The organism is Halovibrio variabilis, assembly GCF_007991175.1.
In the GTDB taxonomy this organism is placed as follows: domain Bacteria; phylum Pseudomonadota; class Gammaproteobacteria; order Pseudomonadales; family Halomonadaceae; genus Vreelandella; species Vreelandella variabilis.
This window is the reverse complement of the sequence record NZ_BJXV01000006.1, coordinates 1-57671: the sequence shown is the minus strand read 5'-3', so window position 1 is coordinate 57671 and position 57671 is coordinate 1. Positions and strand designations below refer to the sequence as shown.

General features: G+C 57.4%; 52 protein-coding genes (1 of these 52 running past the window's edge). 45 read left to right on the top strand and 7 right to left on the bottom strand.

Features of this window, described 5'->3' with window-relative positions:
• From HVA01_RS05995 to lpxC, 11 genes are all read left to right on the top strand, one after another.
• On the top strand, positions 1-594 hold the final stretch of the coding sequence (locus HVA01_RS05995) for a UDP-N-acetylmuramoyl-tripeptide--D-alanyl-D-alanine ligase (RefSeq protein WP_146873913.1). It extends 765 nt beyond the left edge of the window; only the last 594 of its 1359 coding nucleotides appear in the window; its start codon lies off the left edge, out of view; its stop codon occupies positions 592-594.
• Between the two features lie 9 nt (positions 595-603).
• On the top strand, positions 604-1686 hold the full coding sequence (gene mraY, locus HVA01_RS05990) for a phospho-N-acetylmuramoyl-pentapeptide-transferase (protein WP_146873911.1): 1083 nt from the start codon (positions 604-606) through the stop codon (positions 1684-1686).
• 58 nt (positions 1687-1744) lie between these two features.
• Positions 1745-3139 (top strand): UDP-N-acetylmuramoyl-L-alanine--D-glutamate ligase, encoded by a 1395-nt coding sequence (murD, locus tag HVA01_RS05985; protein ID WP_146873909.1) that lies wholly within the window; start codon positions 1745-1747, stop codon positions 3137-3139.
• The gene (gene ftsW / locus HVA01_RS05980) at positions 3136-4317 is read left to right on the top strand and encodes a putative lipid II flippase FtsW (protein WP_146873907.1); all 1182 of its coding nucleotides are present in this window, start codon (positions 3136-3138) and stop codon (positions 4315-4317) included. The genes murD and ftsW overlap by 4 nt, the downstream gene beginning before the upstream one ends.
• A gap of 33 nt (positions 4318-4350) precedes the next feature.
• Complete coding sequence (gene murG / locus HVA01_RS05975; protein WP_146873905.1) at positions 4351-5448, top strand: undecaprenyldiphospho-muramoylpentapeptide beta-N-acetylglucosaminyltransferase; 1098 nt, start codon at positions 4351-4353, stop codon at positions 5446-5448.
• A 17-nt stretch (positions 5449-5465) separates the two neighbouring features.
• Positions 5466-6914 (top strand): UDP-N-acetylmuramate--L-alanine ligase, encoded by a 1449-nt coding sequence (gene murC / locus HVA01_RS05970; protein ID WP_146874224.1) that lies wholly within the window; start codon positions 5466-5468, stop codon positions 6912-6914.
• Positions 6911-7852, top strand: coding sequence for a D-alanine--D-alanine ligase (locus HVA01_RS05965; protein WP_146873903.1), 942 nt, complete (start codon positions 6911-6913; stop codon positions 7850-7852). Before murC ends, HVA01_RS05965 begins: the two co-directional genes overlap by 4 nt.
• Before the next feature lie 24 nt (positions 7853-7876).
• Positions 7877-8590 (top strand): cell division protein FtsQ/DivIB, encoded by a 714-nt coding sequence (locus HVA01_RS05960; RefSeq protein WP_146873901.1) that lies wholly within the window; start codon positions 7877-7879, stop codon positions 8588-8590.
• 333 nt (positions 8591-8923) lie between these two features.
• A complete protein-coding gene (ftsA, locus tag HVA01_RS05955; RefSeq protein ID WP_146873899.1) occupies positions 8924-10213 on the top strand; it encodes a cell division protein FtsA in 1290 nt (429 codons plus the stop codon).
• A gap of 34 nt (positions 10214-10247) precedes the next feature.
• Complete coding sequence (gene ftsZ, locus HVA01_RS05950) at positions 10248-11423, top strand: cell division protein FtsZ (protein WP_146873897.1); 1176 nt, start codon at positions 10248-10250, stop codon at positions 11421-11423.
• Between the two features lie 134 nt (positions 11424-11557).
• A complete protein-coding gene (gene lpxC / locus HVA01_RS05945; protein ID WP_146873895.1) occupies positions 11558-12469 on the top strand; it encodes a UDP-3-O-acyl-N-acetylglucosamine deacetylase in 912 nt (303 codons plus the stop codon).
• 140 nt (positions 12470-12609) lie between these two features.
• Here lpxC and HVA01_RS05940 read toward each other — a convergent pair whose 3' ends face one another.
• Positions 12610-13071, bottom strand: a complete 462-nt coding sequence (locus HVA01_RS05940; protein ID WP_146873893.1) for a DUF721 domain-containing protein — start codon at positions 13069-13071, stop codon at positions 12610-12612.
• Positions 13072-13191: 120 nt separating this feature from the next.
• Between HVA01_RS05940 and HVA01_RS05935 the strand changes: the two genes are divergently transcribed.
• From HVA01_RS05935 to HVA01_RS05920, 4 genes are all read left to right on the top strand, one after another.
• Positions 13192-13554, top strand: a complete 363-nt coding sequence (locus tag HVA01_RS05935) for a hypothetical protein (protein WP_146873891.1) — start codon at positions 13192-13194, stop codon at positions 13552-13554.
• 138 nt (positions 13555-13692) lie between these two features.
• Positions 13693-16425 (top strand): preprotein translocase subunit SecA, encoded by a 2733-nt coding sequence (secA, locus tag HVA01_RS05930; RefSeq protein ID WP_146873888.1) that lies wholly within the window; start codon positions 13693-13695, stop codon positions 16423-16425.
• A 58-nt stretch (positions 16426-16483) separates the two neighbouring features.
• Positions 16484-17713 carry a bifunctional glutamate N-acetyltransferase/amino-acid acetyltransferase ArgJ gene (gene argJ, locus HVA01_RS05925; RefSeq protein WP_146873887.1) on the top strand — a complete coding sequence of 410 codons (1230 nt, stop codon included), beginning with the start codon at positions 16484-16486 and terminating at the stop codon, positions 17711-17713.
• Between the two features lie 121 nt (positions 17714-17834).
• The gene (locus tag HVA01_RS05920) at positions 17835-18791 is read left to right on the top strand and encodes a Nudix family hydrolase (protein ID WP_146873885.1); all 957 of its coding nucleotides are present in this window, start codon (positions 17835-17837) and stop codon (positions 18789-18791) included.
• A 91-nt stretch (positions 18792-18882) separates the two neighbouring features.
• On the opposite strand, the gene HVA01_RS05915 is transcribed toward HVA01_RS05920, so the two are convergent.
• Together HVA01_RS05915 and HVA01_RS05910 are read right to left on the bottom strand one after the other, a co-directional pair.
• The gene (locus HVA01_RS05915; RefSeq protein ID WP_146873883.1) at positions 18883-19785 is read right to left on the bottom strand and encodes a carbon-nitrogen hydrolase; all 903 of its coding nucleotides are present in this window, start codon (positions 19783-19785) and stop codon (positions 18883-18885) included.
• 28 nt (positions 19786-19813) lie between these two features.
• Positions 19814-20902: an agmatine deiminase family protein gene (locus HVA01_RS05910; RefSeq protein ID WP_146873881.1), complete on the bottom strand. Its 1089-nt coding sequence runs from the start codon at positions 20900-20902 to the stop codon at positions 19814-19816.
• Between the two features lie 213 nt (positions 20903-21115).
• On the opposite strand from HVA01_RS05910, the gene HVA01_RS05905 reads away from it, so the two are divergent.
• Both HVA01_RS05905 and HVA01_RS05900 read left to right on the top strand, forming a co-directional pair.
• Positions 21116-22357, top strand: coding sequence for a lipoprotein-releasing ABC transporter permease subunit (locus tag HVA01_RS05905; protein ID WP_146873879.1), 1242 nt, complete (start codon positions 21116-21118; stop codon positions 22355-22357).
• A 13-nt stretch (positions 22358-22370) separates the two neighbouring features.
• On the top strand, positions 22371-23105 hold the full coding sequence (locus HVA01_RS05900) for an ABC transporter ATP-binding protein (protein ID WP_146873877.1): 735 nt from the start codon (positions 22371-22373) through the stop codon (positions 23103-23105).
• A gap of 53 nt (positions 23106-23158) precedes the next feature.
• On the opposite strand, the gene HVA01_RS05895 is transcribed toward HVA01_RS05900, so the two are convergent.
• The gene (locus HVA01_RS05895; protein WP_146874222.1) at positions 23159-23716 is read right to left on the bottom strand and encodes a DUF2062 domain-containing protein; all 558 of its coding nucleotides are present in this window, start codon (positions 23714-23716) and stop codon (positions 23159-23161) included.
• A gap of 97 nt (positions 23717-23813) precedes the next feature.
• Between HVA01_RS05895 and HVA01_RS05890 the strand changes: the two genes are divergently transcribed.
• The 7 genes from HVA01_RS05890 to murB are packed head-to-tail and all read left to right on the top strand — an operon-like array spanning position 23814 to position 31421.
• Positions 23814-26084 carry a DNA internalization-related competence protein ComEC/Rec2 gene (locus tag HVA01_RS05890; RefSeq protein ID WP_146873875.1) on the top strand — a complete coding sequence of 757 codons (2271 nt, stop codon included), beginning with the start codon at positions 23814-23816 and terminating at the stop codon, positions 26082-26084.
• A gap of 55 nt (positions 26085-26139) precedes the next feature.
• Positions 26140-27876 (top strand): lipid A export permease/ATP-binding protein MsbA, encoded by a 1737-nt coding sequence (msbA, locus tag HVA01_RS05885; protein ID WP_146873873.1) that lies wholly within the window; start codon positions 26140-26142, stop codon positions 27874-27876.
• Between the two features lie 10 nt (positions 27877-27886).
• Entirely contained in the window at positions 27887-28924 is a 1038-nt protein-coding gene (gene lpxK, locus HVA01_RS05880) for a tetraacyldisaccharide 4'-kinase (RefSeq protein ID WP_146873871.1), read from the top strand.
• Entirely contained in the window at positions 28917-29126 is a 210-nt protein-coding gene (locus HVA01_RS05875) for a Trm112 family protein (protein ID WP_146873869.1), read from the top strand. The genes lpxK and HVA01_RS05875 overlap by 8 nt, the downstream gene beginning before the upstream one ends.
• The gene (gene kdsB / locus HVA01_RS05870) at positions 29126-29929 is read left to right on the top strand and encodes a 3-deoxy-manno-octulosonate cytidylyltransferase (protein ID WP_246129499.1); all 804 of its coding nucleotides are present in this window, start codon (positions 29126-29128) and stop codon (positions 29927-29929) included. Before HVA01_RS05875 ends, kdsB begins: the two co-directional genes overlap by 1 nt.
• Before the next feature lie 11 nt (positions 29930-29940).
• Complete coding sequence (locus tag HVA01_RS05865) at positions 29941-30405, top strand: low molecular weight protein-tyrosine-phosphatase (RefSeq protein WP_146873867.1); 465 nt, start codon at positions 29941-29943, stop codon at positions 30403-30405.
• A gap of 8 nt (positions 30406-30413) precedes the next feature.
• Entirely contained in the window at positions 30414-31421 is a 1008-nt protein-coding gene (gene murB / locus HVA01_RS05860; RefSeq protein ID WP_146874218.1) for a UDP-N-acetylmuramate dehydrogenase, read from the top strand.
• Positions 31422-31500: 79 nt separating this feature from the next.
• Here the strand turns inward: murB and rne are convergent, their stop codons facing one another.
• A complete protein-coding gene (gene rne / locus HVA01_RS05855) occupies positions 31501-34695 on the bottom strand; it encodes a ribonuclease E (protein WP_146873865.1) in 3195 nt (1064 codons plus the stop codon).
• A gap of 730 nt (positions 34696-35425) precedes the next feature.
• On the opposite strand from rne, the gene HVA01_RS05850 reads away from it, so the two are divergent.
• The 3 genes from HVA01_RS05850 to sppA all read left to right on the top strand — a co-directional run bounded on the left by HVA01_RS05850 (position 35426) and on the right by sppA (position 38244).
• Entirely contained in the window at positions 35426-36367 is a 942-nt protein-coding gene (locus HVA01_RS05850; protein ID WP_146873863.1) for an RluA family pseudouridine synthase, read from the top strand.
• A gap of 70 nt (positions 36368-36437) precedes the next feature.
• Positions 36438-37088 carry an HAD family hydrolase gene (locus HVA01_RS05845; protein ID WP_146873861.1) on the top strand — a complete coding sequence of 217 codons (651 nt, stop codon included), beginning with the start codon at positions 36438-36440 and terminating at the stop codon, positions 37086-37088.
• Between the two features lie 43 nt (positions 37089-37131).
• Entirely contained in the window at positions 37132-38244 is a 1113-nt protein-coding gene (gene sppA, locus HVA01_RS05840) for a signal peptide peptidase SppA (RefSeq protein ID WP_146873859.1), read from the top strand.
• Between the two features lie 15 nt (positions 38245-38259).
• Here sppA and HVA01_RS05835 read toward each other — a convergent pair whose 3' ends face one another.
• On the bottom strand, positions 38260-38877 hold the full coding sequence (locus tag HVA01_RS05835) for a Maf family protein (RefSeq protein ID WP_246129498.1): 618 nt from the start codon (positions 38875-38877) through the stop codon (positions 38260-38262).
• Positions 38878-39079: 202 nt separating this feature from the next.
• Here HVA01_RS05835 and HVA01_RS05830 point away from each other — a divergent pair, with 202 nt between their 5' ends.
• From HVA01_RS05830 to HVA01_RS05760, 15 genes are all read left to right on the top strand, one after another.
• A complete protein-coding gene (locus tag HVA01_RS05830; RefSeq protein WP_146874214.1) occupies positions 39080-39610 on the top strand; it encodes a YceD family protein in 531 nt (176 codons plus the stop codon).
• A 35-nt stretch (positions 39611-39645) separates the two neighbouring features.
• Positions 39646-39816 carry a 50S ribosomal protein L32 gene (gene rpmF / locus HVA01_RS05825; RefSeq protein WP_146873857.1) on the top strand — a complete coding sequence of 57 codons (171 nt, stop codon included), beginning with the start codon at positions 39646-39648 and terminating at the stop codon, positions 39814-39816.
• A 43-nt stretch (positions 39817-39859) separates the two neighbouring features.
• Positions 39860-40885, top strand: coding sequence for a phosphate acyltransferase PlsX (plsX, locus tag HVA01_RS05820; RefSeq protein ID WP_146873855.1), 1026 nt, complete (start codon positions 39860-39862; stop codon positions 40883-40885).
• Positions 40886-41020: 135 nt separating this feature from the next.
• Positions 41021-41980: an ACP S-malonyltransferase gene (gene fabD / locus HVA01_RS05815; RefSeq protein ID WP_146873854.1), complete on the top strand. Its 960-nt coding sequence runs from the start codon at positions 41021-41023 to the stop codon at positions 41978-41980.
• A gap of 58 nt (positions 41981-42038) precedes the next feature.
• Positions 42039-42782 (top strand): 3-oxoacyl-ACP reductase FabG, encoded by a 744-nt coding sequence (fabG, locus tag HVA01_RS05810; RefSeq protein ID WP_146873852.1) that lies wholly within the window; start codon positions 42039-42041, stop codon positions 42780-42782.
• Positions 42783-42906: 124 nt separating this feature from the next.
• The gene (acpP, locus tag HVA01_RS05805; RefSeq protein ID WP_008956801.1) at positions 42907-43140 is read left to right on the top strand and encodes an acyl carrier protein; all 234 of its coding nucleotides are present in this window, start codon (positions 42907-42909) and stop codon (positions 43138-43140) included.
• A 192-nt stretch (positions 43141-43332) separates the two neighbouring features.
• Entirely contained in the window at positions 43333-44571 is a 1239-nt protein-coding gene (gene fabF / locus HVA01_RS05800) for a beta-ketoacyl-ACP synthase II (RefSeq protein ID WP_146873850.1), read from the top strand.
• A gap of 6 nt (positions 44572-44577) precedes the next feature.
• On the top strand, positions 44578-45438 hold the full coding sequence (pabC, locus tag HVA01_RS05795; RefSeq protein WP_146873848.1) for an aminodeoxychorismate lyase: 861 nt from the start codon (positions 44578-44580) through the stop codon (positions 45436-45438).
• A gap of 106 nt (positions 45439-45544) precedes the next feature.
• On the top strand, positions 45545-46552 hold the full coding sequence (gene mltG / locus HVA01_RS05790; RefSeq protein WP_146873846.1) for an endolytic transglycosylase MltG: 1008 nt from the start codon (positions 45545-45547) through the stop codon (positions 46550-46552).
• Positions 46553-46586: 34 nt separating this feature from the next.
• Entirely contained in the window at positions 46587-47240 is a 654-nt protein-coding gene (gene tmk / locus HVA01_RS05785; RefSeq protein ID WP_174787765.1) for a dTMP kinase, read from the top strand.
• Positions 47231-48217 (top strand): DNA polymerase III subunit delta', encoded by a 987-nt coding sequence (locus HVA01_RS05780; protein WP_146873842.1) that lies wholly within the window; start codon positions 47231-47233, stop codon positions 48215-48217. The genes tmk and HVA01_RS05780 overlap by 10 nt, the downstream gene beginning before the upstream one ends.
• Before the next feature lie 97 nt (positions 48218-48314).
• On the top strand, positions 48315-48650 hold the full coding sequence (locus tag HVA01_RS05775; RefSeq protein WP_146873840.1) for a PilZ domain-containing protein: 336 nt from the start codon (positions 48315-48317) through the stop codon (positions 48648-48650).
• 43 nt (positions 48651-48693) lie between these two features.
• A complete protein-coding gene (locus tag HVA01_RS05770; RefSeq protein WP_146873838.1) occupies positions 48694-49524 on the top strand; it encodes a TatD family hydrolase in 831 nt (276 codons plus the stop codon).
• A 37-nt stretch (positions 49525-49561) separates the two neighbouring features.
• Positions 49562-50134, top strand: coding sequence for a DUF1285 domain-containing protein (locus HVA01_RS05765; RefSeq protein WP_146873836.1), 573 nt, complete (start codon positions 49562-49564; stop codon positions 50132-50134).
• Positions 50131-52344 (top strand): ATP-dependent helicase, encoded by a 2214-nt coding sequence (locus HVA01_RS05760; RefSeq protein ID WP_146873835.1) that lies wholly within the window; start codon positions 50131-50133, stop codon positions 52342-52344. The genes HVA01_RS05765 and HVA01_RS05760 overlap by 4 nt, the downstream gene beginning before the upstream one ends.
• Before the next feature lie 100 nt (positions 52345-52444).
• Here HVA01_RS05760 and HVA01_RS05755 read toward each other — a convergent pair whose 3' ends face one another.
• Positions 52445-54109: an electron transfer flavoprotein-ubiquinone oxidoreductase gene (locus tag HVA01_RS05755; protein ID WP_146873834.1), complete on the bottom strand. Its 1665-nt coding sequence runs from the start codon at positions 54107-54109 to the stop codon at positions 52445-52447.
• A 441-nt stretch (positions 54110-54550) separates the two neighbouring features.
• Between HVA01_RS05755 and HVA01_RS05750 the strand changes: the two genes are divergently transcribed.
• From HVA01_RS05750 to HVA01_RS05740, 3 genes are all read left to right on the top strand, one after another.
• Positions 54551-55300: an electron transfer flavoprotein subunit beta/FixA family protein gene (locus HVA01_RS05750; RefSeq protein ID WP_146873832.1), complete on the top strand. Its 750-nt coding sequence runs from the start codon at positions 54551-54553 to the stop codon at positions 55298-55300.
• A gap of 57 nt (positions 55301-55357) precedes the next feature.
• Entirely contained in the window at positions 55358-56284 is a 927-nt protein-coding gene (locus HVA01_RS05745) for an electron transfer flavoprotein subunit alpha/FixB family protein (RefSeq protein WP_146873830.1), read from the top strand.
• A 201-nt stretch (positions 56285-56485) separates the two neighbouring features.
• Entirely contained in the window at positions 56486-57097 is a 612-nt protein-coding gene (locus HVA01_RS05740; RefSeq protein WP_146873828.1) for a superoxide dismutase, read from the top strand.
• Positions 57098-57671: the final 574 nt, after the last annotated feature.

The following is a 57671-nucleotide window of genomic DNA, read 5'->3' as shown; positions in this document are numbered from 1 at the left end:
GACCCCCAAGGGCGGTATGCTTTCACGCTATTGCAGCATGGTCGAGAACTGGGTCATGTAGCGTTACCCTTGCTAGGCAAACATAATGTTAGCAATGCCCTGGCCGCCGCTGCCGCCGCATTAACGCTGGGGGTGTCGCCTGCGCAGATAATCACGGGTTTGCAATCGCTGCCAGCGTTAGCGGGCAGGTTAACGGTGGTGGCCGGTATACGCGGCGCTACGCTGCTCGATGATACCTACAACGCCAATCCCGGCGCGGTGAAAGCCGCTTTGGATACCCTGGCGAGCTTTCCGTCGCCACGCTGGTGTGCGTTAGGGGCGATGGGCGAGCTAGGCAGTGAGTCAGAGGCCCTGCATGCGGATATTGGCCGCTATGCTGCCGCGTTGGGTATTGATGAGCTGTTCACGCTGGGCGATGCCGCGCGAGCTGCCAACGAAGCTTTTGGTCGTGGGCTGCATTTTAACGATCACGAGGCGCTAAAGCGTCATGTCACTAATACTTTGCCGCCGGACACCACGCTGCTGGTGAAAGGATCACGTAGTGCGGGCATGGAAGATGTCGTTAATGCACTGCGTGCGGACGATATAAGGTAAACGCCGCACATGTTACTTCACTTGGCGAATTTTCTGTCGCAGTACCAATCTGCTTTTCAGGTTTTTAACTACCTAACCCTACGGGTGATCCTAGCTGCCCTGACATCATTAATGCTCTGCCTATGGCTGGGGCCATGGATGATCCGGCGTTTGGTCGAAGGTCAAATCGGGCAATCCGTGCGCGACGATGGCCCTCAGTCCCACCTTTCTAAAGCAGGCACCCCTACCATGGGGGGCGCCATGATCCTGCTGGCCATCGCCATGAGCACCTTGCTATGGGGCGACTTAACCAACTTTTATATTTGGATAGTGTTGGGCGTTACGCTAGGGTTTGGCGCCATCGGCTGGGTCGATGATTACCGCAAAGTGGTCGAGAAAAACCCGCGTGGTTTACCCGCACGATGGAAGTATTTTTGGCAGTCGGTAGTGGGCCTCGGGGCCGCCGTGCTGCTCTATTGGACCGCCTCTACGCCGGTCGAAACCAGTTTGTTAGTACCGATGTTCAAAGAGGTCGCGCTGCCGCTGGGCCTCTTCTATATCGTGCTTACCTATTTTGTCATCGTCGGGAGCTCTAACGCGGTTAATTTGACCGATGGTCTTGACGGCTTGGCGATTATGCCCACCGTGCTGGTGGCCATGGGCTTGTCAGTGTTTGCTTATGCCAGCGGTAATATCCTCTTTGCCGATTATCTACATATCCCCTTCATTGCCGGTACCGGCGAGCTAGCGGTTTTCTGCGCTACCATTGCCGGCGCCGGGCTGGGTTTCTTATGGTTCAACACTTACCCCGCCCAGGTCTTTATGGGTGATGTGGGCGCCTTGGCGTTAGGGGCCGCGCTGGGCGTCGTGGCGGTGATCGTCCGTCAGGAGATCGTGCTGTTTATTATGGGCGGTATCTTTGTCATGGAGACGGTGTCGGTGATTCTGCAGGTGGGTTCCTACAAACTCACCGGGCGGCGCATTTTTCGTATGGCACCCTTGCACCATCACTATGAGTTGAAGGGCTGGCCCGAACCACGCGTGATCGTGCGCTTTTGGATTATTACCGTCGTGCTGGTGCTGCTCGGCCTCGCAACGCTTAAAATTCGTTAATGCAGCTGGCGATGAGTGTACTGACTGGCCGCTGGCATGACGCGATAAGGAGCCTGGGATGGTGCGGGTAGCTAAAGGCTTGACGCTGGTGGTGGGGCTAGGCGTATCGGGGCGTGCGATTTGCCGCCATTTAAGCCGCTTAGAGGTGCCTTTCATGGTAGCGGATACGCGTGCCGAACCACCGGGGCTGGATGACTTTCAAGCGGCTCATCCAGGGGTTGAGGTTCATTGCGGCATGTTAACGGCGCTGGACCTGCGTGATGTTAAAGAGGTGGTGGTGAGCCCAGGGCTTGACCCGCGTATGCCAGGGCTAGCGCCACTGGCTGGGCAAACCAATCCGCACACCGGTGAGCCCTTGGTCGTCGGTGAGATAGCCCTGTTTGCACGCGCGGCTAACGCCCCCATCGCCGCGATTACTGGTTCGAATGCCAAATCGACGGTGACCACACTGTTGGGGGAAATGGCGGCTGCCGCCGGTGTAAAAGCGGCGGTGGGGGGGAATCTGGGTACGCCCGCCCTGGACCTGTTGGCCAGCCATCCCGATGCCGAGCTGTATATTCTGGAGCTGTCCAGCTTCCAGCTTGAGACAACGCCTTATCTGGGCGCAACTTGCGCAGCGTTCTTGAATTTATCCGAAGATCACCTTGACCGTCATGGTGATATGCATGGTTACCAAGCCGCTAAACAGCGTATTTTTATTGGCGCTCAGCACGCCGTGGTTAATGCCGATGATGCGCTCACCTGGCCCGTCCAGCCCGTTCCGCAAGTGACTGTCTTTTCTTACCAAGCCCCCGTAGCCGATAGCGAATGGGGGCTGGCGCCTCACGCGGAGAAGCTGACGCTAATGCAGGGCGCCACGCCCTGGCTGGCGGTTGATGAGTTAACCATGACCGGTCAGCATAACTATTTGAATGCATTGGCTGCCCTGGCCATGGGTCAGGCGCTGGGCTTCGCGGCTGAGCCCATGTGCCGAGCGCTGCGTGAATTTAAAGGCTTGGCGCACCGCAGTGAAGTCATTGCCAAAATTAACGGCGTCACCTGGGTCAACGACACCAAGGGCACCAATGTGGGCGCCACTTTGGCGGCCATTAATGGCATTGGCGCTACGCTTCAAGGGCGTTTGATTTTATTGGCAGGTGGGGTCGGCAAGGGCGCCGATTTTTCACCCTTAGCCCTCCCATTGGCGAAGTGTGCTCGGCATGTACTGCTGTTTGGCTTGGATGCCCCGCGGCTAGCCAGTGCATTGATTGAACACGTCAGTATCCTTCAGGTTGAGGATTTAACCCAGGCGATTGAAACAGCTTTTGAGCTTGCCCAGCCGGGCGACTGCGTGCTGTTATCGCCCGCCTGCGCCAGCCTGGATCAGTTTGCTAACTATCAAGAGCGCGGTGACGTTTTTCGCCAATGCGTCGCGGAAATTGCACAGAGTGCCGCTAGGGGAACAACGCAATGAGCCGAATTGAGCGTCTGCGTGAGGCGTTGACCACACGCCATCTACCCTGCGATATCTGGCTCGTAATCGCCACCGTCGCTTTGGCGGGGCTGGGGTGGGTGATGGTCAGTTCAGCGTCGATTGGTTTGTTGGAAGATACCTACCACTACGCACGCCAGCACGGTACTTTCTTGATTCTCGCCATTATGGCCTGCCTATTTGTACTCTGTGTGCCGCTTGAGCTCTGGCGCCAAAATGCGGCACTGATTCTACTCGCGAGTATTTTTCTGCTGGTTCTGGTGTTGATCATCGGCCAGGAGATTAACGGCAGTAAGCGTTGGATAGCGTTGCCAGGTCCGCTGCCTAGTTTGCAAGTTTCTGAATTTGCAAAGGTCGGGCTGATTTTTTATATGGCGGCGTTTATGTCACGCTTCGCTTACGACCTGCGCCGCCGGGCGTTCAGCATGTGGCGCCCGCTCGCCGTACTGGCCGCGCCCGCGGGTTTGCTGTTTTTAGCGCCTGATTTCGGTGGCATGGTCGTACTGACCACCTGCGTCATCGGCATGTTGATGATGAGTGGGGCGTCGCTGCTGCTGCTGGGTAGCAGCGGGATACTGCTGGGCTCTGGGGCCGTCATGATGGTGGTGATTGAGCCTTACCGGCTGGCCCGCTGGACAAGTTTTCTTGACCCCTGGGCGGACCAATTTGCCACCGGCTACCAGTTAACCCAGGCGTTGATTGCGTTTGGACGCGGGCACGTGACCGGAACCGGCCTGGGTAACAGCGTGCAAAAATTGCACTATCTACCTGAGGCGCATACCGACTTTATTTTTGCCGTCATCGCCGAAGAGCTAGGCATGATCGGCGCGATTATCGTGGTACTGCTATTTACCTTGTTTATTGCCCGCGCTATGTGGATTGGCCGTCAAGCAGAGCTTGCGGGCCATCTTTTTGGTGCCTACGTCAGCTACGGGATTGGGTTTGTGGTGGCGGCACAGGCGTTTATTAATATGGCAGTAAGTTCTGGGCTGTTGCCCACCAAGGGACTGACGCTACCGCTGATGAGTTACGGCGGTTCTAGTCTATTGGTGACAGGCGTGATGGTGGGACTGCTGCTGCGCACGGATGCCGAAACCCGTCACCGGCCCCGGCGCGCCTCCACCCCATATAAATCACGCCATGAGCCGCGTTTATCGTAACGCTATGCCGCTTGGTGCTATCAGGAGTTTGATGTGACGACAAATTCACCTCGACGCGTATTGATAATGGCAGGTGGCACCGGTGGCCATGTGTTTCCTGCATTGTCTCTCGCGCGAGCATTGCAAACCCAGCAGGTAGTGGTTGAATGGCTGGGCAGTCCACGGGGGATTGAAAACCGTCTGGTGCCCGAGGCGGGTATTGCACTGCATACCATTGCGATTAGCGGGCTGCGCGGTAATGGGCTGGCGGGTTGGCTCAAAGCGCCCCTCAATCTTAGCCGTGCGGTTTGGCAGGCGCGCGCCGTCATCCGTCGTTTTAAGCCTGACGTGGTGGTCGGCTTGGGTGGCTTTGCCAGTGGCCCCGGTGGATTGGCGGCGTGGCTGTCGGGTATTCCTATGGTGATTCATGAACAGAATGCCGTGGCAGGGCTGACCAACCGTGCCTTATCACGTCTGGCCAAGCGTACTTTTGCTGCCTTCCCCGAGGCCTTTGGGGAGCGAGCGGAAGTGATTGGTAATCCGGTGCGTGAAGATATTGCCGCCTTGGGAGACTCGCCGCGTGATGTCGCGACACTTACCGCTCGACCGCTGCGTTTGCTGGTCGTGGGCGGCTCGCTTGGCGCTGTCGCGCTTAACGAGCGTTTGGCCCCAGCGCTGGCTACGTTGCCCGTTGAACAACTCCCCCAGGTGCGCCATCAGGCGGGTAAAAGCCGTGAAGAGGCCACTACCGCCAATTATCAACAGCACGGCGTGAGCGCTGAGGTGAGCCCGTTTATTGACGATATGGCCGCCGCCTATGAGTGGGCCGATTTGGTGGTATGTCGGTCAGGCGCGCTTACCGTCGCCGAGTTGGCCGCGGCGGCTAAACCATCGCTGCTGGTGCCTTTTCCCTTTGCGGTCGACGACCACCAACGCATTAATGCGCAGGTATTGGTTAAGGCGGGTGCTGCAAAGTGTGTTGTCCAGTCAGAGCTGACCGTTGAACGGTTAAGTCAATGTTTACATGAATTACTCGTCCCCAATACCCTGGCGGCAATGGCGTCGAAAGCACGTCAGGCCGCCCATTTAGACGCCACTGAGCGCTTAACCAAAGGGTGTTTGGAGATGGTGCCATTAGGAGACTCTGCGTGACCGATTCAGTGAAGTCCATGACGCCCCCGCGTGGTGCCACGACTGGCCCAGGCATGCGCCGCATTCGCCGCCTTCATTTTGTCGGTATCGGTGGGGCCGGCATGTGCGGTATCGCCGAGGTGTTGGTTAATCAAGGCTATACCGTCAGCGGCAGTGATATGAAAGCCTCTGCCGTTGTCGAGCGGCTGCGTCAGTGCGGTGTTTGTGTAACGATTGGCCATGCCGAGGCTCATGTGGAAGGCGCCGATGTAGTGGTAGTGTCCAGCGCCATTGATGAAACCAATCCGGAAATACGCTGGGCCCACGAGCACCGTGTGCCGGTCGTGCGCAGGGCTGAAATGCTCGCTGAGCTGATGCGTTTCCGCCACGGTATCGCGGTGGCGGGCACCCATGGCAAAACCACCACCACCAGCTTAACCGCCACCCTACTGGCGGAGGGCGGGCTGGATCCGACCTTTGTGATTGGCGGCAAACTGACCAGTGCCGGTGCCAATGCCCGGCTAGGGGAAGGCGACTACTTAGTTGCCGAAGCAGATGAGTCGGATGCATCGTTTTTGCATCTACAGCCGATGGTGTCGATCGTTACCAATATTGATGCGGACCATATGGCCACTTACGGCGGTGACTTTGAGCGTCTAAAAAGCACCTTTATCGAATTTCTGCACAATCTCCCGTTCTATGGATTAGCGGTGCTGTGTATCGATGACCCCCACGTGCGCGTGCTGTGCGAACAGGTAAAGCGCCAGTTCGTGACCTACGGGTTTGATAGCGATGCCGATTATCGCATTGTTGGTTTTACCCAGCGCGGTGGTGAGGTGTCTTTTACAGCGCTACGCCCAGCGGGGGCTGCGCCGTTAAATGTCCGTTTAGCCATGCCAGGGCGCCATAACGCCCTGAATGCCATGGCGGCGATTGTGGTAGCCACCGATGCAGGTGTAAGCGATAGCGCTATTTTGAGCGGCCTGGCGGGTTTTGCCGGGGTGGGGCGTCGGTTTCAAGTGCACGGCCATTTCCCCGCGCCGAAAGGCGATGGCGACATCATGCTGGTGGATGATTATGGCCACCATCCCCGTGAAGTTGACATGATCATTCAGGCGATCCGTGCTGGTTGGCCAGAACGGCGCTTGGTAATGCTTTACCAGCCGCATCGCTATACCCGCACGCGTGATTTGTACGAAGACTTTGTGCGGGTGCTTTCCCAAGTCGATACGCTGGTGCTGCTGGATGTCTATAGTGCCGGTGAGGCGGTGATTCCTGGCGCTGAAGGACGTACCTTGGCAGGTTCCATTCGCCAGCGCGGTGAAGTCGATCCGCTGTTTGTCGAGCATACACACGAGCTGCCCGTGCTACTAAACAATGTATTACGCCCCGGCGATATTTTAATTACCCAGGGTGCCGGTGATGTGGGCGGAATCTCCCAGCGCCTGGCGCAGGCGCAGCTAGTCATGAGTGAGGTGGATCTATGAGCGTCGACCCAACAACGCCCCCATCTGTTGGAAAAGTCGTGGTTGTTTATGGTGGCACCTCTGCTGAACGTGAGGTATCGCTTAAAAGCGGTGCGGCGGTGCTTGAGGCGCTGCAGCGGAAAGGCGTCGATGCCTGCGGCTATGACCCTCGTGACAATGGCCTGGTAGGTTTAGAGCAACTGGCTCCCTCTGTGGTCTTTGTTGCCCTGCATGGCCGCGGCGGCGAAGATGGCACCCTGCAAGGGGCTTTGGAGTTGCTTGATATCCCTTATACCGGCAGCGGGGTGCTCGCCTCGGCGTTAGGGATGGATAAACAGCGCACTAAACAGGTCTGGAGCGCGGTTGGGCTACCTACCCCGGAAAGTATTATGTTGGAAGCCTCCGCGGACTGGTCAGCCGTGGTGGCGCAACTGGGTCTGCCGCTGATGGTAAAGCCCGTGCACGAAGGCTCGACGCTGGGCATTAGTATTGTTAAGAGCCAGACGGCACTTGAAGCCGCGTATCGAGAGGCGGCGCAGTTTGACGCCCGGGTGATGGCGGAGCGCTTTGTCGTGGGCGAAGAATACACCGTCGCGCTGTTGGGCGACCAGGCACTGCCCGCGATTCGCGTTGAAGTGCCCGGTGGGTTCTACGACTACGAAGCCAAATATATCGCTAATACCACTCAGTACCACTTGCCTTGCGGCCTTGCTGTCGAACAAGAAGCAACGCTTGCGGTGCTCTGCCAACAGGCGTTTGCGGCCATTGGCGGTGAAGGGTGGGGGCGCGTTGATGTGATGCGCGATAGCGAAGGGCGCTTTTGGCTACTGGAAGTCAATACGGTGCCTGGCATGACCGATCACAGCTTGGTCCCCCAGGCGGCGGCGTACGCCGGTATTGCTTTTGATGATCTGGTGCTCCACATTCTCGACACTGCCGGCGAGCCGTCCACCGCATGAACAATGGCCTATTAAAAGCACCTTATGAAAAGGCGTAATGCTTGGTTGGGAATCATCCTATTAGCCCTGCTAGTGGGTGCGGGTAGCCGTGCGCTTTGGCTGTGGCTAGACCGCCCGATTGAGCGGGTGTCTATTCGCGGCGAGTGGGACTACGTCAGCGCCGATTACTTGCGCACCCAGCTTGCGCCATTAGTCGTCGATGCCACTTGGCTCTCGGCAGATCTTGGTGAGCTACGCGACAGGGCGCTAACAATCGGCTGGTTGAACGAAGTACGTATTTCCCGTGAATGGCCCGATGCGCTAGTGTTTGAGTTGATTGAGCAGCAGCCCGCGGCGCGTTGGAATGACGATTTCTTACTCAATAGTGAGGGCGAGCCTTTTGCTTTTGCGCCCTTATCTGCGCCAGCTGGTCTTCCGGATTTGGCAGGCCCCGCCGGTAGTAGTGAAGAGGTATTGGATTACTATCATCGGCTAAAACCCCATTTTGAACAGTTATCGCTCGCGCTTACTCAACTGCGTTTAGAGCCCCGTGGCGCTTGGCGGCTACAGCTAAATGATGGCGTTTGGGTAATACTAGGACGACGCCAACATGAAGTGCGTTTAGCCCGTTTATCGTCTTCATGGCAGCGCGAGTTATATTCGCTTGGCGAACAGATCCGCTATATCGATCTACGCTACCCGAATGGCGTTGCCGTTGCGTGGCATGGACAAAGTGAATTTGACGAGCAAGGTGAGTAACATTGCTACTGCTGAATGCTAATAAGGAGTAAAAGTAAGTAGTTGCCATCGCTGCAAAGCCAACCGGCGGTGATAATTTGCTTTCAACGTCTATTGGTGTAAGTTTGTGCTAGTCGTATTGCATCCATTGTTTCTATACTATGGGGCAGACGCTGGCTAAATGTATTTTTATAACTCAATTATTTTTAGCTAGTGGTAGTTAGCCAATGTTCGCAAAACAACATTGATTATGTTGGGTCGTGCGCCTTCAAACGTTGTTTTGGAGGTAAGCGCTAACTCAGCTTTTTATAGTTACTTTCTTTTTAAAAATGACGCAAGGAGATTCCCCGACTCATGGCAGGCTCACCAAACGCATCCAATATGGTGGTCGGGCTGGACATTGGAACGTCCAAGGTCGTCGCAATAGTCGGTCAAGCGACCGATGACGGCGGTATTGAAATTGCCGGTATTGGCTCTCACCCTTCACGTGGTATGAAGCGGGGCGTCGTGATCAATATTGAATCGACGGTACAGTCTATCCAGCGGGCAGTGGAAGAAGCCGAATTGATGGCCGGCTGTGATATTCACTCTGTCTATGTCGGTGTGGCCGGTAGTCATATCAGCTCAATGAATTCCGATGGTGTGGTTGCCATTAAAGAGCGTGAAGTGACACCCTCCGACATAGAGCGCGTTATCGATTCTGCCCGTGCACGCGCTATTTCTGAGGGTCAGCGTGTGCTACACGTATTGCCTCAAGAGTTCTCGATTGATGCCCAGGGCGGCATTCGCGAACCGCTGGGTATGTCCGGTGTACGCTTGGAAGCGCAGGTGCATTTAGTGACAGCCGCCGCCAATGCGGTGCAAAATATCGAAAAGTGTGTGCGGCGCTGTGGTTTGGAGGTGGACGCCATTATCTTGGAGCAACTCGCCTCCAGTATGGCGGTGCTGACCGAAGACGAGCGAGAGCTTGGCGTCTGTATGGTGGATATTGGTGGTGGGACCACCGATATGGCGATCTTTACCGAAGGGGCTATACGCCATACGGCGGTTATCCCTATCGCCGGTGACCAAGTGACTAACGATATTGCCATGGCATTGCGCACGCCAACGCAGCACGCTGAAGAAATCAAAGTTAAATACGCTTGTGCACTGACCCATCTAGCCGCAAGCGATGAAATGATTAAAGTTCCTAGCGTCGGTGATCGTCCGGCACGCGATTTATCGCGGCAGGCACTCGCTGAAGTGGTAGAGCCGCGCTATGAAGAACTGTTTACGCTAGTAAGAGACGAATTACGCCGTAGTGGCTATGAAGACATGGTGGCTGCTGGGATAGTACTTACCGGTGGCACCTCGCGCATGGAAGGTGTTAGCGAATTGGCAGAAGAGATTTTTCATATGCCCGTTCGTATCGCATGTCCGCAGAACGTAAGAGGTTTGGCGGACGTTGTGCGTAACCCCATCTATGCGACGGGCGTTGGTCTGCTGCATTATGCCTTGCAGGAAACGCGTCATGGGCAAGGGCTAAAAAGCCACGGGGGAGTCGTTGCGGTGCACAAGGGTCGCAACGAGCTTGCCCGGCGTGATATCAAGGAAGACCATTCGACGCTGGCAAGATTTAAAGGCTGGTTCAAAGGAAATTTCTGACAGGGCCGCAAGTGCGGTTCAGGAGACGGGGCTTATGTTCGAATTGGTAGATAACGCACCCTCGAGCAGTGCGGTCATCAAAGTGGTTGGCGTTGGCGGCGGTGGCGGCAATGCTGTTAACCACATGGTCGAAAGCAATATTGAAGGCGTGGAATTCATCTGCGCTAACACCGACGCCCAGGCGTTAAAGCGCGTATCGGCGAAAACGGTATTGCAGCTAGGCGCTGAAATCACCAAAGGGTTGGGCGCCGGTGCCAATCCCGACGTGGGTCGCCAGGCGGCCATGGAAGACCGCGAACGTATTGCGGAATTGCTGGTCGGTGCCGATATGGTGTTTATCACTGCCGGTATGGGCGGTGGTACGGGTACTGGAGGCGCACCGGTGGTTGCCCAGGTCGCCAAAGAGCTGGGCATTCTCACCGTGGCGGTGGTCACGCGGCCTTTCCCCTTCGAAGGGCCAAAGCGTATGCGTGCTGCAGAAGAGGGCATGAAAGAGCTCTCTGAGCACGTTGACTCGCTGATCACGATTCCCAACGAAAAACTGCTTTCCGTGCTGGGGAAAAATGCCACGCTGCTGACGGCCTTTAGTGCGGCGAACGATGTGCTGTTGGGCGCTGTTCAGGGCATTGCGGAATTGATCACCAGTCCGGGCATTATCAACGTCGACTTTGCCGATGTGCGTACTGTCATGTCTGAAATGGGCATGGCGATGATGGGCACCGGTGGGGCAACGGGCGAAAATCGTGCCCGTGAAGCGGCAGAGAAAGCGATCCGCAGTCCGTTGCTGGAAGATATCGATCTGCACGGCGCCCGCGGCATTCTGGTCAATATCACGGCTGGCCCTGATCTATCGATCGGCGAGTTCAATGACGTGGGGGCCACGGTACAAGAGTTTGCCTCTCCGGATGCCACCATTGTCGTGGGTACTTCCATTGATATGGAAATGTCCGATGAGCTGCGTGTCACCGTCGTTGCGGCTGGCTTAGATGGGCAAAAGCCTCAGGTGGCCGCGCGCGAGCCGGCGCGTCGTTCCGCGGCGGAATCATCGGATTACCGCAAGTTGCAGCAGCCGACGGTGATGCGTCAGCAGGCAACGGCACGTGCCGAAGCAACCGAAGCGTCCGCCAAACCACGTCCTGAAAAGCGTCGCGCTAGCGAAGCCGACGACTATCTGGATATCCCAGCGTTTCTACGCCGCCAGGCGGATTGATTGTCTTTATTAGCTTCATTGCAACAGCTAGCGGGCGTTTTATTGGCTAAAACGTCCCTTAGCTGTTAAAGTGAACACTGTTTGATAACCTTTTCCTCACGGTCATTACCGTCTTCAGAGTTCGACTACTATCCATGATCAGACAACGCACCCTTCAAAACGTCATTCGCGCTACCGGAGTGGGCCTGCATTCAGGCAAAAAAGTCCACCTGGCTTTGCGGCCGGCGCCAGCCAACACTGGGATTGTGTTTGTCAGAACCGATCTGGACCCCATGGCTCATGTGCCTGCGCGGGCTGAGCTGGTAGAAGATACCACGCTGTGCACGGCACTTTCGTATAATGGGGTGAAAGTAGCCACGGTAGAACACCTGATGTCTGCGTTTGCTGGGCTGGGCATTGATAATGCCTATGTGGACGTTAGCGAGCCCGAAGTGCCGATCATGGATGGTAGTGCGAGCCCGTTTGTGTTTCTGATTCAGTCAGCGGGTATTTTAGAGCAGGACGCGGCGAAGAAATTTATTCGTATCAAGCACCGCGTTGCCGTCACCGACGGCGACAAAGAGGCTGTTTTCCTGCCGCACCAGGGTTTTAAGGTCTGCTTCGCAATCGACTTTGACCATCCTGTCTTTGATCAACAGAAGCAGACCGCGCTGATTGATTTTTCTACTACCTCTTTTGTTAAAGAAGTGTCGCGTGCGCGTACCTTCGGCTTTATGCGTGACCTGGCGTTTTTGCGCTCCAACAACTTGGCGCTGGGCGGCAGTTTAGACAATGCCATCGTGGTCGATGATTACCGCATTGTGAATGAAGGTGGGCTGCGCTACGAAGATGAGTTTGTAAAACACAAGGTATTGGACGCGATTGGCGATTTATACCAGTTAGGCTACAGCCTGATAGGCGAATTTCGCGGCGTGAAATCCGGTCATGCGCTAAATAATAAGCTGTGTCGTGAGCTGATGGCGCAGCCGGAAGCTTACGAAATCGTCACTTTCGAAGAAGACAAGGCGGTGGCGCCGATATCGTATTCAGCGCCCGCCATGGCGTAATCCCGTTTTTTTAAATGCTTCCGTCTTAGTGCGCTGATCTTAGCTAAGTGCGCTGATTTCAGCACATGATCTGGTTAATAAAGCACCGCTCAGGCGGTGCTTTATGCGTTTTAACAGCACGCAAAGCTCAGGGCGTTGGGTTATTTGGACGTCGATGCATGGGAAGCAAGCCGTTCCAAGGCCCGTTTTAACGTCGGGTTGGTGGTGTCTTCGGCGCATTCAGCTAAGGTTTTACCGGCATTTGCCGACAGGCTGCGGGTATTACGCTTAGGCGCCACGATGGGGTGTACAGGGCGGACCTTGAAGGTAAAGCCATTGACGCCTTCAAAACCGGGCAGCTGGTGCAGCAGCTCTAGTAGGCGCCGCTGCTCAAAACGCAGCCACGTCAGCCAACTCGCTTGACCGCTAATCAGCGTAAGCCGACCGTCGCGAAAGCCGCCGACAAAGATATGTTCGCGCATTTCTTCGGGTAAATGCGCGCGAAGGTGTCGTTGCGCCTGGTCGATTAACCGCGATAGACGCATTAACTGATTAATATCGCCGGACTTAGAGAGCAGACGGGCGATGGGCTGGGCGCGAGAACGCTTAACCTTTATACTCATACGCTTAATTCCTAGGGTGCCGCTATCTTAAGGTGCCGCCAATGCTAATAATGATGTTGGTCATGCTCACCGAGGTGACTTATTAGCAGACTTTACCACGCTCAGGAGCCGGTCTACAGCATGTCACCCACGCTTGAAGTTCAATCTGCTTTGCCGCGGCGCCAACGCCGTTACGGTATGGCGCGTTGGTGGCTGGCTGGCTTGCTAGTAAGCTGTCTATTGCCCGCCAGTTTAGGCCCTTCGGACGCTTTTCGCAGCGGCGAACGCAGCGTCACTATCTGTTTTTGGGTACCCGCGATTTTACGTGCCCAATCGCACTGGATTGCCAAAAGGCGGCGCGCGCTGCGCCGCTGGGCGCGTCGCCTCCAGCGCTTTTCTCCCGTGCAGAGGGTGTTCAATTGGCTTCCCCCGATGGCCATGCGGGTAGCAGCGCGCGACGTTTTGACCCAACGCGGTCCACCTGCCCAGCACGATAATCGTTAATACCGCTAGGTTGTCCCTGCTTTTGCACCCCACAAATGTGCAGATGACACAGGGTTTGCAAACACAGGGCTTGCATACACAGGTTTTGCATACTTAGAGCGAGACTCGATGGGTCGCTCATGAATACTGGAATATTTCATGCTTAATAATTTATTACGTAAAGTCGTTGGGTCGAAAAATGATCGCGAAGTAAAGCGCATGCACAAACATGTGCCGCCTATCAATTCGCTTGAAGCCGAGTTTGAGGCACTGAGCGACGCCGATCTACAGGGCAAAACGGCGGAACTGCGCCAGCGCTTAGACGCAGGTGAGCCTTTAGATAACTTATTGACCCCTGCGTTTGCCGTTGTGCGCGAAGCCAGTAAGCGCGTGATGGGCATGCGTCACTTTGACGTGCAGATGGTCGGCGGGATGACGCTGCACCGTGGCCGCATTGCGGAAATGAAAACCGGTGAAGGTAAAACCCTGGTGGCCACATTGGCGGTTTATCTCAATGCCTTGACCCGCAAAGGCGTGCATGTCGTAACGGTGAACGATTACTTGGCGCGCCGTGATGCGGAGTGGATGCGTCCTCTCTACGAGTTTTTAGGGCTTACGATCGGGGTTATCTTTTCGGGGCAAGCCGGCGAAGAGAAGCGCCATGCGTATCAGTGCGATATTACCTACGGCACCAACAACGAATTCGGCTTCGATTATCTGCGCGATAACATGGCGTTCTCGCTAGACGATAAAGTCCAGCGCGGCCTGCATTTTGCGATTGTCGACGAAGTGGACTCAATTCTTATCGATGAAGCGCGTACGCCGCTGATTATCTCCGGGGCTGTCGACGAAAATACCGACCTGTATAAAGTCGTCAACCAGCTCGCCCAGCGGCTTGAAAAGGGTGAAGAGCTTGAAGACGAGGAGGCCACAGTAGTCGGTGACTTCCTGGTCGATGAAAAACAAAAGCAAGTCGAGCTGACAGAGCAGGGGCACAACAAGGTTGAGGAGCTCATGCGCGCTGAAGGGCTGCTAAGCGAGGACGAGTCGCTTTACGCCGCGCAAAATCTCAATTTGCTTCAGCATATGCATTCAGCGCTGCGTGCCCGTCATCTTTATCACCGTGATGTCGATTATATCGTGTCTGAGGACCAGGTCGTCATCGTCGACGAGCATACCGGTCGCTCTATGCCGGGGCGTCGCTGGTCGGAAGGCTTGCACCAAGCTGTCGAAGCCAAAGAGGGCGTTACGGTGCAGCGGGAAAGCCAGACGCTTGCCTCAACGACGTTCCAGAATTACTTCCGTCTGTATGAAAAGTTAGCCGGTATGACCGGTACGGCAGATACTGAAGCCTTTGAGTTTCGGCAGATTTACGCCCTTGATGTGGTGGTGATTCCCACCAACCGTCCGTTGGTACGTAAAGACCTTAATGACTTGGTTTATCTGAGCGCTGAAGAAAAATACGAAGCGATCATTAAGGATGTCAAAACCGAGACCGAAGCCGGGCGACCCGTCTTGGTGGGTACTGCCTCGATTGAAACATCCGAGTATCTCGCCAATCTGATGCAAGAGGCCGGGCTGGCGTTCAACGTACTCAATGCCAAGCAGCACCAGAGTGAAGCTGAGATCATTGCCCAGGCGGGCCGTCCGGGGGCGATTACCATCGCCACCAACATGGCCGGTCGCGGTACTGACATCGTGCTGGGCGGCAACTGGGAGGCAGAAGTCGCCAAACTGCAAAATCCCAGCCAAGCGCAGGTTGATGCGCTGAAAGCCGATTGGCAGGCGCGTCACGATGGCGTGCTGGAAGCCGGCGGATTACACGTGGTGGGCTCTGAGCGCCATGAATCGCGGCGTATCGATAACCAGCTGCGTGGCCGTGCCGGGCGCCAGGGCGACCCCGGCTCGACGCGTTTCTTCTTATCGCTTGAAGATAGTCTAATGCGTCTGTTTGGCTCAGATCGCGTCAAACGCCTGATGCAGGCGTTGGGCCTTGAACACGGTGAAGCCATTGAGCATAAGATGGTTTCTAACGCCGTTGAGCGTGCCCAGAAGAAAGTTGAGGGGCGTAACTTCGATATTCGCAAGCAGTTGCTCGAGTACGATGACGTTGCCAACGACCAGCGCCGGGTAATCTATGACCAGCGCAATGAAGTTCTCGCGGCGGACGATGTCGCTGATGCCGTTATCGGCATTCGTGAAGAAGTGATGGAATCGGCCATCAGCAGCTATGTGCCGCCGCAGAGCCTGCCTGAACAGTGGGATTTGCCAGGCTTGGAGGCGCATCTTAAAACGGAATTTAACCTTGATGTGCCGCTGGTGAAATGGGCCGCCGAGGATGACCGCTTCAATGAAGAGCAGTTGCGCGAACGGCTGCAAACCATGCATCGCGACGCTTATGCCGCCAAAGTCGAGGCCGCGGGTGAAAAGCTGATTCGCCGCTTTGAGAAGCAGGTGATGCTGCAAGTATTGGATACGCGCTGGAAAGAACACCTTCAGTCAATGGATCACCTGCGTCGCGGTATTCACCTGCGTGGCTATGCGCAGAAGAACCCCAAGCAGGAGTACAAGCGTGAATCCTTTGCGCTCTTTGAACAGCTGCTCGACCATATTAAGGAAGACGTAACGCGTATCCTCAGTCACGTTCAGGTACGCCAGCCCGAGGAAGTCGACGCGCTTGAGCGTCAGCGTCGGGAAGCGCTAGAGCGGGAGACTGCCAGCGCGGCAAGCCGGCACGATGATCCAGCCGATGAGATGCCCGCAACGCCTTCAGAAGCGTCTGGCGCTGATGGACGTCCGGTTCGGCGCGAAGGGCCAAAAGTCGGTCGTAATGATCCTTGTTATTGCGGCTCGGGTAAAAAATATAAGCAGTGCTGTGGCAAATTAAGCTAACCGCGATGGTGTCTGATGAGATGACGCCTGAGAGAGCGTCTGCCTAAAGGAGAAAATCATGGCGGTGGGAAACATTCCTTTTCCAGAGTTGCCGCCCCTTGACGGGGTGCGCCTGGGACATGCAATGGCGGGTATCAAAAAGCCGGATCGCCGTGATGTGGTGGTGATAGAGCTACCCCCAACAGCCACGGTGTCAGGGGTCTTTACCCGTAATGCATTTTGCGCCGCGCCGGTGGTAGTGGCCAAACAGCATATTGAGCATTGTCGCGCGGCAGGTCGTTCGCCGCGCTACTGGCTGATTAACACCGGCAATGCGAATGCTGGCACGGGCGAATTAGGCCTGCACGATGCACGCGCTAGCTGTGCAGCACTTGCCGAGCAAGTCGGCGTGTCAGCCGAAGAGGTGCTGCCGTTTTCAACCGGTGTGATTGGTGAGCCGCTGCCCATGCAGCGGCTGTTGGCTGGCTTGGCGCCTGCGCTGCAGACACTGGCCAGCGACAGCTCCGCCTGGCATCACGCGGGGCTGGGGATATTGACGACCGATACCCGCGCCAAAGGCGCGAGCGTTACGCTGGAGATCGCAGGTCAGCAGGTGAGCATTAATGGCATCGCCAAAGGGTCAGGCATGATTAAGCCCGACATGGCGACCATGTTGGGCTTTGTGGTGACTAACGCCGCCATCGAGCAGCCGCTGTTGGATAGTTTGCTGCGCGAAACGGTCGATCGCTCGTTTAACTGTATCACCGTCGACAGCGATACCTCGACCAACGACGCCTGTATGTTGGCGGCAACCGGGACAGGCCTGCGCATCGTCGATGAAGAACAGATCGTCGTGTTCCGCAATGCGTTGCAGCGGGTAATGACCGAGCTTGCCCAAGCGATTATTCGTGACGGTGAAGGCGCGACTAAGTTTGTCACCCTTCAGGTCGGCGAGGCTAAAAGTCGCCAAGAGGCGCTGGATGTGGCCTTTACGGTTGCTCACTCACCGCTGGTGAAAACCGCGCTTTACGCCTCGGATGCTAACTGGGGGCGTATCCTAGCGGCCGTGGGGCGCGCCCCGGTAAGCGATTTTGACGTTAACCGCGTGGTGATTGACTTGGGCGACGTGCGTCTCGTGGAAGACGGCGGGCGTGCCGCCGATTACACCGAAGCAGCCGGTAGCGCCGTGATGGCGCAATCAGACATTACCATTCGCATTAATCTGGGGCGCGGCGAAGAAAGTGCCACGGTATGGACTTCCGACCTCTCCCATGACTATGTGTCGATCAACGCGGATTATCGCAGCTAGTCATGTTGCCCCAAGCGGGGTGACAGAGGAGCGGTGATAATGGGCAAACGTAGCGAGACAGCATCAATGCCGTCAGTATTGGTGCGCGCAGTGGATAAAGACGTAACGAGTATATGAGTCTATGAGCATAAAGGTAAAACGACGGGTTCACGTCGCGGCAGCTGCGATTATCAGCGCCGATCAACAGCAAGTATTGATCGCTCGTCGGCCGTCAAACGTTGATCATGGCGGGCTTTGGGAATTTCCGGGGGGCAAGCTTGCCCCTTACGAAACAGGGCTTGAGGGCTTAAAGCGTGAGCTGCACGAGGAGCTGGGCGTTGAAATTGTCTCTGCCCAGCCATTGATCCGTGTCCACCACGAGTACCCTGACAAGCATATCCTGCTCGACGTATGGCAGGTACACGCCTTTGCCGGTGAGCCCTTTGGCCGCGAAGGGCAGGCGGTGCGCTGGGTGCCCATGAGCGAGCTCGCCAACTATCCTTTCCCGGCGGCTAATCTGCCCATCCTGCGTGCGGTAAGGCTGCCTACTGAGTATTTGATAACCGCTGAAGAGGCTGATGAAGCGCGTTTCGATGGCTTTCTGGAGCGTGCACTGCGCGAAGACAATGTTCGCCTGGTGCAGTTGCGCGCGAAGCAGTTGGACGCAGCGGCCTATGTGGCGCGTGCCCAGCGCGCCCTGGCGCTATGCCGTGAGTATGGCGCGCGGCTGCTGCTCAATGGTGAGCCAGCGTTGCTCGAACAGGTTGAAGCCGACGGTATCCACCTGACCAGCGAGCGCTTGATGCAGCTTGAGCGGCGGCCGATTGCCGAAAACAAGTGGCTGTCGGCGTCGACGCACAACCAAGCGCAGCTTACTCAAGCGGCGGTATTAGGCTGCGACTTTGTGAGTCTGTCGCCGCTACGCACCACGCCGTCACACCCGGAAGTATTCCCGCTCGGTTGGCACGACTTCCAACAGCTGGTCGAGCGCGCTGGCATGCCGGTTTTTGCTCTCGGCGGTATGACGCGTTTTGATGCTAACCACGCCCGCGCCGTGGGCGCGCAAGGCATCGCCTCCATCCGCGATTTCTGGAAGTAAGATAGCGCCAGCTATGGGTTGATAAAAAACGCCTGCCTTGGATGAATGCCGAGGCAGGCGTTTTGTTTGCTTAATAAGAAACCAAGGATGCTCAGTCGCGGTAGCGGCGAGTTAAGTCACCATAAGCATCCACGCGACGGTCGCGCAGATAGGGCCAAATACGCCGCGTATTTTCACTCCGTGCCATGTCAAGCTGAACGACGAGTTGCTCAACGTCTTCGCCCCCCTGGGCCAGTAGCTCGCCCTGCGGCCCGCAGATAAAGCTACCGCCCCAGAACTGAATGCCGTCACCGACGCCGGAGTGATCCGCCTCAAAGCCAACCCGGTTGGCCACCAGCACGGGCAAGCCGTTAGCGACGCCGTGGGCGCGCTGAATCACCGTCCAGGCATCTTGCTGGCGGTGCTTTTCTTCGCCGTCGTCGTTGGGGTCCCAGCCAATGGCGGTGGGGTAGAGCAGCAAGTCGGCACCGGCCAGTGCCATCAGCCGCGCCGCTTCGGGATACCACTGGTCCCAGCAAACCAGTACGCCAAGACGCCCTAGGGACGTCTCAATCGGCGTAAAGCCTTCGCCGCGAGCGCTGTCAAAATCACCTGGCGTAAAGTAAAACTTCTCGTAAAAGCCAGGGTCGTCAGGAATATGCATTTTGCGGTATTGGCCGACGCGCCCTTTGGCGCGGTCATAGACCACGGCGGTATTGTGATAAATGCCTGCTGCGCGGCGCTCAAACAGCGACCCGACCAGCACAATATCCAGCTCCTGGGCAAGCGCGGCCAGGTGCTGCCCGGTAGGGCCGTCGAGGGGTTCAGCTAGGTCGAACAGTGCCGGGTCTTCGAATTGACAAAAGTAATGGGTGGCGTGCAGTTCTTGCAGCAAAACCAGCTGTGCGCCCTGTTCAACAGCATTACGGATACCCTGTTCACTCAAGGCCAGGCTTTGTACTTTATCGGGCCAGGCGGGCTGCTGCACAACAGCGACGGTTAACGTGTTCGACATAAGAACTCCTTTATTCAGTCAGTATTATTTAATCAGTACCAGCCGAGCGCTTGGCAGGCATGCCCCGGGCAAGCGAGCATTGCGGAAGCTGCATGGTTAAACAGTGCAGGCTGCCATGCTGACGAATCACGCTGACGCACTCAATAGGTATCAATGTGCGCTCAGGAAACGCTAATGCCAGTGCTTGCAACGCCGTTACATCCGCTGGGTCGCCGTAGGTGGGTACCAGGACGGCGTGGTTAATAATTAAAAAGTTAGCGTAGGTGGCCGGTAGGCGGTGCCCGTCGTCTGGGTCAAAGCACGCCTGGGGCCAGGGCAGCGGGATAAGCCGATAGGGCGCGCCACTGCGCTGCCGGAAAGCCTGCAGTTCCTTCTCCATGGCCGCCAAGGCCGGGTAGTGCGGGTCGTTGGGGTCATCACAGCGTACGTAGGCGATGGTGGTTGGGTCGCAGAAACGCGCCAGTGTATCGATATGACTGTCGGTATCGTCGCCTTCTAAATGACCGTTGGCCAGCCACAATACCCGGTCAACGCCAAAATCCTCACCAAGCTGCGCTTCCACCGCCGCGCGGGATAGTGTGGGGTTCCGGTTAGGGTTTAGCAGGCAGGCGTCGGTGGTCAGCAGGGTGCCTTCGCCGTCGGTTTCGATGCCGCCGCCTTCGAGCACAAAATCCCTTGCGGTCACCGGGCAGGCCCAAACTCCGGCATCAGCCAGCCGCTGGGTGAGCAGGTTGTCGCGTTCAGCGGGGAATTTTCCGCCCCAGCCGGTGAAGATGTAATCGAGCATGGCTAATTGGCCATCATTATCGACCACGCTGATCGGGCCGTGATCCCGCGCCCAGGTGTCGTCGGTGGGTGCGACAATCAGCTGCAGGCTTGAGGCAGGCACCCCGTAGGCATCAAATGTGGCGGCTAACCGATCTTTGGTGCGCTCATCGGGTACACAAATAAGTACGTCCTGGTAGCGTGCCGTGGCTATCACAATGCGCTCCAGAGTGGCTTCGATACGCTCAAGAAGTGGCGCCCAGTCGCCGTCGTGGCGGGGCCAGGTCAGTTGTATCCCGTCTTGGGGATGCCATTCGGGTAGCAAACGATAAGTCGTGGTCGCCAATGTCATCAAGGCCTTTTGTTGCCATCAATAAACCAACGCGGAGCTTAACCAAAACAGCAGCCCCACGCAGGCAGTAAACCGGCGCAATGTAGGGCGTGGCGGGGCAAGTTGCAAGCGCCATGTGAACGCGTGCGATGCTAACCGCTCTAATAGCCGTTTGCACATGCAGAGACACTCAAAAAACCGTACCATGAGCGCTTATTGATAAGGAATCACGCCATGCTTGATCGTTTGCCTTTTCTGGTGGGGCTGCGCTACGTGCGCGCTAAACGCCGGAACCACTTTATTTCGTTTATTTCGCTTACCTCAATGCTGGGGTTAATGCTCGGGGTCGCGGTACTTATTCTAGTGCTGTCGGTGATGAACGGCTTCGATCACGAATTACGCACGCGCATCCTGGGCATGGTGCCCCACGCCAAAATTGAGTCCCGGGTGGGCATGGTCGAGTGGGAGTCCCTGGCTGAAGAGTTAATGCAGCGCGAGCGCGTCATCGGCGCGGCACCTTACGTGGAGCAGCAGGGCATGTTCTCGGTGGGCGGGCGCAATCAGGGGGCCATGGTGAATGGCATTAACCCTGAATGGGAAGACCGGGTCTCGATTATCAGCGAGCATATGCGCCAAGGCGAGCTGAGTGATCTGGTGCCCGGTGAGTGGCACGTGGTGCTAGGCTCCATGCTGGCGCGCAACTTAGGCGTTGGCGTTGGGGACCGGGTGACGCTGCTGGTGCCCGAAGCGTCAATTACCCCCGCCGGTGTTTTTCCGCGTTTAAAGCGCTTTACCGTCAGCGGTATTTTTAGCGTCGGCGCTGAACTGGATGCCAACCTGGCTTACGCCAATATCGAAGATATGCAGACCCTTGCCCGCCTGGGCGATGCAGTAGGCGGGCTTCGCTTGGAGCTGGATGATTTGTTTGCCGCCAGTAGCGAAACCCAGGCGATTCTCAATGAGCTGGGCCCTGAGTATCGTGGTAGCGATTGGACCTTCTCCCAAGGCAACCTTTTCCAGGCGATACAAATGGAAAAGCGCATGATCGCGCTACTGTTAACGGTGATTATCGCCGTGGCGGCGTTTAACATCGTCTCGACGCTGGTCATGGTGGTCACCGACAAGCGCGCGGATATCGCTATTCTGCGTACGATCGGCGCTAAACCGAGCTCGATTATGGGCATCTTCATTGTGCAAGGCATGGCGATTGGGCTGATCGGCATCGCCGTCGGGGTGGCCGTGGGTGTGTTGCTGGCGCTCACGATTGCCGATCTCATCGGCTGGGTTGAGGGAACGCTGGGTATCCAGTTCTTGGATGCTGGGGTCTACTTCATCAGCGATCTACCCTCTCAACTGCAGTGGAATGATGTCAGTCGTATCGTTTTGGCCGCCTTTGGCTTGACGTTCCTGTCGACGCTCTATCCGGCGTGGCGGGCGGCGCGGGTTCAGCCAGCGGATGTATTGCGTTATGAATAATCAGGATGCCGACATGAGTAGGTCAACGGAAACACCGCAAGAAGCCGCTATTATGCTCGATTGCCAGGGGCTAACCCGTACCTATAGCGAAGGTCCCCAAGACCTGACGGTATTGGATAAGCTCAATTTGCAGGTGCGCGCTGGCGAGCGCGTGGCGATCGTAGGCAGTTCGGGGTCGGGTAAGACAACGCTGCTCAATCTATTGGGCGGTCTTGACCGGCCCAGCGAGGGTGGCGTGATCATCGCCGGCGAGTCGCTGTCAGGCCTGAATGAAGCCGCGCTGGGCAGCTTTCGCAACCGCTACATTGGGTTTGTTTACCAGTTTCACCATTTGCTGGCAGAGTTTACGGCGGTCGAAAACGCCGCTTTGCCGCTGATTATTCGTGGTCAGTCTAAGAAAGCGGCTGAGCAGCGGGCAATGCAGATACTCGAGCGAGTCGGTATGCAGCCCCGCGCTGACCATAAGCCTGGCGAGCTGTCCGGCGGTGAACGTCAACGGGTGGCGATTGCTCGGGCGCTGGTGACCGATCCAAGCCTGGTGTTAATGGACGAGCCGACGGGCAATCTGGATCAGACCACGGCCGCCACCATCTTGGCATTGATGGATGAGCTGGCCAAAGAGAGCGCCTGCGCTTTTGTGATCGTGACCCACGACGTCAGCATGGCTGCCCATCAAGACCGCGTGCTCAAGCTGGATGCGGGGAAATTGGTAGAACAGGCGCCAGCGTTGAAAGCGTCGCAGGCTTGATGCGCTAGTTCAGTCATTAGGCCTCATCGTTAAACGCTACCTCAAACGCTACCTCAAACCCTATCATCGAACTCTGCTTCAATCTGCTCGCGCCGCTGCCGACGTTTTAGGCGGCGGCGTTTCCAGTGGTGCGAGACATGCCAACGCCAGATAAGACGAACTCCGATATTGGCCACAATCGCTAAGATGACCGCTGTGACCAAAGAGCCGAGGATGAGTGGCGGCATAATGTCGTGCATTTGCTCGGCAACCCAGCGCGTTGAAATCCGTGAAGGGGCCTCGCGCACCGGCGCGCCGAGTATAAAGGTGCCGATCCAGTAGTTACCGTAAAAGATCAGCGGCATCGTCAATGGATTAGTGATCCACACCAAACCAATCGACAGGGCCAAATTGCAACGGGTTACGCGAGCGCCCAGGGCCGCGATCACCATCTGAAAAGGGATCGGGAGCATCGCGCAAAAAACGCCCACGCTAAACGCATTGGCAACGCTTCGGCGGGTTAAAAGCCACAACCCCGGATCGGCAATCAACGGCGCTATAAAGCGTAACGAGCGCTGTTTCCTGATAGTGTCCGGTTTGGGCATGTAGCGCTGCAGGAACCGGCGCGGCATAACGGATACTCTTACCTGTTGATAGCGCCTATTATCCATATTGCATCGCCTTTCGGCTATGCTCGGCCATCAATGAACACTCGCCAAGGAGGGCCTTATGCGGTTAGGCGTTGCCATGCCAGCCGCTGTTGCGGCACTCGCCGGGGGGCTTTTTGCGTGGTATAGCATTGCCGCTGGCTTGCCATTCAACGCGTTCGGCGGGCTGTCGTTAGCGGCTTTACTGGCGCTGGTGTGGCGCCCGCGGCTAGGCGTTTGGCTTCTGATTGGCGTGTGGGTGTTTGTCGGTGTGCAGAGCGAATGGGCCAGCCGGCTGCCGGCGGGGCTGAGCGGTGAAGATATCGCCGTTGAGGCGACTATTTTGACCGCCCAGCCAAACGGTGATGCAACGCGCCTGTTGTTAAGCATTGATCAGTGCCGAGGCCCTGCCCAGCGGCCGAGCTGCTCGATGCTGGATAAAGTGCGCGTGTCGGCCTATGGCGATGACCTCCTCTTTCAGCCCGGCGAACAGTGGCAGATGACGCTCCGCCTGCGTCCGCCCAGCGGGTTTGCCAACCCCGGCACCTTCAATTATGAGCAATGGCTGTGGCGCGAAGGGATTCATGCCACGGGTTACCTGCGCCCAGAGCCACCGCCGGTTCGGCTATCTCCCGCCGGCCCTTCTATACGCCAGCTAGCGCTGGATTTTTTAGCCGATCAGCCGCTTGATGCGCGCACCAAGCGCTGGTTGGCAGCGCTGACGCTTGGCGAGAGCGAACAGCTTACCCAAGACGACTGGTCACTGCTGAATGCCACCGGCACCACGCATCTGGTGGTGATTTCGGGGCTGCATGTCGGGCTGGTGGCGTCGTTTGTGCTGCTGCTAGCCAAATTAGCCGCTCGTTTTACCACGCCTACCCACTGGCGTATGCGTACTTGGCCGTGGTGGTTGGCCGCGCTAGCCTGCGTTGGCTATGCCGTGCTTGCCGGCATGGCACCGCCGGCCATGCGGGCCATGGTGATGAGTTTGATTGGGCTATGGGTGCTCAGCGGGCGACATGCGCCGAGCCCCTGGCAAGGCTGGTGGTTGGCGCTTGCACTGGTGCTGATCGTTGATCCGCTGGCGTTGTGGCGCCCAGGGATGTGGCTATCTTTTGTGGCCGTGGCATGGCTGATTCTGATCTGGCAGGGGCGTCAGCGGCCGCAGGGTATCAAAGGCTGGTGCTGGGCGCTGGTCAGAACACAGCTGCTCTTGGCGCCGCTAATGGCCGCTGCCGTATTGGTGGCTTTTGGCCGCGTAGCGCCCGCCGCCCCGTTGATTAACTTAGTCGCCGTGCCGTGGGTGAGCTCGGTGATGGTGCCCACGGCGCTGCTGGGCTGGTTGCTCGCGCCGCTCCCCTGGGTGGGGGAGGCGGTATGGTGGCTGTTTGAAGCGGCGCTCAATATTTTACATGTATTGTTGACGCTTGCGGTTCAGCACTGGCCACTCTGGGAGCCTGAACGACCGTTAACGTATCCGCTTGCCTTGGCATTGCTACTGCTGTCGTTATGCTGGGGGCTGCCTGCCGTGATGCCGGGTGGGCGGTTGCTGTCTAGCGTGCTGGTCGTTGCGCTGCCGTGGTGGTCGCTGGCGCCAGCGATGTCGCCCGGCGCGTTAAGGGTGAGCGTGCACGATGTGGGGCAGGGGCAGTTAATAGAGCTGCGTAGCCAGCATTACCGGCTTCTCTATGACACCGGGCCGCAGTTTCGGGGCGGTTTTATGCCCTTGGAGGCGCTGTGGTCACCGGGGCAGCAGTTTGATCAGGTGATTGTCAGCCACGCCGATAATGACCATGCGGGCGGCATTGGCGCGCTGCTAGCCGATCATCGGGTCAGCCAGTGGATAGCGCCCGCAGGCGAGGCGCTGCCAGTGTCGAATACCGCCTGTCAGCGCGGGCAAGCGTGGCAGCGTGATGGCGTTGACTATCGCTTTCTTTGGCCGCCAGCAGGCGCTAACGCGTTGTCGGCCAATGATCGTTCCTGTGTGCTGGAGGTGAGGGTGGGCGAGCAGCGGCTATTGATCACCGGCGATGTGAGCAGCGAGGTAGAGCGCCGTTTTCTGCTGGATGTGGGTTCGCCGGTCAGCGTGCTGGTGGCCGGGCATCACGGCAGTGGCAGCAGTTCGGGTATTCAGTTTGTGCGTCGCATGGCGCCTCAGCAGGTGATTTTTAGCGCCGGGCGGGACAATCCGTTTGACCATCCGGTGGATTCCGTCGTCCGGCTTTTTCGCCAGCAGGGAAGCTGCCTGTGGAGCACGGCGCAGGATGGCGCACTGCGTTTTTGGCTAGACGCTCGCCATCCTATGCAGATGACAACCACACGCAAGTTGCCAGGTCGTCGCAACCAGTGTTGAAGCGCTTCGTCATCAGGTAGAATCTTGCGCACTGCACATATTGCCAGGAGCGCATGTGACTGATTCAGGTTGGAATATCTATAAGCGGTTATTGGGCTATGTAAAGCCCTATTGGCGCGCTTTTGCGCTGGCGGTCGTGGGGTTTGTGGTGTACGCCGCGTCAAGCACGGCGCTTGCGGAAATGATGAAGCGCTTGATTGATGGTATTCAAAATCCGGATGCCGCCTTCCGGCTCTTGCTGCCGCTGTTTGTCATCATCATGTTTTCCTCTCGGGGGCTAGGTACCTTTTTAAGTACCTATTTTATGGCCTATGTGGGCCGTTACGTGATTCATAACCTGCGCTGCGACGTGTTTGCCCACCTGCTGCATCTGCCGGGGTGGTTTTTTGACCACCACTCCAGCGGCCAATTGGTCTCGCGGGTGACCTACCATGTTGAGCAAGTGGCAGGGGCGGCCACCAAGGCAGTGACGATTATTCTGCGCGAAGGCCTGTTTGTGATTGGGCTGGTGCTCTATCTGCTGTGGACCAACTGGATGTTAACGCTGCTTTTTTTGGGCGTAACACCGATTATTGCCGTGGTCGTAAGCTACGTCAGTAAGCGTTTTCGGCGTATCGCAAAGCGCATTCAAAGCTCCATGGGTGATGTCACGCATGTGGCCTCTGAGGCGCTGTCGGGTTACCGGGTGGTGCGTACTCACGGCGCGGAAGACTATGAAAAACAGCGCTTTGAACGGGTTAGTGAAGAGAATCGTCGTCAGAGTATGAAAGAAGCCATGACCCGAGCGGTGAGTTCGCCGGTGATTTTGATGCTAGTGGCCATTTCCATGGCGCTGCTGGTGTGGCTCGCCATGGCGCCCTCGCTGATGGAAAACATGACCCCAGGGGAGTTTGTCGCCTTTATTACCGCGGCGGCCCTGATGATCAAGCCGGTGCGCCAGCTAACCGAAATTAACGGTGAGATCCAAAAAGGGCTGGCGGCTGCCTCCGAGCTCTTTGGGCTACTCGATATGACGCCTGAAAAAGACCAGGGCAAGCGCATCGCCAGCCGGTTAAGCGGTGAGCTGGTGATTGATAATGTAAGCTTTCGCTACGGCGATGATCAGCCTAACGTGCTGCATAACATTAATTTACGCCTGGCGCCGGGCGAGTTAGTGGCGATTGTCGGGCGTTCGGGGAGTGGTAAATCGACGCTGGTGAGTCTGCTGCCGCGTTTTTACCGGATCAGCGAAGGCAGCATCAGCATCGATGGGATTAATATTGACGACTACGCGCTGGGGCCGCTACGCCAGCAAATTGCCTTGGTCTCTCAGCAGGTGACGCTGTTTAACGCCTCAATCGCCGACAATATTGCTTACGGGGTGTCCAATCCGGACCCACAGGCCATTCAAGCCGCCGCCGAAGCCGCCTATGCCCACGAGTTTATCGACAAGCTGCCCCATGGCTACGCCACCACCGTCGGCGAAAACGGCGTGATGCTTTCCGGCGGACAGCGCCAGCGGCTGGCAATTGCCCGGGCGATTTTCAAGGATGCGCCGCTGCTGGTGCTGGATGAAGCCACCTCAGCGCTGGACACCGAATCCGAGCGCTATATTCAAAAAGCCCTTGAGCGTGTTTGTGAAGGCCGTACCACGCTGGTCATCGCCCACCGCCTGTCGACCATTGAGCGGGCCGACCGAATTGTGGTGATGGACCAGGGGCGTATTATTGAAGAGGGTTCCCATCAGGCGCTGCTGGATGCCAACGGTGCCTACGCGGCGCTGCATCAGCTGCAGTTTCAAGAAACGCCATGAGCCGATTAACATGAGCTTGGCCAAGAGAACGCTGGCTCAACGCTGGCTGGAAGGCGCTTATCAAGGCAGTCGCTGGCTATCGCCGTTGAGACCCTTGGGTGCGCTTTATCAGTGGGCCATGGCGAGGCGTGAACGTGCCTACCGACGCGGTAAAAAAGAGGTCTGGCAAGCGCCGGTGCCGGTTATCGTCGTGGGTAACATTACGCTGGGCGGAACGGGTAAGTCACCGCTGGTCGCCTGGTTAGCCAATTGGTTAGCGTCCCAAGGCTGGTCACCGGGAATTGTCACCCGTGGCTATGGTGGCAAAGCGCCGCATTACCCGCTGTTTGTCACCCCTGGCAGCAGCGTTAGGGAGAGCGGTGACGAACCGCTGATGCTCGCACAGCAAACGCGGCTGCCGGTGGTTGCGGACCCCCAGCGCAAGCGGGGCGTCCAGGCGCTGATTGAGGCGGGGTGCGATATTGTCCTCAGCGACGACGGCTTACAGCATTTAGCGCTAGGCCGCGATATCGAGCTGTTAGTCGTCGATGGCGCCCGAGGGTTGGGTAACGGGCGCTGCCTGCCCGCCGGGCCGCTGCGTGAGTCGTTTAGTCGGCTACAGCGCGTGGATGCGGTGATCGTCAACGGCCGTTTGCAGCATCCGCTGCCAATGCAAGCGCCTGCCACAAGCATGCAGTTAGCCCCGCTTTGCTGGCGCCGCCTGGAAGATAGTGCGCGCTTTCCGCTAGCGCCGTTGCCGTTTACGCTACCGGTGAACGCGGTGGCGGGGATCGGGCATCCCGAACGTTTTTTTCGCACGTTGCGCGCTTTGGGGGTAGCGGGCGACTGGCACCCATTGGCTGATCACCAGCAATTTAGCGCTGAGGCGCTAAACTTTCCCCATCGCCGCCCGGTTGTTATGACGGCTAAGGACGCGGTGAAGTGTCATGCTTTTGCGCCAGCCAATAGCTGGGTATTAGACGTGGAAGCAACGCTTCCACCAGAATTTGAGCACTGGCTGGCAGCGCGGCTGTCGGCACTTTCCCAAAGGAGACACGCGCATGGATAAGGAACTGCTGGCAATGCTGGTTTGCCCGTTATGTAACGGCAAGTTGAAATACGATCGCGAGGCGCAAGAGCTGCGCTGCCATTACGATGGCTTGGCCTATCCCATCCAGGAGGGGATTCCGGTGATGTTGCCGGAAGAGGCGCGTGTTATGGATGCCGATGAGAAATTGCACACGTCACCGGGACGTTCGGGAGACGCTTGATGGCTTTTCCAGACGGTGCAGTGATTGACATGGTGGTGCCTGAGTTTACCGTTGTGGTGCCTGCCCGCTATGGCTCCACGCGATTACCCGGTAAGCCGTTGCTGGAAATCGCCGGCGAGCCGATGATCGCTCATGTATGGCGTCGCGCTTGCCAAAGCCACGCCAGCCGCGTCGTGGTGGCCACTGATGATAGCCGCATTGGCGATGCCATGCTGCCTTACGGTGCCGAAGTGATTATGACCCGCGACGATCACCCGTCGGGGACCGACCGCTTAGCCGAAGTGGCTGATCGCTTAGGTTTAGCAAGCGACGCCCTGGTGGTCAATGTGCAGGGCGATGAACCGTTGATTCCACCGGCGTTAATTGACCAAGTGGCGCTGCGCTTAGCTGAGGATCCCGACGCATCGATAGCCACCTTGGCGGAGCCGATTAGCGACGTTGCCTCACTGTTTAATCCTAACGTGGTTAAGGTGGTGCGCACGCTGCAGGGCCGCGCGCTGTATTTCTCCCGGGCGCCGATTCCCTGGGACCGCGAGCACTTCAAAGCGCCGCCGACCCTGCTGGCGACCGATGCCTGGCTGCGTCATATCGGCCTCTATGCCTACCGTGCGGGTTTCCTGGCCGCCTACCGTGACTGGCCCGCCGCGAGTCTTGAGCAACTCGAACAGCTTGAGCAGCTGCGTGCGCTGCAGCATGGGCATGTTATTCAAGTGGCCTTAGCCTGCGAGCTAAACCCCGCGGGTGTCGATACCGCCGAGGATCTAGCGCGGGTAAGAGCGCTACTTGCTCAGCCAAGTGTTTAAGGAGAGCTGTGGTGAAAGTATTATTTGTTTGCTTGGGCAATATCTGCCGATCACCCACCGCCGAAGGTATTTTTCGTCGCGCTCTGGAGCAGGCGGGAATGGCCAATGACGTTGCAATAGACTCCTGTGGTGTGGGCAATTGGCATATAGGCAAAGCGCCGGATGCACGAGCGCAGCAGGCGGCGCAGCGCCGGGGGATTGACTTGAGTGGCCTGCGCGCTCGCCAGCTAAGCGAGCAGGATTTTGCTGAGTTCGACTACGTGCTGGGCATGGATGAGGACAATTTGCGCGCTATGCGCGACCTTAAACCCGCCAATAGCCAGGCGCATGTTGGGCTATTGTTGGATTTTGCTGGCACCCCTGGTGGCGAAGTCCCAGACCCCTATTTTGGCGGTGATGAGGGGTTTGAGAACGTGCTGGATATGATTGAAGCTGCCTCAGAAGGGTTGATTCGACACCTCCAGCGTGAGCTGTAATGGGGCGGATGAAACTTCTTGGCAATGTCGATTTGACCGCCGCGAATACGCTAAGACTGCCTTGCCAGGCCGAGCGCTTCGCGGCACCAACGACATTAACTGTACTACACCAAACGTTAGCCGAGGCACGCCGTCAGGGTTGGCCGGTGACGCTATTAGGCGGCGGCAGCAATGTGCTACTGCCTGAACGACTACCCGGTTTGGTAGTGCGCCCTGCACTTAATCAATGGTGGCTGGCCGAGCATCAAGGCCAGGTGTTGGTTTATGTTGGCGCCGGGGTTAATTGGCATCGCCTAGTCATGGCGACGGCGGCGCGCGGCCTGTGGGGGATCGAAAACCTGGCACTGATTCCCGGTAGCTGCGGGGCCGCGCCGGTGCAAAACATTGGTGCCTACGGGGTTGAGCTTGCCGACACCCTACAAGCAGTGCAGGTAATGGAACTCACCAGCGGTCGCGTCTACTGGTTGAGCGCCGAAGCGTGCGCTTTTGGCTATCGTGACAGTATCTTTAAAGGCGAACTGGCCGGTCGTGTGGTGATTACCCAGTGGGTGCTGCGTTTGTCGCGTACGTCAGCCCCCCGGCTCGGCTATGGCGATCTCGCCGCGCGATTACCCGGCACACCCACACCGCTTGGGGTAGCCGAAGCGGTATGTGCCATTCGGCGTGAAAAGCTGCCCGATCCACAGGTGCTTGCCAATGCGGGTAGCTTTTTTAAAAACCCTCTAGTGACCGATGAGCAGGCGGCGCAGTTGTTGCGTCAGTACCCGGCGATGCCGCATTTTCCTCAGGGCGAAGGGCTAACCAAGCTGGCGGCGGGTTGGTTGATCGATCAGTGTGGGTTGAAAGGCATGCGTGACGGTGCCTTTGGCGTGCACCAGCACCAAGCGCTGGTGCTTGTGCACTTTGGCGGTGGAGATCGTCAGGGGCTGATGAAGACCGCGGACTATATTGCCGCCCGGGTAGAGGCACGCTTTGGTATGCGGCTGGAGCCCGAGCCGCGGTTGATCAACCCTTAATACTTTTTCCAGCAGGCCTTTTATAACGCAAAAATCCCCGCCTCGGCGGGGATTTTTGCTACGTCAACGCGTTACCGATTTACTCGGAATGCGTGTCTTGTTGCGCTTGCTTACGCTTTTCACGCGGGTCGTTGTGGGCCCGAGTACGCCGCCGCGGTTTGGGCATGCTTTCTTCGCTGCTTTCTTCACCCGTCGTTTTGCTAGGCGTTTCGGCAGTTTCAGCGGGCGCGTCGGCAGCTGCTTCAGTGGGTGTCTCAGCAGCAGCTTCGCTGACGGGCTGTGCAGTTTCAGGCTCAGCCGTTGGCGCTTCAGGCGCCTTCGGTTGGTCTGCCTGCGAGGGTTCTGCCGCCTGTGGTGCTGGTTGAGTCTCCGCTACCTCAGACGTACTGGCAGGCTGCTCAGGCGCCTCGCTTGATGCTTCCGGCTGGCTATCCTCGACCTGTTGGCTCTCAGCCTTGGGCGCGTCGGCTTCGGCGTCAGACTCTTCTGCGGCAGACTCTTCTGCGGCAGACGCTTCTGCGGCAGACGCTTCTGCGTCAGACGCTTCTGCGGCAGGCGCTTCAGCGGGTGCGTCACTGGCGTTGTCTTCAGAATGAGCAGGCTCAGCAACGGCCTCGTCCGGCGCTTGAGCGGTGTCGGCCTTTGCATCCGATTCGCTAACGGCGGCCTCTTGGGCTGTTTCAGGCTGACGACGTTGACGCGTAGACTTGCGCGCTTTCGACTTCTCGGCCGCCGGGTGCTCAGCGCTGGTATCAGCTTCAGCCGCTTCAACCGCTTTTGCAGCTTCCTCTGCCGATGCTTTCACCGTTTCCACCGGCGCCTCGGTTGGCATTTGGCTGGGCTGGGTCGGCGTTTCCGGCGCTTCCTCAGGCGCTTGGGCTGCCTCGGCCTGAAGTTTTAGCTGCTCAGCTTCTGCCTTGGGATTAACCGCCTGGCTGCGCGAACGGTTGCGCGGGTTATTGCGCGTCCGCTTGGGCTTGCCGTCATCCTGCTTGGCCGCCTCGTCACGCTGATCGTCAGCGCTGCTGTCATTCTCGGGCTCGCGACGCGCTGCTTTCTTCGGTGCACTCTTGCCGCTCTGTTTAGCTACGTTGTCTTTGCCAGCGCCCTCTTTTGCAGAACTGTCTTTTGCAGAACTGTCTTTTACAGAGCCGTCTTTGGAAGAGTCATCTTTAGAAGAGCTGTCAGCTTGGCTTTCTTTACGCGGCGCTTTCTGGCTCGACGTTTGCTCATTGGCATCGTCTTGCTGGGGGTGGCGGCGGCGATTGCGGGTGCGGCTGGGGCCGCTGCGCTTATCGCTATTATCGTCACTGGCAGGGCTCGGCGTGTTGTTGCGTTGCTCGCTGCTTTTCGACTCGGCTTTGTTAGCGTTCTCGCTGCGCGGTTCGTTCCGGTTGCTGCCCCGTTCGTCGCGCGATGATTTTTGCCGTGTCTCACTGCCACGCTGAGGGGGCTTACGCTCGCTCGGCTTACGCGGCGCCGGTGTTTCAGCCTCGGGCGCAGGCGTGGGCTCAGTGGTGCCCTCGTCGCTACCTAATAACTTGGCGAAGCTGCGCATAAAGCGGCCAATGACGCTGGGCTGCTCGTTGGCCACCGGTGTTGCTTCAGCCGCCGGGGCAGAGGGAGCAGTAGGCGCTTGCTCTTCGCTTTGCAGCGAAGCCGGCGCCGGGGCGTTGTGGGTGACGCTTTTCACGGCGGCTTCAGCGCGCATTGCCGGGGGGACAAAGCTGGGCGTTGGCTCTTTGCCTATGTCGGTTTCGGTGGAGATTTCAAAGCTCGACAGGCTTTGGGTGTCATCCTCGTCGATGTGGTCATCGCGCAGACGCTGTACGTCGTAGTGCGGCGTATCCATATCGGGATTGGGCAGCAGCACCACACGCACACCCTGACGCGACTCAAGATCGGCGAGTACGCTACGTTTTTCGTTGAGCAGGTAGGTGGCCACCGGTACCGGCAGAATCGCGCGAATCTGGGCGCTATTCTCTTTCATGGCCTCTTCTTCAATCAGGCGCATGATCGACAGTGAGAGCGAACGCACGTCGCGGATAGTGCCCTGGCCGTTACAGCGCGGGCAAACCACGCCGCTGGTTTCACCCAGCGAGGGGCGCAGCCGCTGGCGGGACATTTCCATCAGGCCAAAGCGCGAAATGCGGCCGATCTGAACCCGCGCCCGATCCAGCTTAAGCGCGTCACGCATGCGGTTTTCAACTTCGCGCTGGTTGCGCGCGGGCCCCATATCGATAAAGTCGATCACCACCAGGCCGCCAATATCGCGCAGGCGCAGCTGGCGGGCAATTTCATCGGCGGCTTCAGAGTTGGTCTGCAGGGCGGTCTCTTCGATATCGCTACCGCGGGTGGCCCGGGCGGAGTTGATGTCGATGGAGACCAGCGCTTCGGTATGGTCGATCACAATCGACCCGCCAGAGGGAAGTTTTACTTCGCGCTGATAAGCGGTTTCGATTTGCGATTCAATTTGAAAGCGCGAAAATAGCGGCACTTCGTCCGCGTACAGCTTGATCTTTTGCTGATAAGACGGCATTACCTGGCGAATAAAGGCCAGCGCTTCAGCATGAATCTCGGGGCTATCGATCAATACTTCGCCAATGTCCTGGCGCAAGTAATCGCGCATCGCGCGAATGATAACGTTGGATTCACGGTAGATCAGGAAGGGGGCAGGGCGCTTGGCGGCTTCAGTGGTGATGGATTCCCATACCTGAACCAGATAGTCCAAGTCCCACTGCAGTTCTTCCGGATTGCGGCCAATGCCGGCGGTGCGCACGATCAGGCCCATTTTATCGGGCACGGTCATTTGCCCCATGGCCTCTTTGAGCTGGCTGCGTTCATCGCCTTCAATGCGCCGTGAAATGCCACCCGCCCGCGGGTTATTGGGCATCAACACCAAAAAACGCCCCGCCAGGCTGACAAAGGTGGTTAGCGCGGCGCCTTTGTTGCCACGCTCTTCCTTGTCGACCTGAACGATGACCTCTTGGCCCTCTTTAAGTACTTCTTTAATGCTGGGACGTCCTGAAACGTCTTTGACAAAGTACTCGCGGGAGATCTCTTTGAGCGGCAAAAAGCCGTGACGGTCGGCGCCGTAGTCAACAAAGGCGGCTTCCAGGGAAGGTTCGACGCGGGTAATTTTACCGCGATAGATGTTGGCTTTTTTCTGTTCTCGAGCGCCGGACTCGATGTCTAAATCGTACAGGCGTTGTCCATCTACTAATGCGACGCGCAGCTCTTCTGGCTGGGTCGCATTGATAAGCATACGTTTCATAGTGTCTCGCATAGCGTTGCGTGCCGGCGAACTGCCTAGGGGGAGACGTAGGCGAATCGCTGGTTGCAGCGTGCTTGTGCTCGGCGCATTGCTATGCTGACGCGTCAGGCCGGGAAGGCGTTAGCGCCAACCCGGCCAATAGGGCGTTGAGTACGTGGCGGAGGCAGGACATGTTCCGGTGGCTGTCACATCCATCCGGCCCTGCTGACACCGCCAACACCTGGCATTCATCGATTCACCAACGCCGGCCACCGGCACAGCGTTGAACTTGTCGCCCGGAGGCAGTCAGCGCCTTGTGACGTAAAGGCGGCGCTGCTCTGGGCGTGGCGTTGTTAAGTTGCTGCCTGCCGTTGAGGGCAAGGCTTATTCCCTCTGCCAGCATGAAAAACGGGCGGCAGAGTTACTACATTTTAAGATCAGGCTCTAAGATCAGATTTTAATACCGGAAAAACGTGCAATGCGTACACTAGCGTCGTTTTTCGTGTTCAGGCCTGCGTGTTAGTCGGGCAGGCGCATTCACCAAACTCAGCGTTAATAGTTTCTGCTAAGCAATTAGCGGTTTATCGACTAGTCGCTAGCGCAAGACAAGTATGCTCTCTGCGTTTGGCTGGTGAACGTTTGGAATATAACAGTAAAGACAACGACCAGCAATTGACGCAATGCGCTTGGGTCTACGTTAGAATGCCATTTTAAGGCCGATCTCATCGAGCTACAGCAGGAGCAAGCGGTAATGTCCGAAGGGCGTGAAGTACAGTGGGTGGATATCGCCCCGGAACAAGCAGGGCAGCGAATTGATAATTTTCTCATGACGCGCCTCAAAGGCGCGCCGCGTGCGCTTATCTACCGCATTGTGCGTAAAGGGGAAGTGCGGGTTAATAAAAAGCGCGTCAAGGTCGACTATCGTTTGCAGGCGGGTGATTTAGTGCGTGTCCCGCCGCTACGCTTGGCGCCCCGTGAGGCAATGAAGGAAGTAAGCGATAATTTACGCGACCTGCTGGTAGGTAGCGTCATTATGGAAGGTCCTGACTGGATGGTGCTTAACAAGCCCTCTGGTTTGGCGGTGCATGGTGGCAGCGGGGTTAAAATTGGCTTGATCGAAGCGCTGCGCCAGGTGCGCGATGATTTAAGTTTTTTAGAGCTGGTGCACCGCTTGGACCGTGATACGTCAGGCTGTTTACTGCTGGCCAAATCCCGCGATGCGCTGGTTACGCTGAATGAATCGCTGAAAAAGCACGGCATGGACAAGCGGTATTTGGCCTTGGTCAGCGGCCGCTGGCCGGCCCGTAAGACTTATGAAAGTGCCCGGTTGGACCGCTTTGACGCCGGTAACGGCGAACGTCGAGTGCGGGTAGACCCCAACGGTAAAGTATCGCGAACGCACTTTTCAGTGGTCGAAACCTTTGAAAAAACCACGCTGATCGAGGCTGAACCAGTCACTGGCCGCACCCACCAAATTCGCGTTCACGCGACGCATGCGGGCCATGCGCTGCTGGGCGACGATAAGTACGCCACCCGTGAAAGCGGTCTGTTGACTAAGCAGCTAGGCCTGGGGCGCCTGTTTTTGCATGCTCGGGCATTGACCTTTCCTGAGCCCACCAATGGCCGCCCGGTGACGGTGAAAGCGCCGCTACCCGAAGCCCTGGAGCAAGCGCTCAAGCGCGCCCGTCAATAATGCGTCTGCTATTGATTTGCCCTTTGATTCTTTAACCCTTAACCCTTAACCCTTTAACAGAGGAGCGGCCATGCAGTACGAGCTGATTATTTTTGATTGGGACGGCACCCTAATGGACTCCGTGCCACGCATTGTCTCGTGTATGCAGGCCGCCGCGTTAGAGGCTGAGTGGGGGGCGCTGACATCCGCTGAGGTCGAAGATATTATCGGCCTGGGGCTGCCCGAGGCGATCGATAAACTGTGCCCCGGTATTCTGCCTGCCCAGGCCGAACGGCTTCGCGAGCGCTACGCGCATCACTTTGTGGCGGCCAATACCACGCCGATGGCGTTTTTTAGCGGTGTGGAAGCCCATATCGCCCGTTTGCGCGGTCGTCAGGCGCAGCGTTTGGCCGTCGCGACGGGCAAAAGCCGCCGCGGGTTAGCGCGTATTTTTGCCGAAACTGGCAGCGGTGACTGGTTCCATGCCAGCCGCACAGCCGATGAAACCCGTTCGAAACCGCACCCGCAGATGCTTTCAGAGCTGCTCGCCGAGCTTTCAGTGCCTGTCGAGCGGGCGGTGATGGTGGGTGATACCGAGTACGACCTGGAAATGGCGCGGGCGATCGGCATGGATCGGGTGGGCGTGACTTACGGCGTGCACACCCCGGCGCGTTTGGCGCTTAGCCACCCCAAGTGGATAGCCCACAACGTCGATGAACTCTTTGATTGGCTGCACGGTTAAGCGGCCTGAGTCTGCATAAGTGAGTCTGCATAAGGATATTTTTATGAGTGACGATCAAACGCGCCAAGGTGACGCTGGCAATGGCGATCAGCCGAGCGGTTATCAGTCTGAAGGGGACCGCTGGACCCAGGGGCCCGAGGTGACGCCCGGTAAAAAAAGCCGCTCTGAAGCTATCGCCGGTTGGCCCGGCGACGATGCGGAGACGCTACGCGAACGCCAGCGGCTGGCACAAATAGAAATGATGGATCATTGGATTGGCGGTGTGTTAACCGAACAGCGCCGCACCCGTCGCTGGAAGCTGTTTTTCCGGCTGATGTTGATCGCTATCGTACTGGCCTCACTGTTTACCACGTTTTACAGCCTGTTTTGGGACTCGCCGAGTGTCGCGGCCCCCGCACAGCGCCACTTGGGTATTGTTGACGTCAACGGTGTGATCGCTAGCGACTCACCGGCCAATGCGGAACGTATCATCCAGGGTTTAAGCCGGGCTTGGGAGGCGGAAAACGCTGCCGCCGTGGTGCTGCACATTAACAGTCCCGGCGGCAGTCCGGTCCAGTCTCAGCGTATCTATGCCGAAATCATGCGCCTGCGCGACCAGGGCGATAAACCGATTATTGCGGTGATCGAGGATATCGGTGCCAGTGGTGCTTACTACATTGCTGCAGCGGCTGACGAAATTGTGGCCTCGCCGGTGAGCCTGGTGGGCTCAATCGGCGTGATCTATGCAGGCTTTGGCTTCGAAGAGGCGATTGAGCGCATCGGCGTTGAGCGCCGGGTGCTAACGGCGGGGGACAATAAAGCCTTTTTAGACCCGTTTCAGCCCCTGGATGACGGCGCTGAGCAGTTTTGGCAGGGCGTGCTGAGTCAGACGCACAGCCAGTTTATCGATGACGTGCGCGCCGGTCGTGGCGACAGACTCAGCGACAGCCCGGATATTTTCTCGGGGCTGATTTGGAGTGGCGAGCAAAGCATCGAGCTGGGCTTGGTCGATCAGTTGGGCAGCCTCGAGCAGCTATCGCGCGATCAAGTGGGGAATACCGACTGGGTGGACTATACGCCGAGCCTGGACCCGTTTGAGCGTTTTACCCGTCGCTTCACCCAGATGGCAGCCGAGGCGCTGGGCGTGAGTGCGCCCAGTTCACCGATGCGTTTCTAGGTTGTGGCAGATTGATCAGTAAGCGCCAAGCGGGTCCAGGCCTGCTTGGCGCAGCATGTCGCAAAGCGCAATCAGCGGCAGTCCGATCAGTGCGTTGGGGTCACGGCCTTCCAGCTTCTCAAACAGCGCAATGCCCAGGCCTTCCATGCGAAAGCTGCCAGCGCTGTCTAGAGGCTGCTCTTTGGCGACGTAGTTTTCGATCTCCGGCGTGCTCAGCGTGCGAAACACCACTTCAAAGGGCTCGACGTGCACTTGATGGCGCTGGTGGCGTGTATCCAACAGCGCTAAGCCAGTTAAAAAGGTAACCCGCTGACCCGAGAAGCGAGCCAGATTGGCGCAGGCTTTTTCGACAGTATGCGGTTTGCCAAGAATATCGCCCTCAAAAACCGCCACTTGGTCGGAACCGATAATACAGTGATGGGGGAAGCGGGCGGCCACGGCGTTGGCTTTGCTCAAGGCCAGCCGATGCACCAGGGCATGGGGCGTTTCGCCGTTGTAAGGGGTTTCGTCAATTTCTGGCGAAAGGCACTGGTAGGGGAGTTGCAAGCGGTCCAGCAGCGCGCGGCGCCATCGTGAGCTGGAGGCAAGCACAAGCTCGGCTGACGATGATTCTTGCAAGGATGCTGAGGCCACAAATATCTCCTGAATTGCTTTGTAACGCTGTTGAAAGCCAAAAGGTGAAGTGTAGCGAAACCATGAGGAGGTGTATGTAGGCTGTTTATTACCGCCTAGCAGGTTATTTATTGAGGCTAGCAGATTATTTATTGAGGAATGTATGCAGAAATATACCGACAGCTTTGACAGCAGCGGGGGGAGTGCCTATCATTGCGCGCCTATGTTGACCTCACAACTCCCCAGCCGGGTTGAGCCTTATAAGCTTGCAGCCCGCCACGAACGAATCGAAGGCTTGGTAGCGCTTGATAAGCTGTCACGTCTTACCGAAGAAGCGGGTGCCCAAACCGGCGACTGCCATGTCGTGCTTGCGTTTGGCGTCGATGCTCAAGGTCGTCGTGAAATTCGTGGCCACTTGCAAGCGACGTTAGCGCTTGCCTGCCGACGCTGCCTGGTGCCGATGCCTCAACAGGTAAGCAGTGACTTCTTGCTTGGTATGGTCACTGACGAATCCTTAGCGGCCGAGCTGCCTGCCAGTCATGAACCGGTGCTAGTGGAAAAGGAACAGCTGGACCTTCTGACGGTGGTCGAGGATGAATTGATTCTCAGCCTGCCCCAGGTGGTCTATCACGATGAAGCCGACTGTTATGTCTCGGCGGAGCAGCTGGTCAGCAAAACAGCAGGCGCGGCGTCAGACACAACGCCAGCGACAAACCCTTTCGCGGTGCTTAATGCCTTGAAAGGCAAAAAATAAGCACCCTTTACCTTAAATACCTTGGAGTAAACCCCATGGCAGTTCAAAAGAACCGTAAAACTCGTTCCAAGCGCGGCATGCGTCGTAGCCACGATGCGCTGACCGCAGCGACACTGTCCCAGGACAAAGAAACCGGTACCACGCACCTGCGTCACCACATTTCTCCGGACGGTTTCTACCGTGGGCGTAAAGTGATTGAAGTATAAATCTCAATTACGTTACTAAGCGGCTAAACGGACTCGGTGTGGTATGCGCCTAGCGATTGATGTGATGGGGGGTGACCAAGGCCCTCAAGCGATTATCGCAGGCTCCGCCAGGGCGGCGGTGGAACACCCCCACCTCGAGCTGATTCTGTTTGGCCCGCATCAGCAAATTGCTGCTGAACTATCACGCTTGCCGCAGCCTTTGGCTGCGGCAACGTCACGTTTGGTGGTCCGTGATGCGCCGGACAGCGTTGCATCATCTGCAACGGCTGCCTGGGCGCTGCGTAACGGTCAGGCGACCAGCATGGGGCACATGCTGCGAAGCGTTGCGCAGGGGGAAGCGGTAGCCGGTGTCAGTGCGGGCAGTACGGCCGCACTGGTGGCGCTGGCGCGGCGCGAGGTGGGTATGATTGAGGGTATTTCTCGCCCCGCGATCAGTACCGCCATTCCTGCGCGCCGAGGCAGCCGCTGCTATTTGCTCGACTTGGGTGCCAACGTGGACTCGCCCGCCCATCGGCTGGTCGATTTTGCCCTGATGGGCGCGGCGATGGCGCAGTGTGTCGATGGTACGGTGCAGCCCCGGGTTGCGCTGCTCAACGTGGGCGCCGAAGCGACCAAAGGCAGTGCGAGCGTGCGCGAGGCGGATCGTTTGCTGCGCCAGCGCGCGGGTCGCGACGCTTTTGTTTACCACGGCTACGCGGAGGGTGGCGATGTGTTTAAAGGCCAGCTTGACGTGGTGGTATGCGACGGTTTTGTGGGTAATGCCGTCCTAAAAGCTAGCGAAGGTTTGACGAGTATGCTGGTAGAACGCGTGCAGATGGCGTTTGAATCGCGCCTAAGTGGTCGTTTGGCAAGCCTACTGGCCAAGCCTGTGTTGAAGCGCTTAAAGCAGGAGCTGGATCCCGTACGCTATAACGGGGCCAGCTTGTTAGGGTTGCGTGGCATCGTGGTGAAAAGTCACGGCGGTGCGCACGCCGATGGTTTCTACTACGCTATCCATCGCGCCCTGCAAGAAGTCGAGCATGATTTGCCTGCACGTATCGCAGGCCGCTGGCAGGCGTCATCGTTGTAGCCGATGATTGCCGGCCAGTGTGATTGGATAATAAGACAGCTAGATTTTTGCGGGTTATAGGTGGCATTCGGATGTGCCAATAACCTTGCCTATCGCTCATATGAGCAAATGCCTAAAAGAGCAAAGGTGAACGACATGTCTCAACCCCTTGCCCTCATTTTCCCCGGGCAAGGCTCTCAGCAGCTTGGAATGCTGCGAGAGCTAGCCGAGCGTTATAGCGTGGTGGGAACGACATTTGAGGAAGCGTCAGAAGCGTTGGGCTATGACTTATGGAAAGTCGTCCAAGAAGGCCCTGAAGCGTCGCTTAATGCTACCGCCTGCACCCAGCCGGCGCTGCTCTCCGCCAGCGTCGCCATTTGGCGCGTGTGGCAGGAGCTGGAAGGGCCGCGCCCCAGTGTGATGGCCGGCCATAGTTTGGGCGAATACAGTGCGATGGTGTGCGCTGGCGTGATGGGCTTTGCCGAAGGCGTTAACTTGGTACGGCTGCGTGGCGAAGCGATGCAGGAAGCAGTGCCCGCGGGCGAAGGGGGTATGGCGGCGATTCTAGGCCTGGCAGACGATGCCGTTGAGGCTGCCTGCGAAAAGGCTGCCCAAGGCGATGTGGTTTCGGCTGTCAACTACAATTCCCCTGGCCAAGTGGTTATCGCGGGGTCCAAAGCGGCCGTTGAGCGAGCGATGGTCACCTGCCAAGAGTCAGGCGCCAAACGTGCCATGGCCCTGCCGGTTTCAGTGCCTTCGCACTGTGCATTAATGCGCCCCGCCGCCGAGCGCCTGGCGGCGGCGATGCAGGCAATTGAGCTGCGTGCGCCGCGCTACACGGTGATTCAAAATGTCGACGCGCAGGCCCATGCCGAGATCGCTACGCTCAAGACACGGCTTATTGAGCAGCTTTATCAGCCGGTGCGCTGGAGCGCCTGCGTGGAAGCAATGGCGGCTCAAGGCGTGGAGGTGTTTATTGAGTGCGGTCCAGGCAAGGTGTTGACAGGGCTCAATAAGCGTATCGTGAAGGGCAGTAAGGGGCTGGCGGTGAATGACCCCGACAGCCTGGTTGCCGCGCTGGAGCTTGCGCGTGAAACGTTAACTGACAAGCGGTGAACATGGGCTATTGTCTTACCCTATCCTTGCTTGTTAACTCGGTTAAAGGCAGAACGTTATGACACAAGAACGTAGAGTTGCCCTGGTAACAGGAGCGAGTCGTGGCATTGGCCAAGCAGTCGCCCACGAGTTGGGTCGCCAGGGGCGTATCGTGATTGGTACGGCGACCAGCGAATCAGGCGCTGAGAAAATTGATGCCGATTTGAAGCAGAACGGCATTGAAGGGGCCGGTCTGTGCCTCAATGTGACCGATCAAGCCAGTATTGATGACGTATTAAAAACCATTGCAGAGCGCTTTGGTGCGCCGACCATTTTGGTCAACAATGCCGGTATTACGCGCGACAATTTGCTGATGCGTATGAAGGAAGACGAGTGGGATTCTGTCATGGATACCAACCTCAAGTCTGTCTATCGTGTCAGTAAAGCCTGTTTGCGGGGCATGACTAAAGCGCGCTTTGGGCGTATTGTGTCGATCAGCTCGGTAGTGGCAACCATGGGCAACATGGGTCAAACTAACTACGCTGCCGCTAAGGCTGGTATGGAAGGGTTTAGCCGGGCATTGGCGCGCGAAGTGTCTTCGCGGGCGATTACGGTCAATTCAGTGGCGCCGGGCTTTATTGCCACCGATATGACCGAGGCGCTACCGGAAGCGCAGCACGAAATGCTGCTTAAGCAAATTCCGTTGGCCCGTTTAGGTGCGCCGGAAGAGATCGCCGCCGCGGTGGGGTTTTTAACCAGTGATGCCGCCGGGTATATCACCGGTGAGACGCTTCACGTTAACGGCGGCATGAATATGCGTTGATGGCCTTGGGTTTGGCGGTTGCGTCGATCTAAGGGCGTCTATAAACTACCCCGCAGCTTTTGGCTTGCGGTTTCCAAATAGCTGGTTATCAAAAACGGCTAATGTGAACGACTGGAGTACGTTAATGAGTACTATTGAAGAGCGCGTGAAGAAAGTTGTAGCAGAGCGCCTGAACGTTAAAGAAGAAGACATCCAAAACAGCTCTTCTTTTACAGAAGACTTGGGTGCTGATTCGCTCGACACCGTTGAGCTGGTAATGGCTTTGGAAGAGGAATTCGATACTGAAATTCCTGATGAAGAAGCTGAGAAGATCACCACGGTTCAAGAAGCCATCGATTACGTAAACGCCCACCAGTAAGGGCTGCGTTGATGCATCGAACCTAGGTGGGGTGCTTGTCACCCGACTTAAAAGCCGTCCTTTTCCAGGGCGGCTTTTTTGCTTTGCTGCCACACTGCTTATAACGTTCAATCTCCGTTATACTGTTGAGCAAATTTAAGCAGCAGATGACCCAAGTGGGTCGCGTCACCATGGATGCCTGGAGGAAAGCTGATGGCACGGAAAAGGGTAGTGGTAACCGGGCTAGGCCTGGTGACCCCAGTGGGCAATAAGGTGGATGAGTCGTGGGCCAATATCTTGGCCGGTAAAAGCGGTATTACGCCTATAGAACATTTCGACACCGGCGGTTTAAACACTCGCTTCGGTGGCTCGATTAAAGAGTTTGATATCAGCCCGTATTTGAATCCTAAAGATGCCCGCAAGATGGATTTATTTATTCAATACGGCATGGCCGCCGGTGCCCAGGCTGTTGACGATTCGGGTATCGAGTGTACCGAGGAAAATGCCGACCGTATTGGGGTGGCAATTGGCTCGGGCATTGGTGGGTTGCCGATGATTGAGCATAACCATAATGCGCTCAACAAAGGCGGCGCGCGCAAAGTCTCGCCGTTCTTTGTGCCGGGCTCTATCATTAATATGATATCGGGCAATATGGCGATCCAGCATGGCTTTAGAGGGCCCAATATCGCGATTACCACCGCTTGCACAACGGGTACTCACAATATCGGCTACAGCGCGCGTACGATTGCCTACGGCGACGCCGATGTAATGGTCTGTGGCGGTGCTGAAATGGCGACGACGCCGTTAGGCCTCGCAGGCTTCTCCGCCGCGCGTGCGCTGTCTACGCGCAATGACGACCCCGAGGCGGCAAGCCGTCCCTGGGATACGGATCGAGACGGTTTCGTGTTGTCCGACGGCGCCGGCGTGCTGGTGCTGGAAGAGTATGAGCACGCCAAGGCGCGCGGCGCTAACATCTATGCCGAGCTGGTTGGCTTTGGCATGAGCGATGACGCCTATCACATGACCTCGCCGCCGGAAGATGGCCGTGGGGCGGCACTTTCGATGCGCAATGCGATCAAAGATGCCCAGGTAGACGTCGCTGAGGTTCACTACATTAACGCTCATGGCACCTCCACGGCTGCAGGCGATTTAGCCGAAAGCCGTGCCATTGAGAACGTCTTGGGTGACGCTGCCAATAGCGTGGCGGTCAGTTCGACAAAATCGATGATTGGCCACCTGCTGGGTGCCGCAGGCGCAGTAGAGGCGGTATTTAGCATCTTGGCCATCCGTGACCAGGTGGCGCCGCCCACGATTAATTTGGATAACCCTCAGGCGGGTTGCAACCTCGACTACGTGCCGCATACCGCGCGAGATATGCGCATCGATATGGCGCTTTCCAACTCGTTTGGCTTTGGCGGCACGAACGGCTCACTGCTGTTTAAAAAAGTGTAGTCAACGATGGTGTCGCGCCCAGTGGGTTTTGAGCAACAGGCGTCTTCGGGTGCTTTAGGGTCGGTTGATTTAGGGCCGGCTGATTTAGTACCGTTCGATGACCGCGGGCTAGCGTACGGTGATGGCCTGTTTGAAACCGTGCTGTTGCGCGCCGGTGCGCCAGTGCTGTGGGAGCATCACCGCGCGCGTTTAGCGCTGGGCTGCGATCGTTTAGGGATACCATTCCCTTGCCAAGACGCGCTTGATGCCACTTGGCAGGGCGACCCCACCGCTGAACTCGAAGTGCTTAAGCTCATACTGACCCGGGGTAGCGGGGGGCGCGGCTACGCCGAGCCTGAGAGCATCACGCCCCGTTTGCTTAGCCGACGCACGCCTTTCCAGCCGGTGGTTAAGCGCTGGCAGGAAGGGGTGAGGGTGCGGCTTTGCAACTTGCGACTTGGTCACCAGCCGTATTTGGCAGGCATTAAGCATCTGAATCGTTTGGAAAACGTGCTGGCGCGTCGTGAATGGCGAGATGCCAGTATCGCTGAAGGATTGCTTGCCGATAGCGCTGGCCGTGTTGTGGAGGCCACCAGCATGAATGTTTTTTGGCAGCAGGCGGGGGCGCTATTTACTCCGCCGCTTGACCAGTGCGGTGTGGCCGGTACGCTGCGCGCGGCGTTGATTGATCAAGGCGCTGTGACGCAGGCCGCTTTGCCGCTAGGTGAGCTCAGCGCTGTTGATCAGCTTTGGGTGGCTAATTCGGTACAGGGTGTGTGGCCTGTTACCACGCTGTTTTCCACGAATGGCTCGCGGCTACAGCGCTGGCCCTTGCCCGCCAGCGATCCACTTCAGTGTTTAGCCCATCCCTTATTAGGCTTCGCTTAAACGCTAGTGTTTGTTTAGCGGGTATTTGTGTAGCGGGTATTTGTGTAGCGGGTATTTGTGTAGATAGTGTTTTTTAGATAGCGCTCGGCAATTTTCTAGAGGTGGCATGGTGAAACGGTTATTAACCGCTTTTTTGGTGGTAGTGGTGGTTGGGGCTGCCGCTGCGGCAGGTGGTTATGCCTATTGGCAGAGCCGATTAGAGGCGCCGCTCGCCCTTGATGAGCCAATGCTCTATCAAGTTCCCTCGGGTGCCGGGTTCAACCACGTGGTGGGGCACTTAGAGGCGCAGGGCGTGCTGGATGACGCTTGGGCTTTTCAGCTGCTAGCGCGCGTTGAGCCTAAGGGCGTGCCACGGCTACGCAGCGGCGAGTACCGCTTGTTACCGGGCATGAATGGCCTTGAAATGATGGCGCTGTTAGGCAGTGACGACGTGGTGAGCTATCCGCTGACGATTCCAGAAGGTTGGACTTTTAAGCAAATGCGCGAGCTGCTGAACACGGCCCCTAAGCTCGACCACCGCACCGCTGACATGAGCGATGCAGAAGTAATGACGCTGCTCGACCGTGAAGGCACCTTCCCTGAGGGCTGGTTTTTCCCCGATACCTACCGCTACCACCTGGGCATGAGCGACGTGGATATCTTGCGTCAATCCTTGCACCGCATGGAGCGTATCCTTGAAGACGTATGGGCAGAGCGTGACGATGATCTCACCATTGACTCCCCCTACGAGGCGTTGATCATGGCCTCTCTGATTGAGCGGGAAACCGGCGCGCCCGAGGAGCGGCGTGAGATTGCCGGGGTGTTTAAACGCCGCATGGAGCAGGGCATGCGCCTGCAAACTGACCCAACCATCATTTATGGCATGGGCGAACGTTACGAAGGGCGGATTACCCGCGCCGATATCCGCGAGGCCACGCCGTATAACACCTACGTGATTGACGGGATCCCCCCTACGCCAATTGCCCTGCCGGGGCGTGCGGCATTAGAGGCGGCGGTGAATCCGTTACCGGGGGAAACGCTCTATTTCGTGTCTCGTGGTGATGGTACGCACCATTTCTCGCGCACGTTGCGCGAACACAACAACGCCGTTAACCGCTATATTCGCAACCGGTAATAGCCATGATTCATCACCACATTAAGGGCGCATGATGACTAAGCGTGGACGCTTCATTACGCTGGAAGGCGGCGAAGGCGTGGGAAAATCCACCAATGTGAGTTTTGTCGCCGAGTGTTTAGAAGCTCAGGGGCTGGAGGTGGTGCGCACCCGCGAGCCGGGCGGCACCGCTCGTGGCGAAGCTATTCGTGCCCTGCTGCTGGACCCCGCGCCGCAAGAACCGCTGCACGTGGACGCAGAACTGTTGCTGATGTTCGCCGCACGAGCGCAGCATTTAACGGAAAAAATTCTGCCTGCGTTGGCACGTGGCGCCTGGGTGGTCTGCGATCGTTTTACTGACGCCACCTTTGCCTATCAGGGCGGTGGGCGGGGCATTGCCAAGGAGCGCATCGCCGTACTCGAAGCGTTTGTTCAGCAAGGGCTTTCGCCTGACTTGACGTTACTGCTGGATATGCCCAAAGAGGCTGCCACACAGCGCTTGGAATCGCGCCTGAATGATCGCCAAGAGCAGCGGGATCGCTTTGAGCAGGAGCAGGGCGATTTCTTCCAGGCGGTGCGCGAGGCCTACTTGGCGCGTGCGGAAGAAGCCCCCGAGCGCTTTGCGGTGATCGATGCCCAGTACGCGCTAGTGGATGTTCAAGCACAGATCAAGGAAACTCTTTCCGCGCGAGTAGCCGTATGGCGTTAACCGGCGTAATGCCGTGGCATCAAGCCACCTGGCAGCATCTAACCCGCTTGGCTGAGAGTGGGCGAATGCCCCACGCGCTACTGATTCACGGTGCTCACGGCGTGGGTAAGCAGCAGTTGGCCGAGGCGTTAATCAACCGCACCCTTTGCGCCAATCCTGCGGATCAAGCCTGCGGCCATTGCCATAGCTGTGCCATGTTGGCCTCCGGGTACCACCCGGATTTGCTGCGTGTCTCGCCGGAAGAGGGCAAGCGCCAGATCCGTATTGACCCGATCCGCGAGGTCAACCGGTTTGTCTCGCAAACGGCCCAGCAAGGGGGCTATCGGGTGATTGTGATTTCTCCCGCCGAGGCCATGAACACGGCCGCCGCCAATGCGCTGCTCAAAAGCCTTGAAGAACCCGGCGATAAAACGCTGTTTATTCTGCTTTCAGACGTGCCCTCGCGGATGCTCCCTACGATTCGCTCCCGCTGCCAGCAGTGGTCGCTGCCCAGCGTTGCCTTTGACGCATGTCGCGGCTGGTTGATTGAACAGTTGGGCAGCGTGGATGAAGCCTACTTTTGGTGGCAGGTAGCAGGCGGCCTGCCTCTTCTCGCCGTAGAGCTGGCCGCCCCCGAAGAGCGCGCCTTGCGCCACCAAATCCACGACAGCTTTGAGCAGTTAGTGCGCGGCGCGGAGCCCGTTTCAGAAGCGGCCCGCCTGGATCGTCAGGCGATTGACGCCATCTTATGGTACGGTATTGCCTGGCTGGAAGACCTGATTCGATTGGGCTTATCCGGGGAAGCCGCGGTGCTGCATAATCCCGATCTTGAGCCCCTTTACCGCCAGGCGGTCAAGAATGGCCGCGTGCAGGATTGGTTCCGGCTCTTGGATTATGCCCGTGAGCAGCGGCGCTTGCTGGCGGTGGGGGCTAATCCCAATCCGCAGCTGGTGCTAGAAGCATGGCTAGTGCGCTGGGCGGCGCTATTGCGCTCCTAGCCCCGTTCGCCGCCGCTTTAGTCGAGTTAACTGTTTTAAGCCCCGTTTAAGTCCCGTTTATTCACACAAGTATTCACACAGGAGCAGCGAGGTTGTTATGGCAGCTCAGAAAGCGCTTTCTCTAACCGTCCCTGATGTGCCGACGCTGCTTTCCGCCTATATGCCTTTTCTGGACCGTGGGGGGATTTTTGTGCCCACTCAGACCCCTTACGCGCTTGGCCAGCAAGTGTTTTTACTGCTCACACTGCCGGGGGAAAGCGAACGGCTTTCACTGTCTGGGCATGTGGTGTGGGTGTCTCCTGCCGGCGTGAGCGGACGGCGGATGCCCGGCATTGGCCTGCATTTCAGCCCGGAAGATTATCCCGTGCGTGACCGTATTGAGACGCTGCTTGCCGGTCAATTAGATAAAGCGGCGCCGTCGTTTACGCTTTGACCGCTTTGCTTGAAACGCTTACCCACCCGTTATTGAGACCTGCATGTTTGTCGATTCCCACTGCCATTTAGATCGCTTATCCGACCAAACCCACGGGGGCGATATTGCCGCCACGCTTGCCGCCGCTCGCGCCGCGCACGTGAGTCAGTTTCTGGCCATTGCCGTTACGCTTGAGGACATGCCGCAGCTGGCGGCCATTGCTCGCGCTCATCAGGATGTGGCGATTTCTGCTGGCCTGCACCCCTTGCATACGCCGGTTAGCGAGCCTAGCGTGGCGGATATTACTGACGCCGCCGAACAGTATGGCGCGGTAGCAATTGGTGAAACCGGTCTCGATTACCACTACGCCGACAGCGTTCCTATCGACATACAGCATGAACGCTTTAAGCGCCATTTGCTTGCCGCCCGTGAGTTGGAGCTGCCGGTGATTGTGCATACCCGCGAAGCCAAACAAGACACCCTTGATCTGCTGCGCGAACATAGCGATCCGCGCGTGGGCGGTGTACTACACTGTTTCACTGAAGACTTGGCGATGGCCCGTGAAGCGGTAGCGCTAGGCTTTTATATTTCGCTCTCCGGGATCATTACCTTTCGTAATGCCGCACCGCTGCGCGAGCTGGCGCGCCAGTTGCCACTGGATCGCCTGCTGATTGAGACCGACAGCCCGTACCTTGCGCCGGTGCCTTATCGCGGTAAGCCGAACCAGCCAGCGTGGGTGGTGGAAGTCGCCGAGTGCATCGCCAATGAGCGGGGCATTAGCGTTGACGAAGTCGCTATGCAGACCAGCGTCAACTTTTACCAGCTGTTCCGTGCCGCTGCGCCCGATGCGCCCGCCCACGTTAAGCAAGCGCTGGCTCAGTCCGGGCTTTTGTAGCCCAGCAGTGTCACCGATATGACGAGCGAGGTGGGTGATGAATCTGGATAGATTATTGCAGCAAAGTAGCCTAGAGGAAGAGCGCTCGATCACGATCCCCCCGCTTGATGAGTGGCAGCCGGCGCTCTCTGGAGATATGAACCTAACCATTCGCGCCGACGGCAGCTGGTGGCACGAGGGCCAGCCGTTTGCGCGGCCCAAGGTGGCACGTTTACTGGCAACACTGTTGCGCCATGACGCCGATGGCTACTGCTTGGTGACCCCCAGTGAGCGCTGGCGTATTCACGTGGAAGACCTGCCATTGGTCGCCGTGGAAGCTGACTTTTACGATGGAGCCTGGTGGTTGACTACCCAGTTTGACGACGTGGTTCGCCTGGATACCGAGCATCCGCTGTCCGTTACTTTAACTCCCCAGGGCGATGCGGTGCCGCAACTGCCGGTACGCTTTGGGTTGGCGGCGCGGCTGCACCGTCATGTCTATTATCAGCTGGTTGAGGCCGCTGAAACCCGTGAGGTGGACGAGGGTGTCAGCGAGGTTGGCATCATGAGTGCTGGGCACTGGTTTGCGCTGGGCCAACTCGACGACGAATCAGTGGGCGAGGCGCCGTGAAGTTAACCGCGGAACAGCAAGCTGTTGTCAATCACCAGGCGGGACACGCGCGAGTGGCGGCAGTGGCGGGGGCGGGTAAAACCACCACCATGGCCGCCCGGGTGCTGTATCTATTGGCCAGCGGTGTGCCGCCAAAGCGTATTTTGGTGCTCATGTTTAACCGCTCTGCCAAGGATGATTTTCAACGCCGGTTAGCTGCCATGGCGCCGTCTGGGCAAGCACTGCCCGACGTGCGCACTTTCCACTCCCTGGGCCACCGCCTGACCCAAAGCCTGTGCCGCTGGGGCGCGCTGACGCCGCGCCAGCTATTATCCGCCGATTGGCAGTTAGAGAGGCTGCTGCGTCAGGCGAGCCTCAACGTGCTGCACGATGCGGTTGAACGCCGCGATGCCGCCCTGGAAGGTGACCGGCTTGAAACCCTGGCGCATTTCTGTGGCTTGGTGAAGGCGGAGATGATTACCCCCGAAGCACTCTATACACGGCTTAATCTTGATCCGGATACTGACTACTTTCCGGCAGCGTTTGCCGAGGCAGAGCGGCTGCTCGCCGACGAAGGCCTGATGACCTACGCCGATCTGCTCTACCGTCCGCTCCAGGCGTTAGAAGCAGACAGCGCTCTGCGCGGCCGCGTCGATGGCTTTTTGGATCATGTCATTATTGACGAGTACCAGGATATTAACGCCGCGCAGCAGCGCCTGCTGTCGGTGCTGGTAGGTGACCGCGCCGTGGTCATGGCCGTCGGCGATGCCAACCAGTGTATTTATGAGTGGCGCGGCGCCAAGCCCGATACTATGCTAGAGAATTTTACCGCGACGTTTGGTGAGGCGACCGACTACCCGTTGTCGACCACCTTTCGTCATGGCCATGCCTTGGCCCTGGCCGCCAATCATGCCATTGCCGCTAACCAGCGGCGCCCCAACCAGCTGTGTCTGGCGGCGGCCAATAACCCCGAGACGCGCGTTTCCGTGGGGCAGGGTAGCCGCTTGTTACTCGATGCGTTGATGGATTGGCAGGCCCAGGGGCGAGCGTTTAACGAAGCCAGCCTGCTGGTACGCAGCTGGGCGCTCTCGGTGCCGTTTCAACTGGCGCTATTACAGGCGGGCATTCCGTTTCGGCTTCAGCGCGAGGACCGTTTTGTGTTTCGTCTGCCGCTGGTGCAGGCCCTGGCGGGCTATCTGAAATTGTCGCGCCGACCTGATCTTCTCCGCGACCCGCAGCAACTGTTACTGCTGCTTGCCCAGCCGACCCCTTTTGTGGCTCGTGAGCGGCTGCAGCGATTAGCTCAGCAGTTAGCGACTACCCAGCAATGGCCCGAGCGGCATGACCCCATGCTAACGGCGTTAAAGCCGATCCAGCGGCGCACGCTGAAAAAACGCTGGGCGCTGCTGTGCGAATTGCCGCAGTTGAGTGCATGGCCACCCGCCAAGCTATTACGCCACGTGGTGGAAAGCATCGATGCTGAAAAGACGCTGAAGCGAGCGGCGGCACGGCGTGATAAAGGCGAAGAAGACGTGCGCTTACTCGACGTGCTGATCGAGCAAGCGCAAAGCGTGCAAGACCCCGACGCCTTTATTGAACTGCTTGAAAGACCGGTGGAAAATCAGGCGGGCGGGGTGCTGATTAGCACCGTTCACGGTGCCAAAGGGCTTGAGTGGCCGCTGGTGGCGGTCGCCGGGGTGAATGAAGAGGATTTTCCTCACTATAGTCGCGATAATCCGCTTAGCGATGAGCGTTTAGAGGAAGAGCGGCGGCTGTTTTATGTGGCGATTACCCGCGCTCAAGAGCAGCTTTTAGTGCTTCATGACGGCGGCGCGCATCGGCCAAGTCGCTTTATCGCCGAGAGTGCCTGGCAAGACAGTATGCGGGTGGCCACCTGTTTGACGAGTGCTGACGCGCCTGCGACTGCCCTGCAAGTCGCGTCTGTGGGGTTGGTTGAGCGCTATTTGGCGCGGCTAGGGCGTGACGATATTGTGCTGGCCCCGGCGCAGGTTGAAGAAACCCAAGCCGCCTATTCCGCTGGCGCGCATTTTTACCCCGGCCAGCGGCTGCATCATGCCGTTTTTGGTGAGGGCGAAGTCGCCGCCGTCGAGGGGAATGCCAGCGATCCGGTCATTGATGTGCGCTTTGACCAGGCAGGTCGGCGGCGATTAATTGCCCGCCGCGCACCCATCGAGCTATTGGAAAGCCCGCAAAGCGTGCCGCTGTCATAGCGTGGGAAGGGCAAGGATAGCGCTTGGATACCCGCCGTTACGGCTAGCCTAGCTGATAGTGATTGGCTAGCCGTAAGGTTAAAGCTAAAGCAGTCGCTACCTACATATTGGGATAGTTGGGCCCACCGCCGCCTTCAGGGGCTACCCAGGTAATGTTTTGGGCGGGATCCTTAATATCGCAGGTTTTGCAGTGCACGCAGTTTTGGAAGTTGATCTGAAAGCGCGGTTCTCCTGCACTATCTTCGACTACCTCGTACACCCCGACCGGGCAGTAGCGCTGCGCCGGTTCCGCGTACTTAGGCAGGTTGTCGCGAATTGGCAGTTCTGGGTCAGCCAGGCGCAGGTGGCACGGCTGATCTTCTTCGTGATTGGTGTTAGACAGGTAGACAGAGGACGTCTTGTCAAATGAAAGCTTACCGTCGGGCTTAGGGTAATCGATCTTCTCAAACTCAGACGCCGGCTTGAGGGCGCCATGGTCTGTCGTGGTATCGTGCAGGTTAGGGAGCTTGCCGCCCAGCAGCTGGTCGACAAAATTATACGCGCCACCGCCAACAGTGCCATATTTATGGATCGCCGGGCCGAAGCTGGCGCTGTCTTTAAGTTCTTGATAGGCCCAGCTGGCTTCCCATTGTTGGGTAAAGCTGGTCAATTCTTGCGCGCCTTCATCGCCGCCCTTAATTGCCTCAAACACACTTTCCGCAGCGACCATGCCAGACTTCATGGCGGTATGCAGACCTTTGATCTTGGCAAAATTGAGCGTGCCCGCATCGCAGCCAATCAGTAAGCCGCCGGGAAACGTCATTTTAGGCAGGCAGTTAAAGCCACCTTTGGTAATGGCTCTAGCGCCATAGGCAACGCGCTTGCCGCCCGCCAGATACTGGCTAAGTACCGGATGATGCTTCATGCGCTGAAACTCGTCGAACGGTGACAGCCAGGGGTTTTGATAGCTGAGATCCATGATCAGCCCGACCACCACCTGCTGGTCTTCAGCGTGGTAGAGGAACCAGCCACCGTGGGCATTGCTATCCAACGGCCAGCCTGAACCGTGCAATACCAGGCCAGGCTCATGCTGGTCCGCCGGCACATCCCATAGCTCTTTAAGGCCAATGCCGTAATGCTGTGGGTCGCAGCCAGCATCCAGCGAGAAGTCTTCGATTAAGCGTTTGCCCAGATGGCCGCGGGAGCCCTCGGCAAACAGGGTGTATTTGGCGCGCAGCTCCATGCCCGGCATATAGCCATCTTTGGGGGTGCCGTCGGCGCTAACGCCCATATCGCCGACAACAATGCCGCGCACTGCACCATCTTCGACAATTGTTTCCTGGGCAGCAAAGCCCGGAAAAATGTCAACGCCCAGCGACTCCGCCTGCTCGCCCAGCCAGCGGCAAAGATTGCCTGCGCTGATCACGTAGCGCTGCTGAGCGTCACCGGTGTTATGCATACTTTTAGGCACGAGGGCATTAGGCAGCTTTTGGGCTTTTTCGGCGTCTTTGAGCAGATAAACATCGTCGCGAATCGCGGGGGTATTGAGAGGCGCGCCACGCTCTTGCCAGTCGGGGAACAGCTCGGTCAACGCGCGAGGTTCAAAAACGGCACCTGAAAGAATGTGCGCACCCACTTCTGAGCCTTTTTCAACCACGCAGACTGTGAGCTCTTGCTCTGCTTGGTTGGCTTGCTGCATTAGGCGGCAAGCAGCGGCAAGCCCGGCTGGGCCCGCGCCGACAATGACGACATCAAAATCCATTACATCGCGTTCAACAGTTTCCACCCGGTTTCTCCTATTCTCTTAAGTGCCATGGCTGCTAAAAGCGCGTCGCGGGTAACGGTACGAGAACAAGCTTATAAACAGATGGCCTTAATTTTAAACGGTCGTTTGCTTCTGGTTATCCCTCATCATAGGCATAATACCTGTGTCAGGTCACGCCTACGATGGTGAAAACGGCATTTCTTGGCTTTAGGCTTCGCCAGCCGCCGTGCAGTGCTACGACCAAGGCCTTAGCTAATAAGTATTGTTGCTAGTGGGCAGGCTGTGGCAAATTGGTAATGTTTTTCAATTGCGTACCTATCAAACGCTTGAATGAATTTGAGGCAGGTGGATCGTTGTCGCGACCTTGCCGGAAAGCCTTCAATACGTGTCTTAAAAAAGGTATCCGCTGAGCGGGTGCCGTCTCAGGTTAACGGCTCTCACCAAAAGCCAAGCGAGGAAGCTATGAAAGTACTCGTCGCGGTTAAACGCGTCATTGATTACAACGTCAAAATTCGCGTCAAAGCGGATCATTCTGACGTCGATCTCACTAACGTTAAAATGGCCATGAACCCCTTCTGCGAAATTGCCGTGGAAGAAGCGGTGCGCCTGAAAGAGAAGGGCGTGGCAACGGAAGTTGTGGCGGTAACGATTGGTCCCAAGGCTGCCCAAGAGCAGCTGCGCACCGCGCTGGCGCTGGGTGCCGATCGCGCTATTCATATCCAAACCGACGAGCGCGCCGAATCGCTGGCGGTGGCCAAGCTGCTTGCTAAAGTGGTCGACGAAGAGCAGCCGGGTCTGGTGATTCTCGGTAAACAAGCGATCGATACCGACAACAACCAGACGGGTCAAATGCTTGCCGCGCTGACCAACCTGCCGCAAGCTACCTTTGCCTCGGAAGTGGTGATCGATGGCGACAAAGTACACGTGACCCGGGAAATTGACGGCGGTCTGCAAACCATCGCCCTGACGCTACCCGCTATTGTCACCACCGACCTGCGCCTCAACGAGCCACGCTACGCCAAGCTTCCCGATATCATGAAGGCCAAGAAAAAGCCCCTGGATGTTAAGACCCCCGCCGACTACGGCGTTGAGGTTGCTTCCAAGGTGAGCTTGCTCAAGGTGGAATCGCCGGCCGAGCGTAAAGGCGGCGTCAAAGTGGCCTCGGTAGACGAGCTGATCGACAAACTGAAAAACGAAGCCAAAGTTCTTTAAAGTCGGTTCTTTAAAACCATAACTTTGAGATAAGCGCTTTGAAAGGAGCTGATTTTTATGAGCATTTTGGTACTTGCCGACCTGCATGAAGGACAACTGGCGGGTGCTACGGCCCACGTCGTAGCGGCGGCTAAAGAGATGGGGGGTGATATTGACGTGCTGGTCGCTGGCGAAGGCGTGCAGGCTGCCGCTGATGCCGCTGCCAAGCTCGACGGCGTGAGTAAGGTGCGCGTAGCGGATAATGCCGTGTACGCTCACCAGCTCGCCGAGCCTATGGGCGCACTGCTGGTGGCCCTGGCGGATGACTACACCCATGTTCTGGCGAGCGCTGCCACCAACGGTAAAAACGTGTTGCCGCGCTTAGCGGCGCTCAAAGACGTGAGCCAGATTTCGGACATCATCGGCGTGGATAGCCCGGACACCTTTAAGCGGCCAATCTACGCCGGTAGCGCCATCGCTACGGTAAAAAGCGACGATGCGCTTAAAGTGATCACCGTGCGCGTTACCGGGTTTGACGCGGTTGGCGCGGGTGGCAGCGCGCCGATTGAAGCGGTAAACACTGTCGTCGACAACCGCCAATCGAGCTTTGTCGACGAAGACCTTGCCCAATCGGACCGCCCCGAACTGGGCGGTGCCAAGGTGGTGATCTCCGGTGGCCGTGGTATGGGCAATGGCGAGAACTTCAAACTGCTCGACGGGATTGCCGACAAGCTGGGTGCCGCTATTGGCGCATCGCGTGCCGCGGTCGATGCAGGTTTTGTGCCCAACGACATGCAGGTGGGCCAAACCGGTAAAATCGTCGCGCCGGATCTGTATATTGCCGTGGGCATCTCCGGGGCCATTCAGCACCTGGCGGGCATGAAGGATTCCAAAGTGATCGTCGCCATCAACAAAGACGACGAAGCGCCGATCTTTCAAGTCGCGGATTATGGGCTGGTGGGGGATTTGTTTGAGCTGCTGCCGGAGCTTGAAAGCAAGCTGTAAGCGGTTGAACGGATAATAAATAGACAGCCGACTTCGCCAGAAGTCGGCTTTTTAGGTTTGGGTGGATTAGATAAACTGTTCATAGTTGACTAAAGTAGTTGGGCAAAAGGTAAGAAAAGCCACCGCAGTGGTTGAAAAAGCAGCGGACTGACCGCACATAAGCAATTGAAAGCAACGAAAGCCACTCAAGGAGATGATGATATGGCACATACACTACCCGAATTGCCGTACGCATATGATGCTCTCGAGCCGCATATTGATGCGATGACGATGGAGATTCACCATTCTCGTCACCATCAAACTTACGTCAATAACCTGAACGGCGCGCTGGAAGGCACCGGTCTTGAAGATGTTCCTGTTGAAGAATTAATTGCCAATTTGGACCGTGTGCCGGAAGCAAAACGCCAAGCGGTTATCAATAACGGCGGCGGTCATGCCAACCACTCCATGTTTTGGCAGATGATGTCGCCTAATGGCGGTGGCAATCCACAGGGCGACGTTGCCAAAGCAATTGATGCTGAGCTGGGTGGTCTGGATACTTTTAAAGAAGAGTTCAAGAAAGCCGCCGTTGGTCGTTTCGGCAGCGGTTGGGCGTGGCTCTCCGTGACGCCTGAGAAAAAATTGGTAGTGGAAAATACCCTTAACCAAGACAGCCCGCTGATGCACGGCAATACGCCGGTGCTCGGTCTGGACGTTTGGGAGCATGCCTACTACTTGAAGTATCAAAACAAGCGCCCCGACTATATTGCAGCGTTCTTTAACGTGGTTAATTGGGAAGACGTAGAGCGTCGTTACCAAGCGGCTACGGCCTAAACTCACACGCTGTGAGACGAGCTGCCAAATGACTTGGCGGCCCTAAAAACCGCCTCCTTCACAGGAGGCGGTTTTTTACTGTCAGTAGCATCGTTCCTAGGGTCAAGCTGGGCATTAGCTGTCAATATCCTGTGGATGAAAAATACCACATATGCTTGAATTGATTTTCTGATGGTCCATATATAGTATTCATTCCTAGCGGCATCAGCTGCTAAGAATGCAAAAAGGCCAGAACCAAAATGGCCCTGACCTTGATGCGATGTCTCGGGCGGTGCAACGCCTTCAACGAATCGAGTAAATCTCTATGAATAAAATTAACACATTGAGCGTTACATGCAAACACTGTTTGCACTTTTTAGCAGGAAGTCAACGAGCGTGGTTAACCGGAGGGTTTCACGATGAAAGCTATTGAATTTGTATTGTACCTCTTTGAAGTGACCATGCAATTAACGGAGTTGGCTTTAACGTTGTGGCTAAATTGGCCGACGTTGTTTTGATTAAATTGAAGTCGACACGGCGGTGATTTGAGTGCTTAACTGCCTCCTTCAGGGGGGGGGGGGGGGGGGGTTTTTTT

What these genes read in the sequence shown, in the direction of transcription:
- mraY (WP_146873911.1), top strand. Translation starts at nt 604, where the DNA reads ATGTTACTTCACTTGGCGAATTTTCTGTCGCAGTACCAATCTGCTTTT.
- murD (WP_146873909.1), top strand. Translation starts at nt 1,745, where the DNA reads ATGGTGCGGGTAGCTAAAGGCTTGACGCTGGTGGTGGGGCTAGGCGTA.
- ftsW (WP_146873907.1), top strand. Translation starts at nt 3,136, where the DNA reads ATGAGCCGAATTGAGCGTCTGCGTGAGGCGTTGACCACACGCCATCTA.
- murC (WP_146874224.1), top strand. Translation starts at nt 5,466, where the DNA reads ATGACGCCCCCGCGTGGTGCCACGACTGGCCCAGGCATGCGCCGCATT.
- HVA01_RS05965 (WP_146873903.1), top strand. Translation starts at nt 6,911, where the DNA reads ATGAGCGTCGACCCAACAACGCCCCCATCTGTTGGAAAAGTCGTGGTT.
- HVA01_RS05960 (WP_146873901.1), top strand. Translation starts at nt 7,877, where the DNA reads ATGAAAAGGCGTAATGCTTGGTTGGGAATCATCCTATTAGCCCTGCTA.
- ftsA (WP_146873899.1), top strand. Translation starts at nt 8,924, where the DNA reads ATGGCAGGCTCACCAAACGCATCCAATATGGTGGTCGGGCTGGACATT.
- ftsZ (WP_146873897.1), top strand. Translation starts at nt 10,248, where the DNA reads ATGTTCGAATTGGTAGATAACGCACCCTCGAGCAGTGCGGTCATCAAA.
- lpxC (WP_146873895.1), top strand. Translation starts at nt 11,558, where the DNA reads ATGATCAGACAACGCACCCTTCAAAACGTCATTCGCGCTACCGGAGTG.
- HVA01_RS05940 (WP_146873893.1), bottom strand. Translation starts at nt 13,071, where the DNA reads ATGAGTATAAAGGTTAAGCGTTCTCGCGCCCAGCCCATCGCCCGTCTG.
- HVA01_RS05935 (WP_146873891.1), top strand. Translation starts at nt 13,192, where the DNA reads ATGTCACCCACGCTTGAAGTTCAATCTGCTTTGCCGCGGCGCCAACGC.
- secA (WP_146873888.1), top strand. Translation starts at nt 13,693, where the DNA reads ATGCTTAATAATTTATTACGTAAAGTCGTTGGGTCGAAAAATGATCGC.
- argJ (WP_146873887.1), top strand. Translation starts at nt 16,484, where the DNA reads ATGGCGGTGGGAAACATTCCTTTTCCAGAGTTGCCGCCCCTTGACGGG.
- HVA01_RS05920 (WP_146873885.1), top strand. Translation starts at nt 17,835, where the DNA reads ATGAGCATAAAGGTAAAACGACGGGTTCACGTCGCGGCAGCTGCGATT.
- HVA01_RS05915 (WP_146873883.1), bottom strand. Translation starts at nt 19,785, where the DNA reads ATGTCGAACACGTTAACCGTCGCTGTTGTGCAGCAGCCCGCCTGGCCC.
- HVA01_RS05910 (WP_146873881.1), bottom strand. Translation starts at nt 20,902, where the DNA reads ATGACATTGGCGACCACGACTTATCGTTTGCTACCCGAATGGCATCCC.
- HVA01_RS05905 (WP_146873879.1), top strand. Translation starts at nt 21,116, where the DNA reads ATGCTTGATCGTTTGCCTTTTCTGGTGGGGCTGCGCTACGTGCGCGCT.
- HVA01_RS05900 (WP_146873877.1), top strand. Translation starts at nt 22,371, where the DNA reads ATGAGTAGGTCAACGGAAACACCGCAAGAAGCCGCTATTATGCTCGAT.
- HVA01_RS05895 (WP_146874222.1), bottom strand. Translation starts at nt 23,716, where the DNA reads ATGCCGCGCCGGTTCCTGCAGCGCTACATGCCCAAACCGGACACTATC.
- HVA01_RS05890 (WP_146873875.1), top strand. Translation starts at nt 23,814, where the DNA reads ATGCGGTTAGGCGTTGCCATGCCAGCCGCTGTTGCGGCACTCGCCGGG.
- lpxK (WP_146873871.1), top strand. Translation starts at nt 27,887, where the DNA reads ATGAGCTTGGCCAAGAGAACGCTGGCTCAACGCTGGCTGGAAGGCGCT.
- HVA01_RS05875 (WP_146873869.1), top strand. Translation starts at nt 28,917, where the DNA reads ATGGATAAGGAACTGCTGGCAATGCTGGTTTGCCCGTTATGTAACGGC.
- kdsB (WP_246129499.1), top strand. Translation starts at nt 29,126, where the DNA reads ATGGCTTTTCCAGACGGTGCAGTGATTGACATGGTGGTGCCTGAGTTT.
- murB (WP_146874218.1), top strand. Translation starts at nt 30,414, where the DNA reads ATGAAACTTCTTGGCAATGTCGATTTGACCGCCGCGAATACGCTAAGA.
- rne (WP_146873865.1), bottom strand. Translation starts at nt 34,695, where the DNA reads ATGAAACGTATGCTTATCAATGCGACCCAGCCAGAAGAGCTGCGCGTC.
- HVA01_RS05850 (WP_146873863.1), top strand. Translation starts at nt 35,426, where the DNA reads ATGTCCGAAGGGCGTGAAGTACAGTGGGTGGATATCGCCCCGGAACAA.
- HVA01_RS05845 (WP_146873861.1), top strand. Translation starts at nt 36,438, where the DNA reads ATGCAGTACGAGCTGATTATTTTTGATTGGGACGGCACCCTAATGGAC.
- sppA (WP_146873859.1), top strand. Translation starts at nt 37,132, where the DNA reads ATGAGTGACGATCAAACGCGCCAAGGTGACGCTGGCAATGGCGATCAG.
- HVA01_RS05830 (WP_146874214.1), top strand. Translation starts at nt 39,080, where the DNA reads ATGTTGACCTCACAACTCCCCAGCCGGGTTGAGCCTTATAAGCTTGCA.
- rpmF (WP_146873857.1), top strand. Translation starts at nt 39,646, where the DNA reads ATGGCAGTTCAAAAGAACCGTAAAACTCGTTCCAAGCGCGGCATGCGT.
- plsX (WP_146873855.1), top strand. Translation starts at nt 39,860, where the DNA reads ATGCGCCTAGCGATTGATGTGATGGGGGGTGACCAAGGCCCTCAAGCG.
- fabD (WP_146873854.1), top strand. Translation starts at nt 41,021, where the DNA reads ATGTCTCAACCCCTTGCCCTCATTTTCCCCGGGCAAGGCTCTCAGCAG.
- fabG (WP_146873852.1), top strand. Translation starts at nt 42,039, where the DNA reads ATGACACAAGAACGTAGAGTTGCCCTGGTAACAGGAGCGAGTCGTGGC.
- acpP (WP_008956801.1), top strand. Translation starts at nt 42,907, where the DNA reads ATGAGTACTATTGAAGAGCGCGTGAAGAAAGTTGTAGCAGAGCGCCTG.
- fabF (WP_146873850.1), top strand. Translation starts at nt 43,333, where the DNA reads ATGGCACGGAAAAGGGTAGTGGTAACCGGGCTAGGCCTGGTGACCCCA.
- pabC (WP_146873848.1), top strand. Translation starts at nt 44,578, where the DNA reads ATGGTGTCGCGCCCAGTGGGTTTTGAGCAACAGGCGTCTTCGGGTGCT.
- mltG (WP_146873846.1), top strand. Translation starts at nt 45,545, where the DNA reads ATGGTGAAACGGTTATTAACCGCTTTTTTGGTGGTAGTGGTGGTTGGG.
- tmk (WP_174787765.1), top strand. Translation starts at nt 46,587, where the DNA reads ATGACTAAGCGTGGACGCTTCATTACGCTGGAAGGCGGCGAAGGCGTG.
- HVA01_RS05780 (WP_146873842.1), top strand. Translation starts at nt 47,231, where the DNA reads ATGGCGTTAACCGGCGTAATGCCGTGGCATCAAGCCACCTGGCAGCAT.
- HVA01_RS05775 (WP_146873840.1), top strand. Translation starts at nt 48,315, where the DNA reads ATGGCAGCTCAGAAAGCGCTTTCTCTAACCGTCCCTGATGTGCCGACG.
- HVA01_RS05770 (WP_146873838.1), top strand. Translation starts at nt 48,694, where the DNA reads ATGTTTGTCGATTCCCACTGCCATTTAGATCGCTTATCCGACCAAACC.
- HVA01_RS05765 (WP_146873836.1), top strand. Translation starts at nt 49,562, where the DNA reads ATGAATCTGGATAGATTATTGCAGCAAAGTAGCCTAGAGGAAGAGCGC.
- HVA01_RS05750 (WP_146873832.1), top strand. Translation starts at nt 54,551, where the DNA reads ATGAAAGTACTCGTCGCGGTTAAACGCGTCATTGATTACAACGTCAAA.
- HVA01_RS05745 (WP_146873830.1), top strand. Translation starts at nt 55,358, where the DNA reads ATGAGCATTTTGGTACTTGCCGACCTGCATGAAGGACAACTGGCGGGT.
- HVA01_RS05740 (WP_146873828.1), top strand. Translation starts at nt 56,486, where the DNA reads ATGGCACATACACTACCCGAATTGCCGTACGCATATGATGCTCTCGAG.